Origin of the sequence: Adhaeribacter aquaticus DSM 16391, from assembly GCF_000473365.1 — a bacterium.
Classification (GTDB): domain Bacteria; phylum Bacteroidota; class Bacteroidia; order Cytophagales; family Hymenobacteraceae; genus Adhaeribacter; species Adhaeribacter aquaticus.
In genome coordinates this window covers 230,686-288,356 of sequence record NZ_KI421517.1, presented here as the reverse complement: position 1 = coordinate 288,356, position 57,671 = coordinate 230,686, and the positions used below count along the sequence as shown (strand labels likewise).

The window sequence follows — 57,671 nt, the reverse complement described above, 5'->3', positions numbered from 1 at the left end:
ATTGATCAACAAATTGCCAATTCAATTCTAATTAAAGTAAACCAGATAGGTTCATTAACTGAAACTATCAATGCAATCAACTTAGGCCGTCGTAACGGTTATAAGAGCATCATGTCGCACCGTTCCGGAGAAACAGAAGATAATACCATTGCTGACTTAGCAGTGGCCTTAAATACAGGCCAAATTAAAACTGGTTCTGCTTCTCGTTCTGACCGGATGGCTAAATACAACCAGTTACTACGCATTGAAGAGGAGTTAGGCGAATTAGCTTACTTCCCTGGGAAAAAAATGTAGTAATTACTTTTATTTTAAGTATTTTCAAGGGCTGCTGGAACCGTAAGTTCCGCAGCCTTTGTTGTCTGGAGAAATTGTTATTTATGTTGGCACGTGTTCCCAAGTTTGTTCGCAGTTTTTATTTCCTTTTTACTGTGTTATTTTTGGTTTGGATGATTTTCTTTGATTCAAACGATTTTATAACGCAATATGAAATGAGTAAGAAGTTGAGCGAGAAAGAGGAGGAAAAAGAATTTTACTTGCAAAAAATTTCTGAGGTTAAGAAAGACAGGGAGGAATTGTTAAGTAATCAGGAACTCTTGGAAAAGTATGCTCGAGAAAAATATTTAATGAAAAAGCCTGCTGAAGATTTATTCATTATTGTGAAACAGGAAGATAAACAAAAATAATTTTACTCCTTAAAAGAAAGAAGCCACTGAATAGTCAGTGGCTTCTTTCTTTTAATTTCTAATAATTTCATTTATACAGGTTATTGCCTCTAGGATTTGATAAACCAAACTCTGTTGACATAAAAACGTGTTTTCACTTCCAGTTTAAATAAGGCTTTGATTCTAGAGCTTTCCCTCCTGGTGCAAGCACCACATGTAGAGCATCACTTCTTGGTACTTTTCAAAAGGTTTCTACCAGGAAAGGATTTTATAAATGCTAATTTTTATTAAACTTTTATAGCCTAATATTAAACTTTTGGCCCAATCCTTCCAGGTCTTTGATTACTGGATCTAATAGCGGAATACCTTCTTCCATTCTTTTTGCTGAAATTAACCGTTCTGGATCTCCAGGAATTAACACAGCTTCTTCACCTTCACGGGTTTTAGCATTCCGAAAAGTTGAAATCCAGTTATCCATATGGGCTTTAAATTCATCGGCGGGGCGAAAGGCATCTACGCGCATAGCACCTAAAAAGTGACCAATGCCTTCGCCTACCGGATTGGCCGGAAGCGGTAAAAAGCTTACAAAAGGAGGAACCCAGGGACCATAATTGGCACCTGATAGTACGGCAGAGAATATATCAACAATAGAGCCCAGGCAATATCCTTTGTGGCTGCCAGTCTCGCCACCTAAAGGCAATAACGCGCCGCCATCCTTAAGCTCATGCGGATTGGTGGAGTTTTTGCCGGTAGCATCCTGTATCCAGCCAACTGGAGCTTCCAAGTTTTTCCGCTGCAGTATTTCAAGCTTTCCGTTAGCCGCTGTGGTGGTAGCAAAATCAGCTACAAAAGCAGGTTGCTCTTTAGCCGGTATGGCCACGGCAATAGGATTTGTACCTAATAGTCGTTCAACGGCACGCGTGGGGGCAACCAAAGGGCTAGCATTTGTCATGGCCATACCAATCATGTCATGGGCTAATGCCTGCATGGCATGATAACCAGCAATGCCATAATGATTAGAGTTTCGTACTGAAACCCAGCCGGTACCAGCTATTTTTGCTTTCTCAATGACAATCTCCATGGCTTTAGGGGCCACTACCAAACCCAAACCTCGATCGCCATCTACTACGGCGGTACTTGGGGTTTCGTGTACCACCCGAATGTTAGGTGTAGCATTAATGCGTCTGGCCTCCCATAAGCGAACATAACCGGATAAGCGAGCTACCCCATGGGAATCTACGCCTCGTAAGTCTGCGGCTAATAAAACATCTGTGGCTAATGCGGCATCAGAATCAGAACAGCCAATACTTTGAAAAATATTCTTGGTAAACTGGTAAAGTTGTTGGTATGGAAACATGAAAAGAATACCGGCCTGCCGGCCAAATTTAAATTATGCTTGGGAAAGTATTTGATTAAGCATGCCTTCTTTTAATGCATAAGAAGACACCCTGATTTTATGCAGGTCGTTATTCTCCAGAATATAATCAATCAGTACAGACGCCACTACAATCATATCTACCCGCATTTCCAGCATACCCGGTATGGCAAGCCGTTCTGCTTTATTTTTACGAATAATATCTTCATATATTTCGTAAAAGCAGCCTAAGGACAAATCAGATTCAGGGCAGCAATCCTGCTGGCGATCTATACCATTCTTTTGTGCATCAATATCGCAAAGTGTATCAAAGGTACCAGAGGATCCTATTAGTACCGTAGGCTTAAATTCTTCTACCGCCTTAGTTAAAGAGCTTAATTGTTCCTGTAAAAAGTGCTTTTCGGCTTCTATGGCTATTTCGGAAATTGGATCCGTTACAAAAAATTTATCTAACAGGCGTTGAGCACCAATTTCATAGCTCTCTTTCCAATAGATTTGTTGGTTGTCGGCAATAATGAACTCTACACTGCCGCCTCCTATATCTACAATCAGATTTTTTTCTGTACCTAAATCCAAAGCCGATTTAACACCATAATAAATTAATTCAGCTTCTTTATCGCCGGAAATAATTTCTACTACAAACCCGGTTTCTTCAGCAATAGCTTGTACCAGTTCAGGCCCATTGGCCGTATTACGCATGGCACTGGTGGCTAATGCCCTTACTACGTTTACCTGGTGCTCATCTACCAGCGCTTTAAATGATTTTAGCGTTTTAAGAGCCCGTTCGCGGGCGGCATCCGTAATAGCACCATGACTGATACCTCCTTCACCCAGTTTAACGGGTTCTTTGATCTTTACAAGAGTTTCAACTTGATTGTCCTGATCTACCTCTACAATTAGCAGGTGAAAGGTATTGGTGCCAAGGTCAATTAAAGCCAGCTTTTTCTTATTTTCCATCTGGATTTTGTTTGTCAGTTACCGAACTGAAACGGAAAAAAGTACCTAATGGTAATTTTCGTTTGCCTTTATCTAATAAATATAATTCGCCAAATTCCCGGAAACCATCTTCTTTTAAGGTGAAATTCTGATTTATTAAGTTTTCCAGAATAAAAGCGGAGAATCCTAAAGAATATAAGTTTATAAGAAATAAATGGTCGGTTGGGTCTAACAACTGACCACATAATTTAATTAATTCATTTAATTCATCTTCCAGTTGCCACTTTTCGCCGTTTGGGCCACGCCCATAAGCCGGCGGATCCAGGATAAGTCCCTGGTATTTATTGCCTCTTTTAACTTCGCGGCGCGCATATTTCATCGCATCTTCTACCAGCCACCGTATATTATCTAAATTACTGGCTTCCATGTTTTCGCGTGCCCAATAATTTACGACTTTTACCGAATCCAGATGCGTTACATCGGCTCCGGCGGCTCGGGCAGCTAAAGAAGCTGCGCCGGTGTAGGCAAACATATTTAAAATTTTAGGTTTCGGCGTTTTTAACTGCCGGGCATGGTCAAAAATAAACTTCCAATTGGGGTCCTGTTCCGGAAATAAGCCTACATGTTTAAACGAAGATAAACCCAATCGGAAACGTAATTGCAGGTCCTGGTACTTGTAATTAATAACCCATTGCTCCGGCATTCCTTTTTTTAAAGTCCATTGCCCTTTTTCAGAACTGCCTTTTTCTTTTTTAAAAACAGCCTGCGCCAAACGCGACCATTCCGATTCAGGTAAATGTTTATCCCAAATAGCTTGGGGCTCTGGCCGGGCTAAAATATATTGTCCGAATCGTTCCAGCTTTTCAAAGTTACCGGAATCCAGTAGCTCATAATCTGCCCAATTTTTAACAGTAAGAAAAGAATACATGAGCCTGATAATATGTAAAATTTATTGGTTATATGCTGAGATAAGGCTTTGCCGTTTTTAAATATATATGTAGCGGCAATATTATTATCTTTGCAGTTGTTTATACGCTGCGGGCGCAAATATAGTAATTAAATGCTGTTACGCAGATTAAAGAAAAATTGCCAAAGAGCACAGATAAAATGGAATTAACTTTTTATAAATACCAGGGTACGGCTAACGATTTTGTTATGGTTGATAACCGGAATCTTCATTTTGATGTAACCAATCAAAAGCTGGTACATTTTTTATGCGAGCGACGGATTGGTATTGGTGCGGATGGATTGATTTTGTTGCAGAACCGGGAAGGCTATGATTTTGAGATGGTTTATTTTAATGCCGATGGTCGGTTGGGATCTATGTGCGGAAATGGCGGGCGCTGTACCGTGCAATTTGCTAAGCAGCTAGGGGTAATTACTGATAAAGCTTATTTCTTGGCCGCCGATGGCGATCATTATGCCACTATATCTGATGAAGGTTTAGTTTCCCTTAAAATGAACGACGTGCAAGCTATTGAGTGCAGCGATGATTTCTATTATTTAAATACGGGATCTCCTCATTATGTATCTTTTGTGGAGGAACTGACCAATTACGATGTATTCGAAAAAGGTAAAAATATTAGGTACAACGACCGTTTCCAGGCAGAAGGTACCAATGTGAATTTTGCAGAGCTACCCGTTGAAACAAATGAATTATTTGTTCGGACGTATGAACGAGGGGTGGAGGACGAAACTTTTTCTTGTGGTACCGGGGTAACCGCCACTGCCATTGCGGCATCTTACAAAGGATTGGCCAGCCCGGTAAAAATTAAAACTTTGGGCGGAAAATTAGAGGTTTCTTTTAACCGGGATGGGGAAAAAGTAACAGATATTTATTTAACTGGCCCAGCTCAGTTAGTATTTGAAGGAAAAATTACAATATAAAATACAATTCTGGTTCATGGTTCGTAATTCTGCTTAAAATTTTTAAATAAGTTTAGAGGCCGAAATAGAAACCATGGACCATTAGCTGCTTTATGTTTTTAGAAACAGATACTTTATACCTGAGAGCAATAGAAAGTTCAGATTTGAATTTTTTGTACACCCTGGAAAATGACGTATCTGTTTGGCAGGTTAGCAATACCACCACTCCTTACTCTAAAGAAGCCCTCCAACAATATATAGATCAGGCAGCTTACGATATATATACTATTAAGCAACTACGCCTTATTATTTGTAGCCAACACCATGAGCCAGTTGGTGCTATTGATCTATTCGATTTTGATCCGAAAAATTTACGCGCCGGTATTGGCATAACCATTGCACCAACATTCCGACGACAACATTTTGCCTCCCAGTCTTTAGCGCTACTTCTCTCTTATTGCCATAATTATTTATTGCTCCATCAGGTTTATTGTACTATCGCTGTAAGTAATGAGGCTAGTTTAAAATTGTTTAAACAAGCTGATTTTAAAGTTATAGGGGTCCGGAAGGACTGGATAAAAACAGTAAATGGTTGGCTGGCAGTATATGAATTGCAAAAAATTTTAAACAATTAGTAATTACTACGGAGTACACTAGCCGTGTGTAATAGTTTGAGCCGTTAAATCAACGCCTTATAAATTTTGTATAAGAGATGGATTATATAAAAAAATAAAGAAACTGCGCGGTTTAATAGAAATGTTTGAAAGAAACAGAAAGAATAACTTCTGAATTACAATTAGTTAAATAAGAAAATTTATATTTTTTATAAATTTAATTTCTTAAAAATAGAACAGGACGTTCTAATCCCTCCCGTATAAATACTTATAAAAAGGCGTTTCTATACTTATAATTATTAAAAAACCAAAGCAAAAATTATTTTTTTTACAGCCTTTTTTCGTTTTTTCCGTACAATTCATCTGTAAGCAAAACCTACATGCCTGACTGGTTTTTGTTACATCAATTCCTGAAAATTTATTAATAATTAGTATAGTAAGTTTTTCATTACCTTAAGAAAGCTATGTTAAAGTTCGACCAAAATAATAGTAAAACAGATTTATTATCTAAAGAAGCAATGAATAATACAGAGTCTGGATGTTTAGATACAAACAATACGGATTCAAAAATAACTAAAATAGAAGCTTTCTTATCTGATATACCAGACATCGTTTGTATGTCGCATTTACGGTGGGATTTTGTATTTCAGCGTCCGCAACACTTACTAACTCGTTTCGCCCAGCATGCTAATTTGTACTATTTTGAAGAGCCTTATTTCTACGATGGTGCCCAGCCCCGGCTGGAGGTTACTACACGCGAAGGAGGCAATATAAATATAGTAGTAGCTCATTTACCTAATGGTTTAACGCCTCAGGAATCCGATGAAAAACAAATTGCCTTATTAGACCAGTTTTTTGCTGAAAAAGGTCTGGATCGCTTTATTTTCTGGTATTATACTCCTATGGCCCTGGAAATCACCCGGCAGTTAAAGCCCGCTTTAACGGTATACGACTGCATGGATGAATTATCAGCTTTTAAAGGAGCGCCCCCAAGATTGCGTGAGTTGGAAGCAGAAATGTTCCAGAAAGCTGATCTGGTATTTACCGGCGGCCATAGCATTTATGAAGCGAAGAAAGATCATCATAAAGATGTTTACGCTTTCCCTAGTAGTATTGATAAAGCCCATTTTACCCAGGCCCGTCAGGGGTTACCGGAGCCGGAAGATCAAAAAAGTATTCCGCATCCACGGTTTGGCTTTTATGGCGTAGTAGACGAGCGTTTTGATATAGAATTATTGCGGGGGATTTCCGCTTTAAGGCCTGATTGGCATTTTGTAATTATTGGCCCGGTTGTAAAGATAGATCCGGCTTTGTTGCCACAGGCGGAGAATATCCATTACCTGGGTGGTAAAAATTATAAAGAGTTACCAGTTTATTTAAGTACCTGGGATGTGGCTTTATTGCCTTTTGCATTAAATGAATCTACCAAATACATTAGTCCTACCAAGACTCCCGAATACTTAGCCGCTGGCAAGCCAGTAGTTTCAACCTCTATTAAGGACGTGGTACGACCTTATGGCGAATTAAATTTAGTACACATTGCCGATACGCCGGAAACATTTGTGGCAGCCATTGAAAAAGCCTTAGCCCAGCGGGATGATGCGGAATGGCTGGCTAAAACGGATGATTACCTGAGCGGAATTTCCTGGGATACAACCTGGCAGAATATGGTTTGCCTAATGCAGATTGCTTTAACCGAAAAGGCTGATCGGGCGTAGACCCATTTATTAACTAATTATAAATTAAAGAATTAATTCACTAATAATAGCACGAATATGTTTGACTATCTTATTGTAGGAGCTGGTTTTGCCGGTAGTGTGTTGGCAGAGCGTCTGGCCACCAGATCAAATAAAAAAGTACTTATCATAGACAAACGTTCGCATATTGCGGGAAACGCCTATGATCACTATAATGAAGAAGGCATACTGGTTCATAAATATGGTCCGCATATTTTCCACACCAATTCTAAAGATGTTTTTGATTACTTATCTCAATTTACAGAATGGCGTTCCTACGAACACCGGGTGTTAGCCAGTGTAGATGGTCAATTAGTACCCATGCCTATCAACCTAGATACAATAAATAAATTATATGGCTTAAACCTTACTTCTTTTCAGTTAGAAGAGTTTTTTGAATCCGTAGCGGAAAAAGTGCCGGAAATTAAAACCTCAGAAGATGTAGTAGTAAGTAAAGTAGGACGTGAGCTTTACGAAAAGTTTTTTAAATACTATACCCGGAAACAATGGGGAATGGATCCATCTGAATTAGATAAATCTGTTACTTCCCGTGTTCCAACACGTACAAACCGTGACGACCGGTATTTTACCGATACTTTCCAGGCAATGCCGTTGCACGGATATACCAAAATGTTCGAAAATATGCTTTCCCATCCGAACATTAAAGTTATGCTGAATACTGATTATAAAGAGATCATAAATGAAATTCAGTATAAGGAAATGATCTTTACCGGACCAGTTGATGAATATTTTGACTATAAGTTTGGTAAGCTACCATATCGTTCTTTAGAGTTTAAGCATGAAACTTTAAATACGGAAAGCTTCTTGCCAGCCGCGGTAGTAAACTATCCGAATGAGCATGCTTATACCCGTGTAACGGAATTTAAGATGTTAACCGGACAAAAACATTCCAAAACCAGTGTGGTTTATGAGTTTCCGAGAGCAGAAGGAGACCCATATTATCCAGTGCCAAAACCTGAAAATGCTGAGTTATACAATAAGTATAAAAAAATAGCTGACCAGACACCGGGTGTACACTTTGTAGGCCGTTTGGCTACTTATAAATATTATAACATGGACCAGGTTGTGGCCCAGGCTTTAACTCTTTACAAAAAGCTGACCGAGAAGGTTGAAGAAGATAAAACGATTGCCGAAATTGAAAAGATTGTGAAGGGAAAGTCGTTGAACGGATCTGCCATCAAAATCAGTACCAATGGAAGTCATTGAACTATGGGGCGGGATAGAAAGCAGTCATAATAGGGTAGAAGATAAGTTTTTTGATCAGATAAGCCGGAACGGACATTTAACCAGAATTTCTGATTTAGATTTATTTGCTTCTATCGGCATAAAAAAACTTCGGTATCCAATTTTGTGGGAGCACGTAGCCCCACAAAGTTTGGATAAGCCTGATTGGGCTTGGGCCGATGAACGACTGAACCGTTTGCGTGAGCTGAACATAGAGCCTATTGTGGGTTTTGTTCATCACGGCAGCGGACCCCGCTATACAAGTTTAGTTAGTGAGAATTTTGCGGAAGGTTTAGGCCAATATGCCGGTATGGTAGCCGAGCGTTATCCCTGGGTAAAATATTATACACCCGTTAATGAGCCCCTTACTACTGCTCGTTTTAGTGGCTTATATGGTTTTTGGTATCCACATGGTCAAAATGATACTACCTTTATTAGATGCCTGCTAAACGAACTGCATGGAACCCGTTTAGCTATGAAAGCTATCCGGAAGATAAATCCGGAGGCTCAGTTGGTGCAAACCGAAGATTTAGGACAAACCCAAAGTACCGCTAAATTAGCCTACCAGGCAAAGTTCGAAAATACCCGCCGCTGGTTATCGTTTGATATATTATGTGGAAAGGTAAACCGGGTGCATGCACTTTGGGATTATCTAAGAAAATCAGGCGCTTCAGAAGCAGAATTACTGTCTTTTGTAAACGACCCAATGCCACCGGATATATTTGGAATCAACCATTATATTACCAGCGAACGGTTTCTGGATGAGCATCTGGTAAATTATCCTTTGCACACCCATGGCACAAACGGAAAGCATAAATATGCCGACGTGGAAACAGTTCGTGTTCGGGGCGTGGAACGGGTTGGAATAAAAGGCTTATTGCAGCAAACTTGGGAAAGGTATCAATTACCAATAAGCGTTACAGAAGCCCATATTTGTTGTACCCGGGAAGAACAAATGCGGTGGTTTAAGGAAATTTGGGATACCACAGCTTCCTTAAGAAAACAAGGTATAGATTGCCGTTCAGTAACAGCTTGGGCTTTGTTGGGTTCTTATGATTGGAATTCTTTACTAACCCAGGAGCGGAATTTCTATGAAAACGGTATTTACGATTTACGAGGTGGTAAGCCTCGGGCAACGGCTATGGCTCCTATGCTCAAAAGTTTATCATTTACCGGAGAATATAAACATCCTTTACTAGATACTAAAGGGTGGTGGGACCGGGAAGAACGGTATGAGTATAATGTAAAGGAAGAGTTTACCTACATTAGTTCTCTTAAGCACCAAGTAAATCATCAGAAAGATGGGGTGCCGCCAATTTTAATTACTAGTGCTTCCGGTGCGTTAGGTAAAGCATTCGAGCGCATCTGTAAGATCAGGGGGTTAAGTTATAAACTTCTTTGCAAAGCAGATTTAGATATAACTAATCCGGAAGCAGTGGAGGAGGCTATAAGTAAGTATAAGCCTTGGGCTATTGTAAATACTGGGGGTTATATCCGGATAGATGATGCCGAAACTGATTCAGAAAACTGTTACCGGGAGAATAGTGTTGGTCCGGCCATTCTGGCAGAAAAGTGCAAGCAATATAATCTTAAGTTGTTAACTTTTTCTTCCGATATGGTATTTGATGGTTTAAAAGAAGCGCCTTATACCGAAGAAGATAACCCAGCGCCACGTAGCATTTACGGTAAAAGTAAGCTACAGGCAGAACAAGAGGTGCTTAGGCTATTGCCAGAGGCATTAATAATTCGCACAAGTGCCCTTTTTGGAATTTGGGATGAACATAATTTTGTATACCGGGCACTCCGTGCCTTTGTGTCAGGAAATACTTTTGCCGCGGCCAGTGATGTTCGTGTTTCGCCGACGTATGTTCCTGATTTGGTGCACACTGCTTTGAATTTACTTATAGATGAAGAAAAAGGTATTTGGCATTTAACCAATAAAGGGGATTATACTTGGTCTGAACTGGCGGCATTAACGGCAACTATTGCGAAAATTGATAATTACGATTTACAAGAGGTTTCCGTGGCTAATTTAGCTTTGCCAGCATATCGGCCAAAAAATGCAGTTTTAGCCAGCGCTAAGGCTGATTTGATGCCAACTGTGGAGGATGCTCTTTACCGGTGTATACAAGAAATTATGCTGAACATGCACCAATTAGATAAGCGCATAAGCAAAGATGTAAACACGCAACAGGTAAATACAGCCCTTAAAGCAAGTAATGCCAGAGCAGGTACTAAATAGTTAGAGGTAGATTTATCAGTAACCGGAAGCAGGAAAACCAACTTGCTTCCGGTTTTTTTTTGCATAAGATTCAATTTAACTGACATCTTGCCTGAAAAAAGATAGGTATAATCTTTGTAAGTAAAACGGGAATTGATTTGTGATTTTAACAGTTTACATAATATAGAGTTACTTATAAAGAAATAAGTTTTAAGTCCCCGGAGGCTGCATTTTCTAAAGTAACCCTAAGTTGTTTTAGCTGAACGTATAAGAATATTCAGAAAAACAGCGTATTTTTGACGATTACTAATACATAATAAAAAAGCTAACAGATGTTCGATTTTATCGGAAAAGCGATTGCTAAAGTGTTTGGAACTAAATCTGAACGCGATATTAAAGAGATTTTTCCTTACGTAGATTTAATAAATCAGGAGTTCACTAATTTAGCTTCCATTACCGATGGTGAATTACGTGCCCGCACTGCTACCGTTAGAAACCAGATTAACGAACGCTTAAGTGAAATTGATGCCCAGATTGCGGCTTTGCATAAACGTGTGGCCGACGAACCTAATTTGGATATTGTTCAAAAAGAAGCCGTTTTCTCTCAGATTGATGAGCTGGAAAAACAACGGAATAAAGATCTGGAAAAGGTGCTGATGGAAATCTTACCTCAAGCATTTGCCATTGTAAAAGAAACCGCCCGCCGGTTAAAAGAAAATAAAAAGTTGGTAGTTCCTGCTACTGATTATGACCGGGAAATAGCTTCCAGAAAATCTAATGTTGAGATTACTGGCGATCAGGCTATCTGGTATAATAAATGGATAGCTGCTGGTAACGAAGTAACCTGGGACATGATGCATTACGATGTGCAGTTGATAGGTGGTATTGTTTTACACCAGGGGAAAATTGCTGAGATGGCAACCGGTGAAGGTAAAACATTGGTTGCTACGCTACCAGCTTTCCTGAATGCCTTGGCTAAACGCGGGGTACACGTAGTTACGGTGAATGATTACCTGGCAAAACGTGACTCGGAATGGATGGCTCCTTTGTTTGAGTTCCACGAGATTTCGATTGATTGCATTGATAAACACCAGCCAAATACAGATGCGCGCCGTCAGGCTTACCAAGCCGATATTACTTACGGTACCAACAACGAATTTGGGTTTGATTACCTGCGCGATAACATGGCACGCAGTACTGATGAACTGGTGCAGCGGAAACATCACTTTGCCATGGTGGATGAGGTAGACTCTGTTTTGATTGATGATGCGCGTACGCCATTAATTATTTCGGGTCCGGTGCCACGTGGTGATGAACACGAGTTTTACGTGTTAAAGCCGCGCGTTTCAATGCTGGTAGAAGCACAAAGGAAACTGGTAAATAACTTCCTAGTTGAAGCAAAACGATTAATAAAGGAAGGTAACGATAAAGAGGGAGGCCTGTCCTTATTCCGTGCTTATCGTGGTTTACCTAAAAATAAACCATTAATTAAATTCTTAAGCGAAACGGGAATGCGTTCAGTTCTTCAAAAAACTGAAAACTTCTACCTGCAGGATAATGCCCGTCAGATGCCGGAAGCAGATGCACCGCTTTATTTTACTATTGATGAGAAAAGTAATAACATTGAGCTAACCGAAAAAGGGATCGATATGATTACTGGTCAGGGTGAAGATCCGCATTTCTTCATTCTGCCAGATATTGGAACTGAGTTAGCTAATATTGAGAATAATCAAACCTTGTCGCACGACGAAAAGCTGCATAGCAAGGATAAGTTAATGAATGACTTTGCTGAAAAGTCGCAGCGCATTCATACAGTAAACCAGTTATTAAAAGCTTATACTTTATTTGAGAAGGATGTTGAGTATATCTTAACAGAAGATAAAAAAGTTAAGATAGTAGATGAGCAAACTGGTCGGGTAATGGAAGGCCGTCGGTATTCAGACGGTTTGCACCAGGCTATTGAGGCAAAGGAAAACGTAAAAGTAGAAGATGCTACTCAAACCTATGCTACCGTAACCTTGCAGAATTATTTCCGGATGTATCATAAGCTTTGTGGTATGACGGGTACTGCCGAAACCGAGGCTGGAGAATTCTGGGAGATTTACAAACTGGATGTGGTGGTAATTCCAACTAACCGCATAGCCCAACGGAAAGATTACGACGATAAAGTGTATAAAACCGTTCGGGAAAAGTTTAATGCCGTTGCCGAGGAAATCGTTGAATTAACCAAAGCTGGCAGACCGGTATTAGTAGGTACCACTTCAGTTGAAATTTCTGAACTAATAAGCCGGATGCTTAAAATGCGTGGTATCCAACATCAGGTACTTAACGCCAAACAACATCAGCGTGAAGCCGAGATTGTTGCCGAGGCAGGTAAACCATCTACCGTAACCATTGCTACCAACATGGCTGGCCGTGGTACAGATATTAAACTTACGCCAGAGTCTAAAGCTGCCGGAGGGTTGGCTATTATTGGTACCGAACGCCACGAATCCCGTCGCGTTGACCGTCAGTTACGTGGTCGTTCCGGCCGTCAGGGTGACCCAGGTTCTTCACAGTTCTTTGTGAGTTTGGAAGATAACCTGATGCGTTTGTTTGGTTCGGATCGGATAGCTCGTTTAATGGACCGAATGGGCTTAGAAGAGGGCGAAGTTATTCAGCACTCTATGATTTCCAGCTCTATCGAAAGAGCGCAGAAAAAAGTAGAAGAAAATAACTTTGGTACCCGTAAGCGTTTGCTGGAATACGATGACGTGATGAACGCTCAACGTGAAGTGGTGTATCGTCGTCGTCGGAATGCTTTGTATGGTGAGCGTTTAGAGCTGGATATCTGGAATATGATTTATGATACGGCCGAAGATGTTGCCGCTAACCACAAGGGCAGTGGTGATTACGACGATTTTAAGCTGAATATAATCCGGGTATTTGGTTATGATACCGAGATTACCCAACAGGAAATGAATAGTTTGCAGGAAGCTCAATTAACCGAGCGGTTGTATTCAGAAGCTCTGAGTTATTATATTTCCAAAACTGGTCAGATTGCTGAGCATGCTTTCCCAATTATCATGGATATTTTCATGAATCGGGGTATGATGATTGAGAATGTGGCCGTTCCGTTCACTGATGGTCGCCGGCAAATGACGGTAGTAGCTAATTTGCAGAAGATGGTTAATAACCAAGGAAAAGAGCTGATCCGGGAACTGGAGAAGGTTATTGCCTTAGTAACCATTGATAATGCCTGGACGCAGCATTTACGGGAAATGGATGATTTAAAACAATCCGTTCAGAATGCTGTTTATGAACAGAAAGATCCTTTATTAATCTATAAGTTTGAATCGTTTGAGTTATTCAAACGTATGATTGGTAAAGTAAATGAGGAAACTGTTTCTTTCTTGTTTAAAGCTGATATTCCGATTCAGGAAGCGGAAGAAGTAAGAGAGGCAAGAGCTCCAAAGCCGCAACCTAAAGCGCCAGCGTTAAAACTGCAGAAAGAAGAAGCTCATTCTACTTTAGAAAGTAATACAGGAGCTGCTACTGTAGCACCGGAGCCTGAAAAAGTAATGCCGGCACGTGCCCAGAGAGTAGCCGGACGTAACGATAAAGTTAGCGTACGTTACAACGATGGGCGGGTAGTGCGCGACGTTAAATTTAAAAACGTAGAAGAAGACGTAAATAACAACCGATGTGTCATTATTGAAGACTAGCTCTGACTTACCGGTAAATAGCATAGCAAAATATATCGATCATACGCTCCTGCGCCCTGATGCAGACGAGCGTATGATCGTTGCTTTATGTAAGGAGGCTGATAAATATCAGTTTGCAGCGGTTTGCGTGCCACCTTGTTATATAAAGCAAGCAGCTGGTTTATTAGATCAGGAAAAAGTAAAAGTTGCTACCGTTATTGGTTTTCCGTTAGGTTATCAAACGGCTGATGTGAAATTTTTTGAAGCGCATAAGGCCTTAAGTATTGGTGCTTCTGAAATTGATGCCGTAATGAATATAGCCGCTTTTAAATCCGGACAATACAAAGAAGTTGAAAATGAACTGGGTGAACTGGCAACGCTTTGCCATTTCAAAAATGGTATTCTAAAAGTAATAATTGAAACAGCTCTTTTATCTGAGGAAGAAATAATAACGGCTTGCCAGCTTTGTACCGAAGCAGAAGTGGATTATGTGAAGACTTCTACCGGCTTTTCCAGCCGGGGTGCTTCCTTAGAAGATATCCAACTTATGCGGGCTAATTTGCCGGCTACTATTCGGATAAAAGCCTCAGGAGGTATAAAAGATTATGGTTTTGCCCAGCAACTGATAGCTGCAGGAGCAGACAGAATCGGAACTTCTTCCGGAATTAAAATTCTTAAACATGAAAAAGAGTTATACTAGCCTTTTATACATTCTCGGTATTTTTTTGCTGATTTCGGCTTGTGCCAGCTCTGGTACGCCTACTGCATCCAGAAGCGATGACAGCAAATCAGGCGGAACAGCAAAATCTCCTAAATCAGAAGATTTAAGTATATACCGGCCTAAATTCAATTTGCCTGCCTCAAGGGGTGCCTCTTCAAATGCACCAACTAATACGACAAGTGCTAGTAGTATAACGCCTACCCGTCATATCAATGATAAGGTAGCTGTACTCCTAGATACGGTGGCTAGCATGAATAAATCCATCAGGTATGCGCAGGGTTATCGCATATTAGCTTATTCCGGCACCGAACGTAAAGCAGCTATGGATATGCGAAAAGCCATTATTGCCCGTATGCCGGAGGAACGGGATTACTTACAATATAAACAGCCAACTTTCCGCTTAAAAATTGGCGATTACTTTACCAGAGTAGAAGCCCAACAGGCGCTATTACAAATAAAGAACATTACTCCTAATGCTATGATTGTAGCAGATCAGATAAACGTGAAGTAATGTTTCAAACTAATCTGTATACATAAGTTCAAAATTCCAGGCAAACTTATTTGCTATTTTTATTTTTAGAGTAAACACTATTATGGCCGATCTTAAACAGGCAATCAAAAACCTGGCAACTGAATTTGTTTCCGATACCGTTACTATCCGAAGACATTTGCACGCTAATCCGGAGCTTTCGTTTAAAGAATATAATACTGCTAATTTTGTTAAAGAAAAGCTACAGGAACTAGGGTTAAACCCGGTAAGTATGGCAGAAACCGGCGTGGTTGTTTTGATAGAAGGTAAAAATCCGGGAAAGAAAACCATTGCTTTACGTGCCGACATGGATGCTTTGCCTATAGAAGAGCAGAATAACGTACCTTATAAATCACAAAACAAAGGCGTAATGCATGCCTGTGGACACGATGTGCATACATCTTCTTTATTAGGAACGGCCCGAATTTTAAATAAACTTCGTGATCAGTTTGAAGGATCGGTGAAACTTATCTTTCAACCGGGAGAAGAATTGCTTCCGGGTGGTGCCTCTATTATGATTAAAGAAGGTGTTTTACAGAATCCTGAGCCTGCTGCCATTTTTGGCCAACATGTGTTCCCGATGCTGCCTGCTGGTAAAATAGGCGTACGGTCTGGGATGTATATGGCCAGCGCTGATGAGATATATGTAACAGTAACAGGAAAAGGTGGCCATGGGGCTATGCCCGAAATGAACGTGGACCCAGTTGTGATTGCCGCTCATATTATTGTTGCTCTTCAGCAAATAGTGAGTCGCCATGCCAGTCCTAAAGTACCAACTGTTTTATCTTTTGGAAAAGTTATAGCCAATGGCGCTACCAACATTATACCAAATGAAGTTAAAATGGAGGGCACTTTCCGAACCATGAATGAGCCTTGGCGAGCCCAAGCTCACATTAAAATGAAAAAAATGGCAGAACAAATGGCAGAGGCCATGGGTGGGAGCTGTGATTTTCATATTGCCAAAGGGTATCCTTTTTTACAAAACGAGCCAGCCCTTACTGAAAGAATGCATACCGCTGCGGTAGATTTTTTAGGTAAAGAAAATGTTATAGACCTGGATATTTGGATGGCGGCGGAAGATTTTTCTTATTACACCCAACAAGTAGATGCTTGCTTTTACCGTTTAGGTACTCGTAACGACGAAAGAGGTATTACATCCTCGGTACATACCCCAACTTTTGATATCGATGAGAATGCTTTGGAAACAGGCATCGGGTTAATGGCTTGGCTTACTATTCAGGAGCTTAGTAACTAAAATCAAAGATTACAAGTAGAGCTTCTATCTTAGTACAATTCTATTTTTTGAACTTGAAAACATATTGCTACCGGCAACTCCGAAAAGTCCTGTTGGGGGTGACAGGACTTTTCTTATTTTTATTTCATCAGCCAAGTTTTGGACAAAGTAAAACCTACCGGAGCGGTGCTTTTTGGCCGGAAGTACAGGTTGAATATGTTTTAAAAAGCACCAGCTTCTTCTTTTTCAGAAATCAAAACCGACATAACTTCGATGACGCCTTTAATCATGCCCGCGAAAATGGTCCATTACAATACTTAGAAAGATTTCAGATAAGGGGAGGCTATGAGTATGTTTTTAGGGGGCATTGGGGTTTAGGGGTTTCTGAATCATATGCCATTGAACGAACCCGTAGAATTTTATTTAATGAAATATATGGTCGGCATATTGGTTCTATCGGAAAGTTTCGGTTTACTCAAAGGGCCGCCTATGAACATGTGGTGCGTTGGGGAGCAGAAACTTTTGGCCGTTCCCGAATTAGAGCTGATGTGGACCGGGATATAAATCTGGGTAAGATAAAGTTAAGGCCCCGCATTGCTTATGAGTTATTCTTTAATTACGATTATAAACAAAGTCCTGCTGATCCAGATGTAGAAAGAGAGGTGGACCGGACCAGGTTGCGGCTGGAACTACAATATGTGGTAAATCAACGGCTGGGAATTATGCCGCATTTCATTAAACAATCTGATTACTTTTTGGTAGAGCCTGCTTATGATAAAGTTGGGAATTTAATAAGAGCAGGAGGTAGGCATAACCAAATAAGACCTATTTGGGGATTGGATATCCGGTATACCATATTTGAAGGAGGGACACCATTCCCTAGAAACAGGTAAGTGTATGACTAATAGTCTTGTTTTTTACCCTTAAAAACATTAGCTTAAGACATAATGTCCTAAATTGATGTTTTTTTCTGATTGGTATAAAATTTACTATAGTGTCTATGTAAATATCAGAATTCAAATAATAAGGAGATAAAAGCTATGACACTGGTAAAATTAAATTCAAATTTAGTAGATAGATTACCTGAAACATATGGTAGCGTAATTGATAAATTTTTTAACGAAGGTTTATCTACTCATAGAAGAAACTTAACAAAATTTTATCCGCAAGTAGATTCTATCGAGACTGAAAAAGAATTTCAATTACAAGTAGCACTACCAGGAGTTAAAAAAGAAAACGTTCATTTAGAGTTTGAAGAAGGCAGATTAACCATTTCCGGCGAACGTAAATTTGATACCGATACAAAAGATAAAAAGTATCATTTCGTGGAAACCAACTATGGCAGCTTCAAAAGAGCATTTAATTTACCCGAGAATATTCAAGAAGCTGGTATAGAGGCGCGTTTTGAGGATGGCATCTTAACAGTAGTTATTCCAAAAGACGAAAAGAAAGTGGCAAAACGCCAGATTGAAGTAAAGTAAAAATAAAAAATATATTAACTGAAAAAGACGCAAATTGGCGTCTTTTTTGTTTATTTTTCGTTCAAAAGATATACCTCTGTTTAATATAATATTTGCTATATATTGCCGTTATAATTGGGCTTGGAAATATTACATAACCAGACATCAAGGATTTTTAAATTAAATAATATTTAGTAACAGATGAAAGCAAGACAATTTATGTTGGGCCTGGTGCTTTCTGCCATGATGGGTGGAGGCATGGCCATTGGGGGTTATAAACTTTTAGATGATAACAACCAGTCGCAGGAGGTTCAATTGCAGAATAAGGATGTCCGTTACTCCAGTTTACTGCATAATAGTGATGTAAAGGTACCGGAAGGTCTTAATTTTATTGTGGCTGCTGAAAAAGTAACTCCTGCGGTAGTGCACGTTATGACAGAGTACGGCAGGCAAGCTTCCCGTTCTGGTCGGGGCGAGTTAATGGATCCATTCTTACGGGATTTCTTTGGAGAAGACTTGGGGAATTTTCATCAGCGGCAAGGGCCTTCTATGGGCTCTGGTTCGGGCGTAATTATTTCTTCTAATGGTTATATTGTAACCAATAACCACGTTATTGATAAAGCAGATAAAATTGAAGTTGTGCTGGATGATAAACGCAGGTTAGAGGCCACTTTGGTTGGTACCGATCCAAGCACAGATATTGCTGTATTAAAAGTAAAGGCTGATAATTTAACTACTGTGCGTTATGGTAATTCTGATAATGTAAAAGTAGGGGAGTGGGTATTAGCAGTAGGTAATCCGTTTAACCTAAATTCTACTGTAACAGCTGGTATTATAAGTGCCAAAGGTCGTAGTGTAGGTATTATTCAGGCTACCGACGAGAAAAATCAGAATACCGGTATAGAATCATTTTTACAGACTGATGCTGCCGTTAACCCTGGTAACAGTGGAGGAGCGCTGGTTAACTTAAATGGTGATCTGATTGGTATCAATACAGCAATTGCCAGCCGTCGCGGTTCATTTGAAGGTTATTCATTTGCTGTTCCGTCCTCTATTGTAAGCAAAGTAGTTGATGATCTTCTGAAATATGGAGAAGTACAACGTGCCCTTCTGGGTGTTAGAATGCAGGAAGTAAATGCTGAATTAGCAAAAGAAAAGAAAATAAAAACGCTGAATGGGGTTTATGTGGTTTCTACTACTGAAAACAGTGCCGCTAAAGCTGCTGGTATAGAACAAGGCGATGTTATTACCCATATTAACAATAATCCTGTAAATACATCTGCTCAGTTACAAGAGCAGGTAGCTCGTTACCGGCCAGGTGACAAAATTAAAGTTACTGTATTACGCGATAATGAACCGAAGACTGTAACAGCTACTTTACGTAACCGCATGGGCGATACCAATGTAGTAAAACATGTAGAAGCAAAAGCAGTAACTTTTTCGGGTGCTCGTTTTGAACCACTTACCAAGCAGGAGTTAAATAAACTTAACCTGGAAGGTGGTGCTAAGATTAGTAACATTAAAAGCAGTGAATTCCGGAATACCGGTATGGAAGATGGTTTTATAATTACCAGAATTGACAAAACGAAAGTAACTAAGCCGCAAGATGTAGAAAAGCTTTTAAAAGATGCTGGAGAAGAGGGCGTTTTAGTGGAAGGTATATACCCGGATGGTCGTCGTGCTTACTATCCGATTGGTCGTCGGTAATAGTATTTACTAAAGATCTAATAAAAAAGGCTCTGCATTTGCAGAGCCTTTTTTATTAGATCTTTAGTAGTTTAAAAGTTTCTTATAGAGAGCAAAATTATCTTTGTCAAAAATTACATATAAAACAAAGTTAAGTTCCGGGTGAAGACTCAAAAAATCTGAAACTGTTTTTATGGCAACAGTGGCTGCTTTCTCTTTAGGATAGCCATAAATACCCGTGCTAATATTGGGAAAAGCGACTGATTTGCATTGGTGCTGAATTGCTAATTGAAGGCTATTTTTATAGCAGTTAGCGAGTAGCTCTGGTTCATGGCTGTGGCCTCCTTGCCAAACAGGCCCTACGGTATGATTAACCAATTTTGCTGGTAGTTTGCCTGCCGTTGTAATAACGGCTTTGCCGGTTGGGCACTCACCTCTGGTGTTCCTGATATGCCTGCAAGCTTCTAAAATTTCTGATCCGCCTGCTCTATGAATTGCCCCATCTACGCCACCACCACCTAATAACGAACTATTAGCAGCATTAACAATAGCATCTACCTGTAGTTGTGTTGTATCGCCTCGGTACAAAACAATTTTATTATCCTTTTCTATAAAATGGCGCCAAGTTGCATTCATAAATACTTTTATATTAGAAGGTTTGATGTTGTCTGTGCATTAGTAGTGCCTGATATTGTGTATTAACTAAAGGTATTATTGCCGTTGTGTACATTCAAAAATCAATAAGCCAAAAGAGATAGAGATTTTTGAATTATACTGTAAAAGGAGAAAGTTAAAATAACTACAGGTACAACTACATTTAGTACCTTTAACTCGCCTATAAAAGCTCAATAATTAGATATGGTTACTGATGAAACACCAGTTTTAAAATTTGAAAGCAGAATTGCAGCATTCACCCAACAGCAAATTCGTTATACCAGAAAGTCTAGAACAATAGGCTGGTTACGCTTGGCTATATTTTTAGGAGGAGTAGGAGGTTGTTATTTTTTCTTTGACAGAGGTCAAAACTTAGCAGGCTTCAGTATGCTGATCTGTTTTTATATTATTTTCCTTATAGCTTTAAAATATCATACCCAGTTACAATATCAACAAAAGCATTATACTTTTCTGACCAATATCAATAAAGAAGAAGTAGAGCGGCTAAAAGGAAATTTACATGTATTTGATCCCGGCAATAGATACCAGAATAGCCAGCACCTATACACCTCAGATTTAGATATTTTTGGCCGGCATAGTTTATATCAACTGTTAAACAGGGCTATTACCGGTATTGGACAAGATAAATTAGCGGCTTGGTTGCAAGCACCAGCTCCCTTTCAGGAAATAAGCTCCAGACAAGAAGCTGTAGCCACCCTTGCTCCCGCAATAGATTGGCGGCAGGAACTACAAGCTAAAGCCTTGCATTATAAACATACCGTTACTCAACCCTTCCAGTTTTTTGATTGGTTGAATGAACCTACATTTTATAAAGATAAAGGTTGGCTTAAAGCTTTAATTTTTGTGCTGCCGCCAATAACCATTGCCGGCTTATACTTGCTTTTCACCGCTAACTGGTCCTATTTAGCCCTAGCCGGAATGATAAGTCAATACCTGTTGGGTTATAAATATAGCCTTGAACGCGACACTTATTACGAAAAGAGCAGTGGTATGTATGAGGTATTACAATCTTATCGGGACATTCTTAAACATATAGAAAACTACCCGACTAAAGCAGCTAAAATACAAAAGCTACAGCAACAGTTACAGGTAGATGGGCAACCAGCTTCCAGGCATATTCACAGCCTTACCCAAATTGTGGAATATCTTTCGGCCCGTATGAATGTGTATGTAAGTTTGATACTGAATACAGTTTTGATGTGGGATTTCTTTTGGATGTGGCGCTTAGATCAATGGAAAGCCAGGGTATCGGGTAATATGCAAGCCATTTTAGAAGTAGTAGCCGAAACGGAAGCCTTGGCCAGTTTAGCAGCTTTTAAATATGCTAATCCGAGTTTTACTGTGCCCCAAATAAGCTCCACTCCCTTCGAATTTGTTGCCCAGCAGTTAGGCCATCCCTTAATTTTTAGCTCTAACCTGATTAAAAATAATTTTCGAATGGCTGGGAAAGGTCATACTGGTATTATAACGGGTTCAAATATGTCGGGTAAAAGTACCTTCCTGAGAACAGTTGGTATCAATTTAGTTTTAGCCCAGGCCGGGGCAGTGGTATGTGCCGACAATTTTCTGTTTTATCCCATGCAGGTATATACTGCCATGCGCACGGAAGATAATTTAGCCGAAAGTACTTCTTCTTTTTATGCCGAATTAAAACGGTTGCGGATGTTACTGGACTTAACCATTACCGATACGCCGGTTTTTTACTTGCTGGACGAAATATTAAAAGGTACTAACTCCGGCGACCGACATGCCGGTGCCAAAGCTTTAATACTTCAACTACACAAACGAAACGCTTCTGGACTTGTATCAACGCACGATTTGGAATTGGGTGCTCTTGAACAGGAACATCCTGATTTTATTCAGAATTATAGCTTTAACAGTATTATTGAAGGAGATAAAATTATATTTGATTATAAGCTGCATCCTGGAATTTGTAAAAGCTTTAACGCTAGTAAATTAATGCAGCTTATGGGTATTGAAATGTGAATTAATTAAAGGTAAATATGAAAATTTTATAATATATATAGCGTTAGTAGATTACCTAATGGTTTGCTAAATGATTAAAACCAGCCTGTTGTTATATTTTTTAATGATTGGTTTAGTTAATTTCTGTTTGGGACAGGAAGTGGCGCCCACACAAAACCCTTATTTCAGGCCAACCGAAAATTATTTAATTCTTAGGAATAAAGGGGCCTATAACCGTGTCCGTTTTTTCGCAGGGGATAAAATAACATTTAGGCGCAAAAACGAAAAAGATCGTATTACAGCCGAAATAGCTCAGGTTAGAAAAAATAGCATTATCGTTTGGGGTACCGAAATCCCTATTTCCGAAATAGAACAAATTACAGTTCTTAATAAATCACACTTTGGAAAAGTTATGCGGGCCACCGGTGGCTTTGCCCGTAAGGGTGGAGGCTTGTTTAGTTTAGTGGGAGCAGGCAATTATCTATTAACCTCCAATCATGCAGATGCTGAGTTTGCCCTTAAAACCGGTCTGTCAGCCTTTGCGTTTGGGCAGGCTTTGTTATTATTTAAAAAGCGAAAATACAACATTACGCCTAATAGGCCATTGCAGGTTTTACAGCGGTATGTGTACTAAATTAAAATAATACTTTCTTTTGCTGAACTAAGGTAGTGGCTTCTGTCGCCTAACTTTATCTTAATTGTAGTACCTTTGTTTTAATATTGTTTTTATATGAGAGTAGTAGCCGAAGTTCCCCATCCGCACGTTAAAATTACCATTTTTGCCTGGAATGGGAAATACCTTCTTAAACTGGAAAGAGGACCTTTTGAACAAACTTATAAAGTCAGCGAAATGGATATTTATAATGAAGCAGAGGTAAAGGATTTGCTGGACGAAGAGTTTATCAATAATGCTTTAAAACGCTTTTCAGAAATGAATCAGGATTTGCAGGAGACTTTAGAGCGGCATACTTAGTTAACCACAGGTATCAACACTTTACTGCACTATATTACGTAACCAGAACTATATTAAACTATGAAATAAATGGAAAACGATTTTTCAGCCATTAAATCATTAAATGAACTAAAGAATCTGCTCGATTCTGGTGCTATTACGCCGGAAGAATTTGTAGTTTTAAAGCGGAAAATTATATATGGAAATGCCCTTTCCACGAATGATGCGACAATTCTTCCTTCGCAGCCAGAGCCAGAATCCCTGCCAGCAAACGCTGACTACGTGGAGGCAGATCCGGTGACGCCGGATTATAGCAATGAATCTTATGTTAGCTACGATACAGGTTTAGAAAGCAGAAATACAAATACAGATGCTATTGGACCGGATGGTGTTGCATCTACAACTGATTACAGTGATACGAAGGGCAAAGATTGGCTTGTAACCATTTTAGTAACTTTAGGGGTCTTTTTGATGATCGGCTTGATTGCTTATCAGTTCTTTGGTGATAAAGATTCCGAAAAATTAACCAGTAAGAGCGGCCCTACCGAAGAAGTAATTGGCGATGGCCGGTTAGATGTACCAAAAGGACCTGACGCAGAGCCTCAAATTACCACTGTTACTACGAGTGGTTCACTAGCAGGAGCAGCTTCCCCAGAAAATGGGACTTCTCCGGCAACTACTGTTACTGATAATACCACCACCGCTGCTACAGAAGCCCAAGCTACTGCTCCTTCCATTTCCAATGAAGAGGCTTTAGAACGTGTTAAAGACCGGCTGCAATCTTTTTATGATGATCTTAAAGCCGCACCATTTTCGGCTCAACGTCATTTTGCTTCCAATGTTGAACGCTTTTATACGTTAGCAAATACAACTCCGGCCGCTATTAATGATAATATTAATACCAATCATTTTCCAGAGTTCCAGGAAAGTGAAGCTACAATAGAAGATGGCTCAATAAAGTTAGAGAATAATACTGGAGGTGGGTATGAAGTGACTTTTATTGAACACGGTACAGCCTTCCGTAAATCAAAAGGGCAGAAGCAGGAAACAACTGCACGGGTGCGGGCAAAGTTTGATCAGAGCTTTAAATTAATTTACTTCCGGCAAGAGCAACTGCTGGAAAATAAATTTCTTGAAGCCAATGGTCAGTAAATGACATGCGATGTAAATAAAAAAGCCTTCTGAATTTTCAGAAGGCTTTTTTATTTATTATTATTATTAATTAACCAATAGAAACACGTTTGAAAGCACTTACTGTTAAACCTTTAGAAGTTTTGTCCAGTAACTGCGCAATTGTTAAAGAGTTATCTTTCACAAACTCCTGGTTTAATAAAGTATTCTCTTTGTAGAATTTGTTTAGTTTACCTAAAGCAATTTTTTCTAACATTGCTTCTGGTTTACCTTCTGCACGAGCCTGCTCTTTACCAATTTCAATTTCACGCTCAACGGTAGCAGAATCAACGCCATCTTTATCTAAAGCAACTGGTTTCATAGCAGCAATTTGCATAGCTACGTCTTTACCAACTTCAGTAACATCAGTACCGTTATTATTTACTAAACCAACTAATACACCTAATTTGCCATTAGAGTGATTATAAGCTACAACTTGGTCAGCAGTTATTGTTTCGTAAGAAACTACATCTAACTTCTCACCAATTTTACCCATTAAATCAGTAATATGATCAGATAAAGAACGGCCATCTGGCTGTGGAGTAGCTAATAAATCTTCTTTAGTAGGGGCATTAGTAGATACAGCAGCATCCAAAATAGCTTTAGCTAAATTTTGGAAGTCAGCTACTTTCGATACTGGTTCAGTTTCGCAGGCTAAAGCAATAACTTTACCTGTTTTGCCATCTTCGCTAACTTGAGTTAAAACAACACCTTCAGAAGTTGCATTATCGGCACGTTTGCTGGCAATTTTCTGACCTTGTTTCCGAAGAATATCTTTAGCTGCTTCGAAATCACCGTTTGCTTCGGTAAGCGCTTTTTTGCAGTCCATCATACCGGCACCGGTTTCCTGGCGAAGTCTGTTAACATCTTGTGCTGTAATAGCCATGTTTTTAATTTAGTTTTTAGTTAAAGATTATTAGATAAGCGCTAGGAGGTTGTAAGGAGTAAGTAAATTTCCTGTATTCATTGCCTAACTGCTAATGTTTTAATTAAAAAAAACTGAACACTAGAAGTAAGTTATCTAATGTTCAGTTTCTCATTTATTTATTAATTTGGAATTATTCTGCCGAAGGAGAATCAGCTGCTACTTTCTCAGCAATTCCTTCTTCTTCAGAACGCTTACGTTCCGTATCTTCTTTGTCTACTTTTCTTTCTGATAAACCATCTTCGATTGCTTTACCAATTACTCTTACAATTAAAGAAATTGATTTTGAAGCATCATCGTTAGCCGGAATAGGGAAGTCTACTAAATCTGGGTTAGAGTTAGTATCGCAAATAGCAAATACCGGTAAGTTTAATTTTTGAGCCTCGCGGATAGCAATGTGCTCGCGTTTTACGTCAACAACAAATAAAGCTGCTGGTAAACGAGATAAGTCAGAAATACCACCTAATACACGGCCTAATTTCTCACGCTCACGCGATAACATTAAACGCTCACGCTTTGCTAAGTTAGTGTAAGTAGTATTGTCTTTGATTAACTTATCAATAGAAGTCATTTTCTTTAACGACTTACGTACGGTAGCAAAGTTAGTAAGCATACCACCTAACCAACGGTCAGTAACGTAAGGCATTTTCAGACGTTTTGCCTCGTCTGCTACGATGTCCTGAGCTTGTTTTTTAGTAGCTACGAACATGATTTTACGACCAGATTTTGCAATCTGACGGATAGCAGCAGCTGCTTCGTCTAAAGAAGCAACAGTTTTGTTTAAGTCAATAATATGGATGCCGTTTTTCTCCATGAAAATGTACGGCGCCATTTTTGGATCCCATTTACGGGTAAGGTGACCAAAGTGTACACCTGCCTCCAATAATTCTTTATAATTTGTTGTACTAGCCATTTTGTGAATACACCTTTGAGATTATCGTTTAGAGAACTGGAATGAACGTCTCGCTTTTCTTTTACCGAACTTCTTACGCTCAACCATACGTGGGTCCCGAGTTAAGAAGCCTTCTTTCTTCAGAGCTGGACGAGCTTCTGCGTTTTCAGCGATTAAGGCTTTTGCAATAGCTAAGCGAATTGCTTCTGCCTGACCACTTGTACCACCACCTCTTACATTTACTTTAACATCGTATTTACCAACTGCATCCAAAGTTTTCAGCGGCTGATTTACGATTGTTTGTAATACTTCACTTGGGAAGTACGCTTTGATATCTCTATCGTTAATAGTGATATTCCCTTGCCCTGCGCTCAGGTAAATGCGCGCTACCGAGGTTTTTCTTCTACCAGATGTATTGAGAATTTCCATTAATTGTTATATAGTTAGGATATTTTTACTTGTTTTGGCTGTTGTGCTTCGTGCGGATGTTCAGCTCCATCATAAACAAACAGGTTACGGAATTGCTCACGGCCTAAACGGGTTCTTGGCAACATACCACGTACCGCTCTTTCTACTACTTTAGCAGGAGATTTAGCTTTTAATTCACGTACAGTAGTATGTTTCTGACCGCCTGGGTAACCAGAGTGTGTTACATAAACTTTGTTGTCTAATTTTTTACCGGTAACCCGTAGATTAGCAGCATTGATAACAATTACGTTATCACCGCAATCGGCGTTAGGAGTAAAAGAAGGCTTAGTTTTGCCTCTTAAAATGTTAGCGATTTGGCTCGCTACGCGGCCTAATGTTGCGTCTCCGGCGTCTATCACTACCCAACCTTTATTAGCGGTCGCCTTACTAACTGATAGCGTCTTATAACTTAAGTGATCCATCTAGGTGCTTTTTTAAGCGTTTAGTTTATAAAAAATAATTCTGGACTTTTCCAGAAAATGAGCACAAAGATAACTGCTTTATATTAAATATACAACCGTATATTTAATATAAAGCTAAATTATTCAGTTTTAATAAATTAATTCAACGGCTTCCGCTATCCTGATTCCAGGTAAAATCCTTCTTTGAGTATATAAATAATACATTTTTTTAAACATAATAGGTCTTTAACCGTTTCTAGTATGTTAAATATACTTAGTATTAAATACGGTATAAAAAAGTTGTGTTTACTATATTTGCTTAATCAATAGCCCTTTATATTTGTTCTTTATTTTTGGTATATGTATATTATAATTAATGAGTTAGAGAAGGATGTCCTACGTGAAATTATCAGCATTGGGCTGGCTCGTGCTGCTGATTCTTTTTCTAACTATGCTAAAGGTGGGGTGCTGCTCGATGTTCCGGAGATTAAAATAATAGAGCCAAGGGTTTTGCCGGATGTGATTGATGAATATCAAGAAATATATTATGTAATTCGGTCAGATATAAAGGGCGAATTAAATGGGAAAACGTTTTTATTATTTACAGCAGAAAATATTACAAAGATTGCGGATGTTTGTTTAGAAGATGTCTCTAGCATATCTCCTGATTATGATAGCCAAAAGCAGGAAATGTTATTAGAAATAAGTCAGATTATTACCTCCGCTTTATCCACGCAATTATCTAAGATACTTCATCTTAAGTTATCTACTCAAAATGCCTCTGCTTTATTTGCCAGTGAGGCCAGTTCTATCCATCACATTTTGGAGGATATGCCGGAATACCAGCCGTTTGTTATTACTATAAAAACGTATTTCCGGAAATTGGTAAAATCAGTGGAATTGCCCATGCTGGTGGTTTTTGATTCTTTATCAGTATCGGAATTGCTGCGCATAATCAGGCGTGATAATTTATATGATTATAAATTATTAAAAGAAACAGGTCGGGCTAATAACTTTTAATTTAAGGTTTCCCTAATACTAAAAAAGCCACCTGCACAGGTGGCTTTTTTAGTATTAGGGAAGCAGGTTATTTATGTTGCCGTAGCATCTTTATTAAAACCTGAAAGTCTTTTGGATAAGGAGCTTCTATCAGTAAAGGTTCGCCTTGTAAGTTAGTAAAGCCTAACTGAAAAGAATGTAAAGCAAAACGCTTGATGAATGGTTGTTCTTCAGAGTCTTTGCTCAGGTTAAAATTCTTCTTGAGATTGGAAAGATATAAATGTTCTCCTCCATACAATGTATCACTTACAATAGGGGCATTTAAATAAGCTAAGTGCAGTCGGATCTGGTGCATACGTCCTGTAACAGGTTTACAAGCAACCAGGGTATGTCGGCTATACTTTTCCAGGGTTTTAAAATAGGTTTGTGCTGGTTTACCACTACGTGTAAGTTTAGCAGTACCTTTTAATCCTGGCTGAATGGCACGGTCTACTAACAAGCCTTCATAATCCTGGGCACCCCAAACTACTGCATGGTAAAGTTTAGTAACTTCCCGATGCTCAAATTGCATAGATAAATGGCGGTACGCTTCGTTATTTTTAGCTAAAGCTAAAGCACCGGAAGTTTCTTTATCTAAACGGTGACAAGCTTGCGCATCCGGGTTATATTGCCTGGCTAAGCGTAATACGTTAGTTGAATTTAAGGCACGATCTTCTAAAGTAGCCAGAAATGGTGGCTTATTGATTATAATATAATCTTCGTTCTCAAAAATGATTAAATCCTTAAAAACAGGATATTTCATGTTTATTAGCTGAATGGATGAATTAATATTTTTCTTTTAAAATGCTCATGAAAGGTTTAAACAGAAGCTTTTCTGAAAACCAGCAAATCTAAAAGTAATACAACAACAAAGATGGGTAAATTATTCCAATTAGAATTAATTAGGGGAGGGTTGAGGCAAGAATAAATGGTAAATTAGCTTTTAGCCTTTGCTAATTTAAATTGCATAGAGGTTCCCTGGTTAACTTCGCTTATTAGTTCGATAGAAGAACGGTGCGCCTCCAGAATATGTTTGGAGATAGCTAAACCAAGTCCGGAGCCGCCACTCTCGCGCGACCGGCTTTTATCAATGCGGTAAAAACGTTCAAAAATGCGGGGTTGGTGTTCTGTGGCTATTCCTGGGCCATCATCGGTTACCTCTACCTGTATCTTTCTTTTGGCGTTTTGTAATTTTATCCAAATATTACCACCTTCCCGGCCATATTTTATGGCATTGTCAACCAGGTTTATCAATACTTGTTTTATTCGGTTGCTATCGGCATAAACCATCATTTCCGCAGATTGATCCTCTACCTGTAGATGTAAATTTACTTGGCGGTCGGCGGCTTTTAATTCTAATTCTTCAAAAACCTCCTGACATAAAAGTACCAAATTAAATGTTTTCTTCTGCATTTTAACCACACCTTTTTCAAGCTGTGAAATGCTAATCAGGTCTTGTACTAAATTATCCAAGCCATCCAGGCTGCGGGCTGCTTTCTGCAGAAATTTATCCCGTACCTTAATATCATCTACGGCTCCATCTAAAAGCGTATGGATAAAGCCTTGAGCGGCAAAAATGGGGGTTTTTAGTTCATGCGAAACATCCGCCAGGAATTCTCTCCGCAAAACCTGCAGTTGCTTTAGCTCATCTATTTCTTTTTGCTTTTGTTCGGCCATGTACAGAATTTCTTCTTTAATTCTTTTAAGTGGCTCAGGACGGAAAAGAAATTTATTGCTCATGCGCCGGAACTCTTTGCGTTTAATATGTTCCAGACTGGCGTAAATATTATTGATTTCTCTAAATATCAGGATCTCGTAGGAAAAGTAAATCATGATAAAACAAATAGAGAAAGTGCAGCCCAGCGATAAAGCTAGGGCGCGCATAGATAAGAATTGGGAGAAATATAAAAAAGTAGTAAAAATAAGAGCTACAACAACGGAAATTATAATAGCAATAGTTCTGGAATTAAATTCCATAAGTTATTAATCGGTGTTAAACTTATAGCCTACGCCTTTAATGGTTTTAATATGATCTTCACCAATCTTTTCGCGCACTTTTCTTATATGCACATCTACGGTACGGGCAATTACATAAACGTCCGTACCCCAGATATTATTGAGTAATTCCTCGCGATTAAATACTTTGTCAGGGGTGTTGGCTAAAAATGCCAATAATTCGAATTCTTTCTTAGGCAAAGTTATTCGTTCATCGCCTTTAAAAACTGAGAAACTGGTGCGGTCTATTTTAATATTACCTACCTGAATAACTTCATTTTGATCGGCTGCTCCCTGATTACCCCGACGCACGAAGGCAGATAAACGGCTTAATAAGGCCCTAGGCTTGATAGGTTTGGTAATAAAATCATCTGCTCCTGCTTCAAAAGCTGCAACTTCGGAGAATTCCTCTGAACGTGCTGTTAAAAAGAGGATGTAGGTGTCTTTGCATTCAGGCATTTCCCGTAAATGCCGGCAAGCCGTTATACCATCCATAATAGGCATCATAACGTCCATCAGGATAATGTCTGGCTGAAACTGAGTAGCCACGGCTATGGCTTCTTTGCCATTTTCGGCATGAGTTACATCGTAACCTTCTTTAGTAAGGTTGTATTGTAGCAATTCTACAATATCAGCATCATCGTCTACTACCAGAATTTTATATGTTGTTTGCACAAGTCAGCCTGTTAAGTTTAGAAAAGAACAAACATTTAAAACAAATTAATTTACTCGTTCTTTAACGCGACAAATATAGGGCTTTTACTTTTAACAGATGGGAGGAAGGATAGGGTCTTTTGTTAAGAAATTATTAACTTTCTGGTAATATTTTCCTAATTAAGAAGACTATAGGAATGCTATTGATGGTTTCGAATAGACGTTAGCTTATACCGCAATCCGCTATATTTATATAAGTCTACTTTTACAGCCCCTACAAACATATCAGCTTTGATTAAAACCGGAATTTTGTTTTTATCATCTGAAAGGTAAACTGAAATGGCATTTTCACCGGCAAATAATTTATTGTCGGGCATACGTGGTACCAATTTAAAAGCCTGGAAAGTTCCGGCTTTTGTAGCTACTGTTTCGCGTCCCTTAAAAATTACATCCATATCAAACACTTCGTTATCAAAGAAGCCTTTAACTTTAATTACATCGCCATTGCGGTATTTATTAAAGTCCAGGGTGCGGAGGTAGTAAAAACCACTTACTATATCCTGTACATTATCCGGAATTTTAAATGTTTCAGCTTTCCTAGGCTCTTTTACTTTAATCCGCTCTACTACCGCAACGTTTTTAGAATGGTCAAATGTTATTTTTTCGGTTTTGCGGTATTTATTTTCCTCAATATTCTGGTAAAAATGCTGGGGTAAAATGGAGGCAGTATCAATATAGGTGCGCCACGTATCGCGAATGCGCAGAAAATAATCAAAAGAACCTGTTGTTTTTCCAAATACGGTTGCTTTATAACAAGGCCGGTTGTTTACCCAGTTCATGTCCTCATCAATATTTATAACGGCATCGGCAGCATTAATAACCCCGTAATGCACTTTATAATTAAGGACTTCGCCCCTGGTAAAAGCGTTCTGAGAAACAGTACGCTCAGACTCTTTAGCAATAAAGCCTGACCCTACCACCAACAGCACTAATATCAAGAGGGAAAGTTTATTCATAACAGGTAATCTTTGCTTCTACCATAATCAATCAAATGTTATACCAACAACGTCTGATTATAGAACGCAAAGTTAATTATTTGATTTTTATAAGTCTTTAACTTATTGTTATAAAAAAAGGTGCCCGCATGCAGACACCTTTCTAAAATCCTGAAGAAAAAAGCTTCAATTATTCGCCATCCACTATAGCAGCCACTTTTTCTGGCTCACCTTTAATGATAGCACGAATCTTAACTTCAATTTCGTCCATTAAACCTTCATTATCAAGTAATATTTGTTTAACAGCATCACGGCCCTGGCCTAATTTATCTCCATTGTAGGAGAACCACGAACCTGATTTCTGAATAATATTTAGCTCAACACCTAAATCCAAGATTTCACCTACTTTAGAAATGCCTTCGCCGTACATAATATCAAACTCCACTACTTTAAACGGAGGTGCTACTTTGTTTTTTACAACTTTCACCCGGGTACGGTTACCAGTAATGTTATCAGCACCCTCTTTAATTTGGCCTATCCGACGAATATCTAACCGAACAGAGGCATAAAATTTAAGCGCGTTACCACCAGTGGTTGTTTCTGGGTTACCAAACATAACCCCAATCTTCTCACGTAACTGGTTAATGAAAATACAGGTACAGCCGGTTTTGTTAATTGTACCAGTTAATTTACGCAGCGCTTGCGACATTAAACGTGCCTGTAAACCCATTTTGCTATCACCCATATCACCTTCTAACTCCCCTTTTGGTACTAAGGCAGCAACAGAGTCAATAACAATAATATCTATAGCACCAGAGCTAATCAGGTGGTCGGCAATTTCTAAAGCCTGCTCACCGTTATCTGGTTGCGATATCAATAAGTTAGTTGTATCAATACCTAATTTCTCGGCATAAACCCGATCAAAAGCGTGCTCTGCATCAATAAAAGCAGCTAAACCACCACGCTTCTGGGTCTCGGCAATACAATGCAAGGTTAAAGTTGTTTTACCTGATGATTCCGGACCATAGATTTCTACAATACGACCTTTTGGTAGGCCGCCAATACCCAACGCAATATCAAGCCCTAGAGAACCAGTGGATACAGCCGGGATATCTTCTACTTTGTTATCGCTCAGTCTCATCACAGTACCTTTTCCATAGGTCTTGTCGAGCTTATCCATGGTTAATTGGAGAGCCTTTAATTTTTCGTTGTTTGCACTCATCTTTGTCTTTTTATATTCCTTAAATTTAGGCCTAAATTACAGTTTTTTGTAGCAATTTCCAAGTAAAATATAGCTGCAAAAGCATTGTAATTGGTGGCTGATTTTTAACATAAACCCGCCTTTTTTCGTGCCATTTCGTAGCTGATTTTATGAAAATATTTCGTCGTTTTATTGCCCTTATTTTAACTATTTCAGTTATTAAAAGTTATGCCCAACTAAACAATTCAGCCTTGCTTTATTCTTTACCGGTAAAGCCCGAATACAAGCAAGATTTGCGCTTTGGTTTCCGGACATTAGGCTTTATGCGCGACAATGAATACACCAATGATATAGCAGCTGGCTATACTTTGTTTGGCTATCATTTAAATCCTCGGCTGGTGTACTTTCCGGCTCAGAATGTCAGGATAGAAGGAGGAGTGTTTCTGTTGAAAGACTTTGGGAACCCCAAACTACAGCAAGTGCAACCCACTTTTACGGTGAAAGTTCAAAACCAAAAGTCGGCTTTTATTTTTGGAACCCTGGAAGGCAACCTAAACCACGGGTATATTGAACCGTTGCTGGATTTTGAACGGGTAATTACAAATACCCTGGAAAACGGTACCCAATACTTATTGAAAACTAAGGGTCTAACATTGGATGCTTGGATAGACTGGCAACGCATGTTGTACCGGGGCGAAAATGCCCGGGAAGAAATATTTGGGGGAATAACTGCCGAAAAGAAAATTTTTGAAACTACAAGCGGTTGGCGACTGGGAGTACCACTTCAGTTTACGGCCCAGCATAAAGGCGGCCAAATTGATGTTTCTAATTTACCGTTACTAACCCTTTTAAATGGAGCTACCGGATTTAACCTGCAAAAGAAGTTGCAAGGGAATTTCTTCCAAAGCTTTACCTCGCAAAACTTTTGGGTCTTTTATAAAGATCAATCTAATGTGCGACAAGTGCCATTTGCATCTGGCCAGGGCCTTTACTTAAATGCCGGTTTAAATACCAAAGCGGTAAATGTAATGCTTTCGTATTGGGATGGGCATAATTATTACGCCGAGAAAGGTGGACAATTATTTTCATCGGCTTCTACTACAGTTAAGAAGCCAAATTATTTAGAGCCTGACCGGCGTCTTTTAATTGTGCGCTTTATGCGAGATTTTCCGATACTGGATAACTTATCCATTTCGACCCGTTTTGAACCGGTATTCGATTTAAATAATCCCCAGACAGAATTTTCCTTAGGTGTTTATGTCCATTATTATACCGACTTTTTTATAACACGGGTACGGGAAAACTAAAGCTTTCTTACAAACCAAAACTAAAAAAGGCCTCTATTCTTAAGGCCTTTTTTAGTTTATACTTACATAGAAGTTACTTAGAAGAAGAATAATTGTATTGTAGTGGGCTTCCCAATGATTTCTGCGTAATCATAACGTTAAGTACCCGCGCTGCTTCGTTAAAATATTCCAGACGTCGGATAAGCATTTCTTTAGTGAGCATGGTGCCTTCCGGAGTTTTCATGTAAGAACGCTTGTCATTCAGGATCTGCTCCATGGCTTTTGAAGCGTGTTCTTTATTGTGCACGTACAAATCTTTAAATTCTGCTACCGATTGAATTCCCGTTGATTTGATTTCGAAATGCTCGCCGGTGGTGTTTAAAACAGCACAAAGAATGTTTATTTCTAAAGGCAAAGATGTTTCAAAAGGCGTACGACTCAGATCAATATCGTGAGTTAAAATTTCCAGAAGGGTATTCAGGTTATTTTCAAAACGTTCGTATAGGGAGCGGGCTTCCATGTATTTTCTTACAGTTAAATTGATTAAGATCTTAAATATTTTTGCCTATAAAGCTAATATTTGGCTATGAGGTGTTACACAAAAGTAGAAAAACTTCACAAAACTATTTTACGAGAATATCCCGGCAAAGGCTTATAAATGGACTCATTTGAATATTATTTGTCTCTATTTGTAGTGGACCTCTTTACAAGCAGCTGCAGCCAAATAAATCCACTTCTTTATACCACAGGTTTACAATTTTATTTTCTTTTGTTCTTAAAATTAAGCCGCGGGAGGGGGTATCTAATTCATTGTTCAACGGAAAAGTATCAGCATAAGTGAAATACACATTGTCGGTGCCCTTTAAACGGGCAAACGTTTTCACAAGATGGCTACTGCTGGGGCAATCTTCACATTCTTTTACTACCTGATTCCTCATCAGGCGGTCAATTTCCGGATTGTTTTCAAAAATTAAATCTAGTTTGTATTTGCTGGCAAATAAATTCTTGTCTTGTGTGGTAAAGTTTCGGGTATCTAACAAGTAATGGTAAGACTCGGAACATTCGCCCGCATTAAAGCCAAAGTCTTTAATGCAGGTGCTTTTTACACCTTTAGTTGAATAAACATAAACTAAGGGCTTACCGGCTTTTAAAATTGAATCCAGAATTTGAGGATAATAAATTAACTTTCCCTTCTCTAAACTGGGTTCCTCATTATTATTTTGCTTGGCAGAACTGGTAAGTTTTACCAAATCACTTTCAGCAGAAATATCCTGAAAGCTATCCTGAGCTTGAACGTAGTTTGGGAAAGTAATAATACTTAACTGATTAGCTTCTAAGTTAAAAACAGGAGCAAGTACTTTGGTAAAAGCTAATTGGTCAGAATACTTCATAGGGTTTAGTAACTCATCTTGCAGTTGTAGCAAAAATTGTTTAGTGTTCAGGGAAAGGGCTGAATTATGCTGGGCAATAAGTTGAGCTATATAAAATGCCTTAAGTGAATCTGAGACATAATTTAATTTAAAATATGCTTCGCAATCTATTTGCTTCGCCAACTCATTATTGCTTGTTGCGGCAGGTCTTGCTTGTTTTATACTCAAAGCAGTAGAATCTCCTATGGCTGCATTCTCTTTTTGGATTTCGTTGGCAGCATTTTTCTGGCAGGAAGTAGTAATGAATCCTAAGAGGAAAAGGAGGAGGAAAGCGTATTTCATTTACTTTATACATTTAAAGTATGGTTTTAGCTATTAGTTTACTAACCTATTGCCTTATGGTTTTTTACTATTTATTTTGCCTTTTAAGCTTCTTATTTAAGGAGTAATTTTTTTGTTTTACCACTTCATAAAGAGTTTTAAGCAATATAGATGAAAATCTATTCATCCTAGAATTATTTGAAGCTTAATAATCTCAAGAGGTTTAAAAGCAAAAAGCCTGTGTTTACCAAAACACAGGCTTCTATCTATTCTAGTTGTTTAAAACATAAACCCTGTTCGTAAGGAAAGGCGTTTAAACAAAATGTTTTGATTGGTTCGGGTGCCCCAATTATTATATTCTATTTGGGCACGTTGACTTTTGAAACCAACTCCAAAAGTAAAAGCCGACATATTACCAGTATTTACCCGAAATCCTAAAGTTGGGTTAAACATAAAGCCTCCTTCTTGCTTCCTGCCATTGCTGGTGCTATTCAAGATGGTGGCACCGTAACCTACATCTAAACTATAGTAAGGGCTTACTCTTTTATCCAAGACAGCACCTTTGATACCCAATGCAATAGGAGTAATTAGAACTTCCTGATAGAAATCAAAAGCAATAGTGGCTCCTAAGGCTAATCTAGGGTTAAGTCGATAGCCATTAAAAAATTGAACGGTTGGAGTGCTATGGTTTATATAAATATTATTAAAAGAAAGGCCAGATGTTTTCCCATACAAATAACCTAGTTCTATAGTCCCAATATACCTGGAAGTTTTATTAGGGTTGGCTTCTACGGCAGTTGTATGGGAGCTAATATTTTGGGCAGATGTAAATTTAGACCTTCCTATTAGTAAGATCAGGAGGGCCATAGACTTTAGAAAATATTTCATTTAAATACTTTTACCAGCTACTGGTATTTTGCTTAAAAGTTTTATTTGGTTGATGTTGCTGTAGTCGTACTGGTACAAACCATCTTTCCCAATCATCAAAAGTGAAGTTCCTAATGGAATAACGTCATAGGCGTCCTTGCCTTTGAAATGAGCCTTTAGGTTTTCATTCACCTTCATATGATCTTTTATATCGAAAACCTTTAAACCATAAGTGCCTTCACATAGAAATAGGGTGTGATTGTCGATACCTAAACCATGAGGATTATCCATTGGATAAGTTTTAAGTAATTTTGGGCTCCGGGCATTACTTACATCTAATACTTCCAGCTGATTAGTAAAGCCGGCACAAGCGTTACCGGAACGTAAGGTTACCCAAGCCAGATCTCCCTCTACAACTACCGGGTCGCAGCTTCTTACATGCTGATAGGTGGAAAGGTGTTCTGGCTTAACCGGATTGCTGTTGTCGTAAATATGCATGCCGGTGGTGGAGCCAATAAACAGCTTGTTGTTATAAGGGAAAATAGTTTCTATTCCCCAACCTAAATTTATTTTCTCACCATTTTTAGGATCAGTGTTATTGCTAATGTCAAAGACTTGTAAGTTGGTTAAACTAACGGTATATAGGTAATTGCCTGATATCGCAAACCTGGCCATAGAGCCACCTTTGCCTGCCCCGCCAGATGAAGGAGCTTTGGCAGACGTCATACTTACGGCGTCTCTGCTTGAAAATATGGCTGATCCTGCGGATTGATTCCGGTTATAATCTTTAACGCTTTCGGTTATTGTTTTTTCTTCATAGCGTGCTAAAAAAACTTTGGCGGTATCGGCAACCAACATTCCATTAGTTGGGAAAATATTATCGACCCGCTTTACCAGTTTTACCTCTAATGGATCACTTATATCAAAGGCAACTAAGTCTATATAACTGTCGGCATATAATATATTCCCTTTTACAGCTATATCCATATTACCCGGAATCTCAATAAAGCTTATTTTTTTAGGAGCTGCAGGATCGGCATTATCAATAATATGAATTCCTTTTTCTACTTCATTGATAAAAAGGTAATTATCTTTGACATAAATTTTCCCAGGATTAACAAGCCCCTGTGGAGCACTTACTTTAATGGCACTTTTTAGTTCCGACCGCAACATATAGACTGGCTCATATCGGGTATAGGTAATGGTTGTTTCTATTTCGTCGGTACACGCCATCACCATAAAACCAGAAAATATCAGGAGGAGATTTAACCATTTTTTTTGAAGTAGAGCTCTTTTCATCATTGTAAAAGATTTTGACCTTTGTTATTATTTATAATGAGCCTAATCTGAGGCAAATGGTTGCAAAGCAAATTTAGATTTTATTTACTAGTCTGACTTGCCTCTATTCTATTTACGGCTTTAAATAATTGTAATTCAATTGGATTTAAACATAAAAGGCTGCTCTTAAAAAAGAGCAGCCTTTTATGTTTAAATTGATTCTAATCTTACAGAAGATCTTTAATTATCTTCTCTACTGTAATGCCTTCGGCTTCAGCTTTAAAATTCCGTACAATCCGGTGGCGCAAAATGGGTAATGCTACTGCTTGTACGTCTTCAATATCTGGTGAATATTTGCCGTTTAATAGCGCATTACATTTGGCTCCGACAATTAAATGTTGGGAAGCCCGGGGACCAGCGCCCCATTCCAGAAACTGATTTGCTTGCGGAGAAGCCATTTCGGTATTAGGACGAGTTTTATGGACTAAACGTACCGCGTAATCTACCACATTATCTACTACAGGCACCCGGCGTACCAATTGCTGGTAAGCCATAATGTCATCTGAATGCAATACTTTATTGATGGTTTGTTTGATATTGGAAGTAGTATTTTTTACTATCTGTAATTCCGAAGCAAAGCTAGGGTAGTCCAACGTAATATTAAACATAAAGCGGTCCAGCTGGGCTTCGGGCAAGGGGTAGGTACCTTCCTGTTCAATCGGGTTTTGGGTAGCCAAAACAAAAAAAGGCCGGGGTAAATCGTACCGCATTCCGGCAACCGTTACCGAATATTCCTGCATCGATTCAAGTAAAGCTGCCTGGGTTTTAGGCGGAGTCCGGTTTATTTCATCGGCCAAAACAATATTGGCAAATACCGGTCCTTTTACAAACTGGAAATTACGATTCTGATCCATGGTCTCGGAACCCACAATATCAGATGGCATTAAATCAGGCGTAAACTGAATCCGATTAAAGGATAAATCCAAAGATGAAGCAATAGTTTGAATTAACAGTGTTTTGGCCAGCCCCGGAACCCCCACTAATAAGCAGTGTCCTTGTGAAAAGATAGCCGTAAGTACTAATCGTACTACTTCATCCTGACCAATTATTATTTTGGAAATTTCACTGTTAAGGCCACGATAGGCCTGGTGCAGCGCATCGGCTGCTTCCTTATCCGAGCTAAAATGCTTCATAGGGTTCTAATAGAGATCAGAGCTTAAAATATCACATTTATTAAATTCTGGGTCAATATCAATAAATACCGTATTCTTGTTCTTCTCAAACCAATCAGCCAGGGCTTTATTTCTTTTCTCGTTCAAGGCGGCCGCAGCTAATTTCTGATAGTCATCTTTCATATTAGCTTGGTGCGGTGGCGTTTTAGATTTTAAGTAAATAATACGCATGGCCTGTTTGCCATCCTCGGTACGGTAAGGTAAAGGCTGAGTAATTGAACCAACTTTCATGGTATCAATTGTGAAGAAGATAGAAGGATCTACCTGGTCCAGCGGAATATACGTGCTACGGTCGGAACGGTTCATTAATAGACCGCCATTATCTTTAGTTATTTTATCATCAGACAAATCTTTAGCAGCTTTTGAGAAAGAAATGCTATCGGCCAGAATACGGGAACGCAATTTTTTTAGCTCTTCACCGGTGGCATCCATGTCCAGATCCGTAGATGTAGGCTTAATTAAAATATGACGGGTATTATATTCCTCGCCGCGGCGGGATATTAACTGGATTAAGTGGAAACCAAATTGCGACTCAACCGGGTCAGCAATTTGTCCGGGCTCTAATTTTAAAGCAGTGGCTTCGTATTCAGGAACCAGTTCTTTTTTCTTAAAGAAACCCAGTTCACCACCTTTAGCAGCAGATCCTGGGTCTTCAGAATATTGTGTAGCCAGGGATTCAAAGCTTTCACCGGCCAGAATACGTTTTTTAAACTCCAGCAGCTTATTCCGAACTTCTTCTTTTTGCTTTTTATTAACGGTAGCTAATTTAACTATCTGACCAATTTCTACTTCAGTAGAAAAATAAGGTAAGCTGTCTTTCGGGATTTTATTAAAGAACCGTTTTACTTCACTTGGCGTAACCGTTATCTTAGAAGTAATTTCTTGTTGCATTTTTTGCCCGATGAGCTGTTCCCGGATGGAAGGCCGTAAATCATCTTTTAATTGATTAAGGCTTTTGTTATAATATTCCACCAGTCGTTGCTCACTGCCAATCTGAGAAACGAAATACTGCATTCGTTCATTTAACTGGCCTTCTATCATGTCATCGTCCACCGTTACGGAGTCGATATCGGCCCGGGCTACCATTAATTTTTGGGTTAATAAAAAACGCAGGATAGCACATCTGTCTTTTTCGCTGGGGGTTCTGCCCTGAGCTGATTCCTGGGCAACGGCAGCTTCTAAATCGGAGCGTAAAACAATTTGGTTATTTACTTTTACTATAATACCATCCAGAGATTTGGGTTTTTGCTGGCCTGAAGCAAAAATGGATACACTTACGCAGAGTAGCAGTGTAAACAAGCCTTTTACAAATAAATTCACGAAGGGGTTATTAATCATTGGTTTTAATTCGGAAAAAGAAGCAAGTCTGGCGTTACGAATAAAACAATCCAGACCAGCGCACTAATAACGTAAATTCTTTCTAAAAAATTTTAAATAAGGTATAATTCGCAAAGGTATCTATTTCAGGTACAAAATAAAAAGCGCTGCCCTGGCAGGCAGCGCTTTTAAGCTTTATTTTTTTATAAGTTTTTCTACTTCAACCTGATTTACCACCACCGGGTACCGTTGCCGAAGTTCGGTTATCCATTCTTTCTCCAGGTAGTTTTGGAAATCAGAAGTTGCTATTCCCCGGGTTTCGTTTAACCTTTTGTAGGCAGGAGGTAATATTTGATGAATTTGAATAAAGTATATTCGGCCATCTCTTTCTACTGTTTGGGTGCCAGGTTGCCAGGAAACGGTATCCAATATTTTGTTTTCCCCTTTGGCAAATCTTTTCCGGCTGGCCTGTAAGGCTAACGGATTAGCATCATTTACAATCTGTTCTAAAACCTTTAAGTCAGTAGAATATAAATCGAACTGGACAGCTCGCTGAGTGCCACTAATTTTGCTTTCGGTATCGAGCAGGAGTTGCCTGTTCGGTACGCCTTTATTTTGTAAATAGGTTATTACATGATTAGCACGTTTTAATGCCAGCGTGGTGTTTTTCTGTGCTACTTCTCTGGCATCAATTTTACCGGTTATTACCAGGGTTAAGGACGTGTCAGCCTGAAGGCGGGTGGCCAGTTGGTCTAGTTGTGTTTTAGCCTGAGCTGAAATAATATCTTTGCCGGCCGCAAATACTATAGGTGCTGGTTTGCTTTTCCGTAGTTCGTACCGGCCGGTGGTCATTAATTTCTGAGCCGTAGCTAACGTTTCTTTATTTGCAGCACTTAATATGGTGGCTTCAGCACGGGTGTCCCATCTGTAATTTTCCCGGTTTCTTTCAAAAAAGTTTTTTAGCCCTACCGTATCTTCCAAGGCTTTAGACCAAACTTTTTCGTCCATTAGCTGAAATAGTAAAATGCCATCCCGGTATTCCCGCACCAGCATTTTATAATCTACATACTTATTTTCCAGATTTTCTTTCTCATAATCCATCAGGCTTTGTTCCACAAAAGCATCATACAGTAATTGCATGGCATGGGTTGGCGATGTATTTCTCCGGGCCTTCTGATTTGCCTGAATGTAATTGAAAAAGTCTTTTATCCGGTACACTTTACCTTTAATGGTGAACAATTGGGTATTTGTTTCTTTATCAGGAAAAGTATTCTGCCAGGTTCCTTTTACAATTGCCGAATCAGCTTTGCCTAAGACATAGGTGTTACTGCCTGCATCTTCCTGAAAATTATTTTCACCTTTTATTCTTTTTAAAAAGGCTGCTTTATTCAATTCAGAGCGAGAATCTTTGGCTACCCGACTCCGTAAAGATGGCTCCATGTCTTCATAAGGGGGTAAGTTCCTGCGCTCAATTAATTTAATTATATGCCAGCCGTAAGGCGTAAGCACCGGACGGGAAACATCGTTCGGATTGGTTAATTTAAAAGCTGCTTCCTCAAAAGAGGGTATCATGCGGCCTGTTCCAAACCATGGTAGTTCACCACCATTTTGTGCAGAACTGGCATCTTCAGAGAATTGAGACACTAACTTATCCCAATTGCCTTTGCGCGTTATTCTGTTGTATATTTCGTCTATTTTCTTTTTTGCAGCTACAGAATCAGCTTTAGGTAAGCCCGGAGTTGCCCGCACCATAATATGGGCTACTTTTATTTCGCCCTGAGCCGGCCGTAAATTATTTACTTTTACAACATGGTATCCAAACCGAGTTCTTACCGGCTCAGAGATTTGCCCCGGTTGCGTTTTATAAGCTGCATTCTCAAAGGGATAAACCATCTGCAAAGATGTGAAATACCCTAAATTGCCATGGTTTTCTTTAGCTGAGGCATCATCCGAATAGTCATGGGCAAGTTTCTCAAAATCTTCACCAGCTAATACCTGCTTACGTAATTCTATAATTTTATTGTAGGCCGCTACTGTGTCTTTGGGATCAGCATCGGGAGCTACCGCTACCAGAATGTGGGAAGCATTAATTTCTTTTTGCATCCGGGTGTAGGCTTCCCGGATTAACCCTTCGGTTACGCTTTTTTCTGTTAGATAAGGCTGGGCGAGTTGCTGTTTATAACCTTCCAGTTCGGTTTTAAAAGCCGTAGTGGTGTCTAGCCCCCGGCTTTCAGCATCCATAACCTTAAGCTTAAAGTTAGTATATAAGTCTAAGTATTCTTGTATACTGGCTCGGGTATAGGCATTTTCTGCGTTGCCGTTATTTTTATTATATACATACTCAAACTCAGTGGTAGGCACTGGTTTGCCACCTAGGGTTTCAATAACAGGCTCTTTAGATTTTGCAACAGAAGTTTCGGTAGCTTTACATCCCGACAAGAACCAAACCGCGGCACCAATATAGTAAAGGCATTTACGCATACAAAAGAAAGTATACTGGGTAAAAATGGTAAATAGTTAAATAAGAATTTGCTGGATGCAATTTTAGCGAAATTTTAAGTAGTAACGATAAAATTGTACGAGTTAATACGTGAAGTTTGTGTTTAAACCTTAAAAAGGCTATAACAGGTACTTAAGTTCCTTGATCGGAAACAGTTTTGCATCCAGCTTTTAAATAAGATTACCCAACTTTTTTATATAAGCGACAAACATTGGTGCCCTGGTCTGTCGTGAATTCTACTTTGTCCATTATGCGACGCACAAGCGCTATTCCGACACCTCCTTTTTTGCCAATCCGGATGTGGTCTTTTATATCAGGCTCTTTATAATTAGCCTGATTAAAGGATCTTCCTTTATCCGAAATTTCAAATAAGAAGGTGTCGTCTAACTTTTCAATAGTCAGCTTTATGAATTTGTTATTGTCTTCGTGGTTGGCATGAATAATTAGATTGGCTGTAATTTCATCTACAGCTAATATAATCTGGTTCAGGACAATGGCCGAAAGCCCGTAAGGGTGCAAAAAATCCGTAACAAAATCTCTGACTACTTTTAAGTTGTTTTTATTGCTACTAATCCGGATTGAGTTATTCATTCGCAACAGTCATGGCTTCGTCATAGCTGGAGACAATGGTCATGAGCAGGTCCAGGCCGAGAATCTCGAACACGTTTTTTACCTTTTCCTGCATGTTGAAGAATATAAGTTTGATTTGGGCGTCTTCGAAACGCTGTAAGTGGGAAATAAATACACCTAAACCAGCCGAAGAAATATAGTTTAAGCGTTCACAATCTACCAGGATTTTGCTGAATAGCATGATCTCGGGCTTTGAAAGTTCTTCGTCTAACATAACGGAAGAACTGGCATCCAATTCACCGTCTAAGCTTATGGTGATGGTTTTGTCATTAATTTGATGTGTTATTTTCATGGCTTTATTTTTACGTCAACTGTTTTAGTTTTGTTGAACATTTAAGAACTTAATTACGATCAGTGTCTGGTCGTCGTGGATAGGCATATCCTGACTAAAATCGTTTACATCGTTGATAATTGCGTATTTTATGTCATCGGCATTCAGGTGATAAGTTTGAGCCAGCATCTCCCGCAAACGGTCTTCGCCGTACTCTTCCTGTTTAATATTACGAGCCTCAACAATACCATCTGTATAGATAACCATGACGTCTCCGGGGTTATAATCGTAGTGCATGTTATGGATGCGTTTCCCATATGATTGATCCCGGATAATACCTAATCCCAGGCCATCGGTATTAAAATAAAAGGTTTCTTCTGTCATGGAGTTGTAATACAACGTATGACAATGCCCGGCCCGGGCAAAAAAGAACCCCCTCATTTTGTAGTCTATAATATACAAGGCCGAGGTAATAAAAGATGTCCTTTCCAGGCAGTGGGTTAAAGCTTGATTAGCTTTAACCATAAACTTAACTGGCTCCAAATCATCCTGCATTAATCCATGGAAGATCCCTTTCATTTGAGCCATATGAAAGGCGGCCGAAATACCTTTACCTGAAACGTCCCCAATTATAATAGCGATTCTACTCTCGCTTAGTTGCAAAAAGTCGTAGAAATCACCGCCAACTTCTTTTGCCGCCTGCGAAAAACAGCTAATTTCAAACCAGGTATCGCGCGGGAATGTTTTAGGTATTAAGCTGTCCTGAACGGAACTGGCAATTTTTAATTCTTCTTTATACCGTTCGTTTTGTAAAGCTTCGCTGGCTAAACGAAGGTTTTCGATAGTTAAAATGGTTTGGCTGGCAAAAGTCCGGATTACATTCACAGTTTCACGGTCATAGCCTTGTTCAATATCTTTTAATAAATATAAAACGCCATAAGTTCTTAACTGGGGTGATTTTAAGGGAACTACATAAATAGATTTGTAAGGGAGCTGCAAAGCTTTGAAATGGATATTGTTATCCAGGTTACCGTTTATATAATCTACGTTGGTAATGATAAAGCTTTGAACCAGGTTCCGGATTTGTACAATATTTGATTCTTCCAGATTAAGTACTTCTATTACTTCTGAACCCTCATCTATTAATATTTCTAACCAGGCAGCATCTGTATTAGATGCCTTAATAGCGCTATCAAATAAAGTTTTATAAACCTGCTGCTCATCTTCCCCTTGCTGTATTAGCTGGGTTAGCCGCTGAAAGTTAAGGAGGTCATCGCGCTTTTGCTCAAATACAGAAGAGGTTGGTAAACTAAAAAAGGCAACCAGAAAAGAAATTCCGGTATAGGTTACCACAAACATGCCCGCAAGCAAAATAAATGGATCATCCAGGTAATTTAACTGAATACCACTGGTTTCAGGGATGGTTTCTGTGAAATACCAGATAAAAATGCCTTGGCTAAGCAAAATGGCAAGAAGTAAAAAAATGGAGCGCCATCTTTTACCAGAGGTTAAATAGGCTACCCATTTTAAATGGGAGCTCAGGAATAAAACGTATAAGGCCAGCAGGGCCAATAGTGGAATAAAAATGATGCTGGTATAATCAAGGCGGAAAATAGATAGTAAAATGGTGCTGTATAGTAAAATTTCAAACCACCGCCATTCAAAATCCAGAGCCTTGGTTTTCTGAAATAAAATCAGGCGCCGCCAGATGTAAAAAGCTTTTGCAATAAAGTAAATAAAGAAGGCAAAATTAATGGTATAAATTACTTCAAGCAAGTACAGGTTTGTGTCCGTGTAATAATTAGTGTACACTTCATAGCCCAGGTAAAGCACAATACAGATATAGGCCGTGATGCCTGCCCGCGTAAATAATTTCCACAGGTAACCAATAAAATCAAGGCCTTTAATGCTGTTTACACTAATTCGTTGCAGCATGAAAATAGCTATCACGAAAGCAGCTTTAAGAATGTAATTCAGGTAATCGGATACCCCGGCCAAAGAAGCTGAAAGCTGGCTTTGGGAATGGTTAAGCAGAATATTTCCTAAAAGCAGAAACCAGCTTAAAACCGCAATAAATAGAAAAGTTTTCTTAAAATTTACCGGATTAGGCATGTAGTACTGGTCGTGCTTTTGCTCGTAAGGATATTAAAATTTGTGAAACGTAAGTAAGTAAATTTGTAGGTATATACGAAAAAAAGTCTCTTATAGCTAAAGGCATAGTTATTTAAACTTAAAAAGAATTACACCAGGAAATACCAATCTGTGTTCCCTGGTGTAAAGCACACTACTTCTTTTTTGTAATTTAAGTTTAGAAATATACTATTTTTTCTTTATTTCTAACGCGTATAGTTCGGCGCTTCCCGAATAATTTGTACGTCGTGCGGGTGACTTTCGCGTAAACCGGCAGCTGTAATTTTAACCATTTTAGCGTCCTGTAATTTGGCAATAGTACCAGCACCACAATAACCCATACCGGCACGTAAACCACCTGCTAATTGGTATAAAACTTCACTTACTAAGCCTTTGTATGGTACCTGGCCTACTATTCCTTCCGGAACCAGCTTTTTCAAATCATCTTCGGCATCCTGGAAATAACGGTCTTTAGAACCATCTTCCATGGCTTCAATAGAGCCCATGCCCCGATAGGTTTTAAATTTACGGCCTTCCAATAGCACCATTTCACCCGGAGCTTCTTCGGTGCCCGCTAATAAAGAACCAATCATGACGGTACTGGCACCACCGGCAATAGCTTTCACAATATCACCCGAGAATTTGATACCGCCATCAGCAATTACTGGAACACCGGTGCCTTCTAAACCACGAACGGCTTCTATTACTGCAGAAAGTTGAGGAACCCCAATACCAGCAATAATACGGGTGGTACAAATACTGCCTGGTCCAACACCTACTTTCACAGCATCGGCTCCGGCTTCGGCTAAAGCCCGGGCTCCTTCGGCAGTAGCTACGTTACCAGCAATTAAATCTAAATTAGGAAAATTGTTTTTTATTTCTTTTACGGCATTTAATACACCTTGCGAGTGGCCATGAGCGGTGTCCACACTTATTACGTCTACGCCGGCTTCTACTAAAGCAGCTACCCGGGCTAGGGTATCGTGGGTAACGCCAACGGCGGCTCCTACGCGTAAACGGCCAAATTCGTCTTTGCAGGCGTTAGGGCGGTCTTTTCTTTTAAGAATATCTTTATAAGTAATTAAACCTACTAATTTTCCGTCATCTTCTATTACCGGCAGTTTTTCTATCCGGTATTGTTGCAAGATATCTTCGGCCTCAGTCAGGCTAATACCTTTAGGCGCCGTTATCAGGTTTTCTTTAGTCATGATTTCAGAAATCTTCATAGCTGTTTTTTTCTGAAACCGGATATCGCGGTTGGTGATAATGCCCACCAGTTTTTTATCGTTGTTCGTTACCGGAATACCTCCAATGTTAAATTCCTTCATCAGGCGTAAGGCATCTCCTAAAGTAGCATTTTCATCCATGGTAACCGGATCCAGGATCATACCATTTTCGGCACGTTTTACTTTACGTACCTGTTTGGCCTGTTCCTTAATTGTCATGTTTTTATGGATGATGCCAATGCCCCCTTCCTGCGCCATAGCAATAGCCAGTTCGGCTTCGGTTACGGTATCCATTGCCGCAGAAATTAAAGGAATATTAAGCCGGATATTACGGGTTAACGGAGTTGATGTATCGCATTCGCGTGGAAGTACCTCTGAATGAGCTGGTACTAAAAGAACATCATCGTAAGTAAGGGCTTCGAAAAGAATTTTGGATTGAGAGGAGTGCATGGCAAATACATTTCGTTATTTGCCGCGTAAAGTTAAGCTAAATTTTTGTAATAATTGTTATAGATCATTAAGTAAATTTATATTTAAGGTTTAAAATTTTAAAACTGCACTTAATTAATAAAGGGGTATGGCAACTTGTTTTTGCAGCGGCCAACTATTTATACCTCTTTTTAGGTTTGTAAATAAAGAGTTTATGCCGTTACTTTTAAAATAAATTGCCTGCACACCCCAAAAGCCAATATGATTAATAAATGTTACGAGCTTATTGGGAGAAATAAGCGCAAATCTTAAGCTATTGTGGTTAAAACAATTAAAACTTATGGTAAATAGTAGGTTTTATACTTCTCTGGTTCCCGGGCATCATAAAGTTGTATATCTTCGCCGCAGTCTGGTCTTTTACGTTCAGTTGCGGCTATTGCAGATAAGGTTATACGGTTCTTTTTATAAAAAGCAGGCTGCAATATGCACTCTTATAACCTGGTAATCCCTGAGAAAATAACATGAGTCTTTTACAACTCTTACTAATTGGCCTCCAAAATATTTCAGATTGGATGGCTTCTTTAAACATATTTGAAGTTTTAGGTACTCTTAGTGGTGCCATGGGGGTTTGGCTAGCGGCCAGAGAAAATAAATGGAACTGGCCGGTAAGCATGGTTAGTGTCTTGCTGCTTATGTATGTGTGCTATCAGGCTAAATTACTGGCTGATGTGGGTTTAAATGCTTTTTACTTTGTGACCAGTGCCTATGGTTGGTATAGCTGGACTCACGGTAAAAAAGAAGGGGAAGAGCTAAAAGTATCCCTTACCAGTTCCAAACAATGGCTTTTGCTATCGGGGTTTGCGCTGGTTTTTACTGCCGGTCTGGGGTATGTGCTTAGTAATTATACCACCGCCGATTTGTCTTATCCTGACTCGGCTGTTACGGCCATTAGTTTATCTGCTTACTGGATGCAAGCCCGTAAAAAGTTGGAAAACTGGATTGTCTGGTTTGTGGTAGACATTGCTTACGTCGGTATCTATCTGTATAAGCAATTGTACCTGCTAATGAGCCTTTATCTTGTTTTCCTACTTTTATGCGTGCAGGGTTATTTTCATTGGCGACGTTCCTGGCAACAAAACCAAGCTTAAAGATTTAAACTAGGGAGGCTGGTTCTTTTTCTAATCTGCCATCTAATAAATTTATAATTCTGGTGCCATAGGTCGCATTTTTTTCTGAGTGCGTAACCTGAATAATAGTAGTACCTTCCTGGTTTAAGCGCTGGAAAAGCTCCATTATTTCTTCGCCTTGTTTAGAATTTAAATTGCCGGTAGGTTCGTCGGCTAAAATTAATTTGGGTGCCGCAATTACTGCCCGGGCAATTCCAACTAATTGTTGCTGCCCGCCTGAAAGCTGATGCGGAAATAAATCTTTTTTGCCTACAATATTAAACCGGTCTAAAATATCGGCTACCATTGCTTTGCGTTCAGAGGATTTTACATCCTGGTACAAAAGAGGGGTTTCGATGTTTTCGTAAACAGTTAATTCGTCAATCAGGTGGTAGCTCTGGAAAACAAAACCTATAAAGTTTTTGTGTAACTGGGTGCGCTCTTTCTCTTTAATTTTGTGAACGGGCTTGTCCAGAAAGAAGTATTCGCCACTGGAGGGCTCCTCAAGCATGCCTATTATATTTAGCAGCGTAGATTTTCCAGAACCAGATGGTCCCATGATGGAAATAAATTCTCCTTCTTTAACCTCCAAGCTAATGTTGCGAAGAATGAAAGTGCGCGAGAAAGCACTGGAGTAATATTTGTCTATATCCTGTAAAACTAGCATACCAGCTTTGTAAGTTAAGTTTGATTACTGAAATCCTTTTTATTTAGTAGTTATATCAGCATTGCCTGGTAATAATAACCTGGCAATGCTGAGAAGACAAAATTACATGCGATAACTTAATTCGGTAGTGCCTCCACTGGTTGATAATTTTACCGGAGTGCCGCCTCCGTTTATGCTGCCTTTAACCCGGTTTTTCTCAGAAGAACCCGTGAAATTAGATAATTGAGTTTTAACACTATTCCCGGCTAAATCTAAATCCAAGCCTTTTCCGCCAGGTACTGTAGCATGTACACTTCCGCCGCTCGTGGTTAAAGTTAAAAATTTTCCTAATCTTTCTACGTCGGCATGAATGCTGCCGCCACTGGTGTGCGCTTCAATATCGCCCGAAACACTTTTTAAATGAATACTACCACCAGAAGTGTGCGCTTTTAAGATCCCGGTAGCTTCGTCTAGGTTTATGGATCCACCAGAGGTATGAGCATCTAAATTGCCATTATATTGGTTAACCCGAATGCTGCCCCCGGAAGTATGAGCAACAATTTTACCTTTTATATTTTTAAAGGTTAAACTACCTCCGCTGGTTTTTACCTCCTGGGTTCCGGTAACATTACCTAAGCTAATGCTGCCTCCGCTGGTATGTAAATTAGTGGTAGTTTGCTGAGGTACTTCAATTTCAAAAGAAACGCTTAAAGATTCATCATCCCAGATCCAGCTTTTTTCTTTTCTTTCGGCAACGGCATATAAAGTATTTCCTTCTTTTCTGATGTCGAAAGTATATTTTGCTAATAATTCTTTGCTAGGTGCATCGTTGCGGTTTCGCCAGTTTGAGGGACGAATATACATAGTTATTTTAGCCATATCGCTTTTAGTACCGGTTACCTTAATACTTCCTCCGGAGGTCTTTGTAATAAGTTTTCCATTACTTCCTAAATTAAATTCTTTAACTAGATAAGGCTTTTGTTCATCCTGAGCAAAAGATAATAAGGCTCCAAACAGCAGAGTAATTAAGAGGAGGAAGGTAAGAGCAAATTTTTTCATAGTGGCTTTTTATTAATGATTATTAAGTGGTTAACTGGGATAGATGCCGTGTTTTTGGTAAAAGTTGCTTCAGTAAATACGATTTCATAAAAGATAACTTGGCTTTATTTAAAAAGTAACATGTTTCAATAAATATACCTTTACTTAAGAAGAGTGCCAATAAGTTAATGTATTGAAATTTAGCTGGTTGTTTTTTATTTGAGTACATAAAATTTATTAAGTCGTCCGTTTTTGGTACAATTTGTTGTTCGATTTTAGAACAAATATTAGGATGCGTTTTAAATTGGGAAGTACGAAGATGTAAGAGGGGGGCAATAGGTAGTCTTGTTGATTAGTAATTAATCAAAACTTATAATTCCGTACTTTGGTCACCTAATATTTGTGTATAATCAAAAATCTCTTTTAACCGGTTGAATAAAAACATCAGGAAAATAGCTATTACAGGTCCGGAGTCTACAGGAAAATCAACCTTAGCAGCGGCATTGGCGGCGCATTATAATACCGCTTGGGTGCCGGAATTTGCCCGTACTTATCTGGAAACCTTATCGCGGCCTTACGCCCAGCAAGATGTAGAAAGTATTGCCAGAGGCCAATTAGAAAGTTATCAGCAAGTTTTAGCAGGAGCTAAAAACGTATTATTTGCCGATACAGATTTACTGGTTATTAAGATATGGATGCTGAATGCCTATGGAAACTGCCCGGACTGGATTTTAGAGGCTTTACTAAAGCAGGATTTTGATTTGTATTTGTTGCCCGATATAGATTTGCCTTGGGAAGAAGATCCTCAGCGGGAACATCCACATTTGCGCCAATATTTTTATGATTGGTATAAGCGGGAATTAAAACAGTATGGCTTTAACTTCGTCGAAATATCGGGGACAAAAGAAGTACGTTTCCAAAATGCGTTAAATCACGTAAATGCTTTACTCCAAAATAGGTAAAATAATATGATACATTATCTGGAAAATGAACATTTTAAAATAGGTGTGAAGGAAAGCGGGGCAGAACTTTGCAGTTTCATAAACAAAACAACTAACCTAGAATATATATGGCAAGCTGACCCGGCTATTTGGCCCCGTCACGCCCCGGTGCTTTTCCCAATCGTGGGTAAAGTGCCTGCTAATAAGTTCGGTTTCGAAGGCGAAACCTATAGCATGTCGCAACATGGTTTTGCCCGTGATCAGGATTTTAGTTTAAAAAGTACCTCTAAAACAGCGCTCTCTTTTGAGCTAATAAGTACTCCTGATACCTTAGCCCTTTATCCTTTCTCGTTTCGCCTGGAAATCAATTATACCCTAAATGGCAATTGTCTGGATATTAACTATCGGGTAGAAAATTCCGGGGAAAAGGAAATGTATTTTTCCATTGGCGCGCATCCCGGATTTACCTGCCCTTTATTACCTGATGAACAATTTAATGATTACTATTTAGAATTTGAACATCCGGAAACGCAAAGCCGCGAACTGTTAACCGATGGGCTGCGAAATGGCGAAATGGAACCTGTTTTAAAGGAATCAGCAGAGCTACCTTTAAATTATGAAATATTTGAAAAGGATGCAATTGTACTAAAAGGATTAAAATCGGAGAGAATTTCTTTAAAAAGTCGAAATCACTCCCACGGCTTAGATTTTGAGTTTAAAAACTATCCTTATTTTGGTATCTGGACAAAAGAAAAAGATGCGCCCTTTATATGCCTGGAGCCGTGGCATGGTGTGGCTAGCCGCCTTACAGACAGCGGTGAGTTAACACAGAAAGAAGGAATTCTTAAACTTGAATCGCAGGGAAAATTTACCTGTTCTTATCAAATTAAGGTTTATTAAATAAAATAAAATAAATAAAGAAGCCTGAGCAACATATATAGGTGCTCAGGCTTCTTTATTTAATACCTCTACTTAGAGAATATTAAAGTCCCATCCTCATCCACAAAAATACGGGACGGCTTTCTGTTATAATCTGGTTCAAAATCGTTAATAGGCAAGCTAATGCCTGGAGGTAAATCCAGGTCGGGCAAATCGTAACCTACTGGTTCTCCACCGTCGTCATCATTGCCTTCAGAAGGGCGGTTATTATTATAATTACGTTTCGGCATAACCATAAAGTAAGCCAGAATAAGTAAAACTACAGCGGTGTAAAATAAGCTAATCATACAGCGTAAGTCCCATAAGAAAGTGATGAGTTCATTTTAAGTAAATCGCCAGATATTAAGAGGAAATAGGTGGTGATTTTAGCTACTCGTTTTAACGAAGAATTATTCAATAAGTTTATAATTTTATGCTACAATATTAAATTTATGTTATGATATTATAGTATCTGCTCTTGTTTAAAACAGAAGGTCTGATTTTTATTCTCCCAAAAGAGCTTTACCTTTGCGGCCGTTTAGGGGTGCCTTACAATTACGGGCTGAGATTATACCCATTGAACCTGATCCGGGTAATACCGGCGAAGGGAATAACGGTCTTCTTTATGCTTATACCTTTTCAAGGGAGGCATCTCTGCATATAAATTAAACCTTTTACAATTATTGCAGGATGAAAAAATTATTCTCCTTATGGGCTGTTTTATTATGCCCACTTTTAACTTTTGCCCAATTTACTTTAACCGGCCGGATAACAGATGCAGGTTCGCAGCAACCATTAACTGGGGCAACTGTGTTGGCGGGCAGTGTAGGAACTACCACAGATAATTCGGGTAATTTCAGTTTTGTTAACTTGCCAGCTGGTAAAGTAACCGTAGCTATTTCTTTTGTGGGTTACGAAACCAGCCGGCAAACAATTTCTTTAAAGCAGGACACCAATCTGAATTTTGCATTACGGTTAACCAGTGTACAAACCGAAGAAGTAGTGATTTCGGCTACGCGGGCTAATGAGAAAACGGGTACTACCTTTACCAATGTAAGCAAAGAACAGATTCAGGAGCGAAATTTTGGTCAGGATCTACCTTATTTATTAGATCAGACGCCTTCAGTAGTGGTTAATTCTGATGCTGGTGCAGGCGTGGGCTATACCGGAATCCGGATTCGGGGATCGGATATTACCCGGATTAATGTAACAGTGAACGGTGTGCCTATAAATGACCCGGAATCGCACGGAACTTTCTTCGTGAACATGCCAGATTTGGCTTCTTCCGTTCAGGATGTGCAAATACAGCGGGGCGTAGGTACTTCTACCAATGGGGCCGGAGCTTTTGGCGCTAGTATAAATATTCGTACGCTTACTCAAAACCGCCAGGCGTATGCCGAAGCAAGTAATTCTTTTGGGTCTTTTAATACCTGGCGCCACACCTTAGCTTTTGGTACAGGGCTTATTAATAATAAATTTACTTTTGATGGGCGCCTTTCCAAAATTTCTTCGGATGGGTACATGGACCGTGCCTTCTCTAATTTAAAGTCTTATTATTTTGCTGCTGGGTATTACGGCAAAAACAGCTCTTTACGGTTTATTACTTTTTCTGGACAAGAAAAAACGTACCAAGCCTGGAATGGCGTACCACAGGATTTGCTTAAAACCAACCGAACCTATAATTCTTTTACTTACGAAAACCAAACCGATAATTATCAGCAAGACCATTATCAGTTACATTACAACAAAGGTTTAGGAAAAAGATTTGATTTTGGAGGCGTAGCCTTTATGGTACGTGGCCGGGGGTACTACGAAGAGCACAAAGAAAATCAGCGACTTTCTAATTACAACATTCCGGCAGTTGTAGTTGGTGCTACTACCATAAACCGCAGTGATTTAATTCGTCAGAAGTGGTTAGATAATTATTTTTACGGCGCCTCTTATGCCCTGAATTATAATGCAGCTAATCCTAAGTTTACTGCTACCCTGGGTGGTGCCTGGAATCAATACAATGGCGACCATTTTGGGGAGGTTATCTGGGCAAGGTATGCTTCTACTAGCGAAATCAGACACCGGTATTACGATGGCAATGCGCTAAAAACTGATTTCAATATTTTTGGCAAAGCCAATTACCAACTAACAACTAAATTGGGTTTGTTTGGCGATTTACAATACCGTACTGTAAACTATGAAATTACAGGAACCGATGATGACAAACGCGACATTACGCAACAAGCTAATTTTAATTTCTTTAATCCTAAAGCGGGTGTTACCTATGCCCTAACGGATAACCACATGCTCTATGCTTCTTATGCCGTAGGAAACCGGGAGCCGGTACGATCAGATTTTGTAGACCGCAAGGGGGCCGATTCGCCGAAAGCAGAAACGCTTTACAACCTGGAGGCTGGTTACCGGCTAAACAGAAATGCTACTACTTTATTTGGCCAGAGTGGACGCTATAGCATAGAGACTAATTATTTCTTTATGGATTACAATAACCAATTGGTTTTAACCGGACAGTTAAACAATGTAGGATCGCCGCTTCGGACTAATATTAAAAGCAGTTACCGGTCGGGGGTAGAATTAGCCGGTTTAATAAACCTGAATGAATTCCTGGAGGTAAGCAGCAATTTAACGTTGAGCCGCAATAAAATCCGTAATTATAACGAAACGTTGTATGTCTATGACCAGGATTATAATGTAGAAGAGGTACAGGTTAATGCTTACAATGAAACGAACATTGCTTTTTCACCAAATGTTGTTTCTGCTCATAAGCTTGAAATACAGCCAATTCGCGGATTAAAAGCAGCAATTTTGTATAAAACAGTGAGCAAACAATACCTAGACAATACTTCCAGCGAAGATCGGAAGATTAATCCTTATCAGGTGGCTGATTTTAGAATGCGTTATACCATTAAACCAAGCTTTATGCGGGAAATTGAAGTTGCTTTGCTGGTTAATAACTTGTTTAACAGAAAGTATGAAGCTAATGGCTACACCTACAGCGAGCGGTATGCCGGTGATGCAACCCGGTATGATTACAATTACTATTATCCGCAGGCTACCCGTAATTTCTTAGCCTCCTTAAATTTGCGGTTCTAGTTCTGAATTATTAATTAAATTAACTTCTAGTAAATTTTTAAGCCTGCGTACTACAACGCAGGCTTTTTTATACCTTTTACTTAGCTATTACATTAAAATTTTTCTGTTAAGAAAAGAGGAGTAGTGTTTGCTAATATTATTAGTTAAATGCTTGTTTTTAACAGGTTATTAACTTGTATCTTTTATTTAATTACTAAAAATGGAGCCTTTTCTTAGCTAAAAGTGTTAACTTTATGCTAAGAAAATAATGTTTTATTTCTGTTGAAATTATGCGCGAAGAGTATCTAACAGGTTCTGACGAAAACATGTCGGCTGCCGAAAAGGAAATAGATAAGGCCCTGCGTCCTTTGAGTTTCCGTGATTTTACTGGTCAGGCAAAGATAGTTGAGAATTTGAAAATATTTGTGCAGGCGGCTCGTCGAAGAGGCGAAGCTTTAGACCATGTGTTGCTGCACGGACCTCCGGGTTTAGGTAAAACAACGCTTTCTCATATTATCGCTTCTGAACTAGATGCCAATATAAAAATGACCTCTGGTCCGGTGTTAGATAAACCCAGTGATTTAGCCGGGTTGCTAACTAATTTGGAGCGGAACGATGTGTTGTTTATTGATGAGATTCACCGCCTGAACCCAATTGTAGAAGAGTACCTGTACTCGGCTATGGAAGACTATAAAATTGACATTATGCTCGATTCTGGTCCCAATGCCCGAACTGTACAAATCAGCCTGAACCCTTTTACCTTGATTGGGGCTACAACTCGTTCTGGTTTACTAACCTCGCCTTTACGGGCTCGGTTTGGTATAAATTCCCGGTTAGAGTATTACGACTCCACTTTATTAACCAGTATAGTTAAGCGGTCGGCCGAAATCTTAGGATCACCTATTCATGAGGATGCTGCCTTTGAAATTGCCCGCCGGAGCCGCGGTACTCCTCGTATAGCCAATAACTTGCTGCGTAGGACCCGCGATTTTGCGCAGATAAAAGGAGATGGTACCATTACGGTAGAAATTGCCCGCTATGCTCTTAATGCCTTGGATGTTGATCATAATGGGTTAGATGAGATGGATAACCGGATTCTGAACACCATTATTGATAAATTTAAAGGTGGCCCGGTAGGATTATCTACTATTGCAACCGCTTGTGGCGAAGAATCTGAAACCATTGAAGAAGTTTATGAGCCATTCCTGATTCAGGAGGGGTATATTAAACGAACTTCCCGGGGACGGGAGGCTACTGAATTAGCTTATATCCACTTAGGTAAAATACCGCCTAAGCAGGTAGGTACTTTATTTGATATTACGAATTAAAAAAACTTCTAAACTTTTAGTTTATCAGGTGCCACGTGAGCAATTGCGTGGCATTATTTTTTATCAGTAAGTTCTTTTCAGAAACTAGTTAGTTGCTGGACCTATTTTGCCTTAATTTTGTTTCTCTTTAAATAAAAAGTAATTCATTGGCCTCTAAACAACAATATACCAACCTGATTAAGCAAAAAGCGATCGAATTGGGCTTTATGTATTGTGGTATATCCAAAGCTGACTTTTTGGAGGAAGACGCACCTCGCCTGGAAAACTGGCTGAAAAAGCAAATGCAGGGCGAAATGCATTACATGGAGAATCACTTTGACAAACGCTTGGATCCTCGGTTGCTGGTAGAAGGAGCTAAATCGGTGGTATCGCTTTTACTTAATTATTATCCTCCGGA

At 39.2% G+C, this 57,671-nt stretch carries 53 protein-coding genes and 1 riboswitch (2 of these 54 only partly in view); of the genes, 26 read left to right on the top strand and 27 right to left on the bottom strand.

Going from position 1 to position 57,671, the window contains the following annotated elements:
* Together eno and ADHAQ_RS0103120 are read left to right on the top strand one after the other, a co-directional pair.
* Nucleotides 1–294 carry the 3' portion of a phosphopyruvate hydratase gene (gene eno, locus ADHAQ_RS0103125; RefSeq protein WP_026461683.1) on the top strand. It extends 984 nt beyond the left edge of the window, so 294 of the gene's 1,278 nt are visible here — the last part of the coding sequence; its start codon lies off the left edge, out of view; the stop codon is at nt 292–294.
* An 83-nt stretch (nt 295–377) separates the two neighbouring features.
* Nucleotides 378–683, top strand: coding sequence for an FtsB family cell division protein (locus ADHAQ_RS0103120; protein WP_026461682.1), 306 nt, complete (start codon nt 378–380; stop codon nt 681–683).
* Between the two features lie 274 nt (nt 684–957).
* Here ADHAQ_RS0103120 and ADHAQ_RS0103115 read toward each other — a convergent pair whose 3' ends face one another.
* The 3 genes from ADHAQ_RS0103115 to ADHAQ_RS0103105 are packed head-to-tail and all read right to left on the bottom strand — an operon-like array spanning nt 958 to nt 3,901.
* Complete coding sequence (locus ADHAQ_RS0103115; protein ID WP_026461681.1) at nt 958–2,019, bottom strand: Ldh family oxidoreductase; 1,062 nt, start codon at nt 2,017–2,019, stop codon at nt 958–960.
* Nucleotides 2,020–2,052: 33 nt separating this feature from the next.
* Nucleotides 2,053–2,994 (bottom strand): Ppx/GppA phosphatase family protein, encoded by a 942-nt coding sequence (locus ADHAQ_RS0103110; protein WP_034256539.1) that lies wholly within the window; start codon nt 2,992–2,994, stop codon nt 2,053–2,055.
* Entirely contained in the window at nt 2,984–3,901 is a 918-nt protein-coding gene (locus ADHAQ_RS0103105; RefSeq protein ID WP_026461679.1) for a class I SAM-dependent methyltransferase, read from the bottom strand. The genes ADHAQ_RS0103110 and ADHAQ_RS0103105 overlap by 11 nt, the downstream gene beginning before the upstream one ends.
* A 179-nt stretch (nt 3,902–4,080) precedes the next feature.
* Here ADHAQ_RS0103105 and dapF point away from each other — a divergent pair, with 179 nt between their 5' ends.
* The 12 genes from dapF (at nt 4,081) to ADHAQ_RS0103040 (ending at nt 19,989) form a co-directional block, all read left to right on the top strand.
* Nucleotides 4,081–4,860 (top strand): diaminopimelate epimerase, encoded by a 780-nt coding sequence (gene dapF / locus ADHAQ_RS0103100; RefSeq protein ID WP_026461678.1) that lies wholly within the window; start codon nt 4,081–4,083, stop codon nt 4,858–4,860.
* A gap of 92 nt (nt 4,861–4,952) precedes the next feature.
* Nucleotides 4,953–5,474: a GNAT family N-acetyltransferase gene (locus ADHAQ_RS0103095; protein ID WP_026461677.1), complete on the top strand. Its 522-nt coding sequence runs from the start codon at nt 4,953–4,955 to the stop codon at nt 5,472–5,474.
* A 443-nt stretch (nt 5,475–5,917) separates the two neighbouring features.
* A complete protein-coding gene (locus ADHAQ_RS28485) occupies nt 5,918–7,171 on the top strand; it encodes a glycosyltransferase family 1 protein (RefSeq protein ID WP_245590567.1) in 1,254 nt (417 codons plus the stop codon).
* 57 nt (nt 7,172–7,228) lie between these two features.
* Nucleotides 7,229–8,416 (top strand): UDP-galactopyranose mutase, encoded by a 1,188-nt coding sequence (gene glf, locus ADHAQ_RS28480; protein WP_051359685.1) that lies wholly within the window; start codon nt 7,229–7,231, stop codon nt 8,414–8,416.
* Entirely contained in the window at nt 8,403–10,676 is a 2,274-nt protein-coding gene (locus ADHAQ_RS24385; RefSeq protein ID WP_071781086.1) for a family 1 glycosylhydrolase, read from the top strand. The genes glf and ADHAQ_RS24385 overlap by 14 nt, the downstream gene beginning before the upstream one ends.
* Nucleotides 10,677–10,987: 311 nt before the next feature.
* Nucleotides 10,988–14,359 (top strand): preprotein translocase subunit SecA, encoded by a 3,372-nt coding sequence (gene secA, locus ADHAQ_RS0103070; RefSeq protein ID WP_026461676.1) that lies wholly within the window; start codon nt 10,988–10,990, stop codon nt 14,357–14,359.
* Complete coding sequence (deoC, locus tag ADHAQ_RS0103065; protein WP_245590566.1) at nt 14,340–15,038, top strand: deoxyribose-phosphate aldolase; 699 nt, start codon at nt 14,340–14,342, stop codon at nt 15,036–15,038. Before secA ends, deoC begins: the two co-directional genes overlap by 20 nt.
* Nucleotides 15,019–15,570, top strand: coding sequence for a sporulation protein (locus tag ADHAQ_RS0103060; protein ID WP_026461674.1), 552 nt, complete (start codon nt 15,019–15,021; stop codon nt 15,568–15,570). The genes deoC and ADHAQ_RS0103060 overlap by 20 nt, the downstream gene beginning before the upstream one ends.
* Before the next feature lie 82 nt (nt 15,571–15,652).
* Nucleotides 15,653–16,843, top strand: coding sequence for a M20 metallopeptidase family protein (locus tag ADHAQ_RS0103055; RefSeq protein ID WP_026461673.1), 1,191 nt, complete (start codon nt 15,653–15,655; stop codon nt 16,841–16,843).
* A 53-nt stretch (nt 16,844–16,896) separates the two neighbouring features.
* A complete protein-coding gene (locus ADHAQ_RS0103050; RefSeq protein WP_157433333.1) occupies nt 16,897–17,715 on the top strand; it encodes a porin family protein in 819 nt (272 codons plus the stop codon).
* 147 nt (nt 17,716–17,862) lie between these two features.
* Nucleotides 17,863–18,303, top strand: coding sequence for an Hsp20/alpha crystallin family protein (locus tag ADHAQ_RS0103045; protein WP_026461671.1), 441 nt, complete (start codon nt 17,863–17,865; stop codon nt 18,301–18,303).
* 180 nt (nt 18,304–18,483) lie between these two features.
* Nucleotides 18,484–19,989 carry a Do family serine endopeptidase gene (locus ADHAQ_RS0103040; protein ID WP_026461670.1) on the top strand — a complete coding sequence of 502 codons (1,506 nt, stop codon included), beginning with the start codon at nt 18,484–18,486 and terminating at the stop codon, nt 19,987–19,989.
* Between the two features lie 63 nt (nt 19,990–20,052).
* Here ADHAQ_RS0103040 and ADHAQ_RS0103035 read toward each other — a convergent pair whose 3' ends face one another.
* Nucleotides 20,053–20,604 carry an O-acetyl-ADP-ribose deacetylase gene (locus ADHAQ_RS0103035; RefSeq protein ID WP_034256537.1) on the bottom strand — a complete coding sequence of 184 codons (552 nt, stop codon included), beginning with the start codon at nt 20,602–20,604 and terminating at the stop codon, nt 20,053–20,055.
* A 222-nt stretch (nt 20,605–20,826) separates the two neighbouring features.
* Here ADHAQ_RS0103035 and ADHAQ_RS0103030 point away from each other — a divergent pair, with 222 nt between their 5' ends.
* From ADHAQ_RS0103030 to ADHAQ_RS0103015, 4 genes are all read left to right on the top strand, one after another.
* Nucleotides 20,827–22,629, top strand: coding sequence for a MutS-related protein (locus tag ADHAQ_RS0103030; RefSeq protein ID WP_026461668.1), 1,803 nt, complete (start codon nt 20,827–20,829; stop codon nt 22,627–22,629).
* A 70-nt stretch (nt 22,630–22,699) separates the two neighbouring features.
* Nucleotides 22,700–23,242, top strand: coding sequence for a hypothetical protein (locus ADHAQ_RS0103025; protein ID WP_026461667.1), 543 nt, complete (start codon nt 22,700–22,702; stop codon nt 23,240–23,242).
* Between the two features lie 96 nt (nt 23,243–23,338).
* Entirely contained in the window at nt 23,339–23,581 is a 243-nt protein-coding gene (locus tag ADHAQ_RS0103020) for a hypothetical protein (protein ID WP_026461666.1), read from the top strand.
* 69 nt (nt 23,582–23,650) lie between these two features.
* On the top strand, nt 23,651–24,712 hold the full coding sequence (locus tag ADHAQ_RS0103015; protein WP_026461665.1) for an SHOCT domain-containing protein: 1,062 nt from the start codon (nt 23,651–23,653) through the stop codon (nt 24,710–24,712).
* A gap of 70 nt (nt 24,713–24,782) precedes the next feature.
* Here ADHAQ_RS0103015 and tsf read toward each other — a convergent pair whose 3' ends face one another.
* The 4 genes from tsf to rplM form a co-directional block, all read right to left on the bottom strand.
* Nucleotides 24,783–25,616 carry a translation elongation factor Ts gene (gene tsf / locus ADHAQ_RS0103010; RefSeq protein ID WP_026461664.1) on the bottom strand — a complete coding sequence of 278 codons (834 nt, stop codon included), beginning with the start codon at nt 25,614–25,616 and terminating at the stop codon, nt 24,783–24,785.
* 172 nt (nt 25,617–25,788) lie between these two features.
* Nucleotides 25,789–26,568, bottom strand: a complete 780-nt coding sequence (gene rpsB, locus ADHAQ_RS0103005; RefSeq protein WP_026461663.1) for a 30S ribosomal protein S2 — start codon at nt 26,566–26,568, stop codon at nt 25,789–25,791.
* Between the two features lie 21 nt (nt 26,569–26,589).
* The gene (gene rpsI / locus ADHAQ_RS0103000) at nt 26,590–26,976 is read right to left on the bottom strand and encodes a 30S ribosomal protein S9 (protein WP_026461662.1); all 387 of its coding nucleotides are present in this window, start codon (nt 26,974–26,976) and stop codon (nt 26,590–26,592) included.
* Between the two features lie 14 nt (nt 26,977–26,990).
* Nucleotides 26,991–27,437, bottom strand: a complete 447-nt coding sequence (gene rplM, locus ADHAQ_RS0102995; RefSeq protein WP_026461661.1) for a 50S ribosomal protein L13 — start codon at nt 27,435–27,437, stop codon at nt 26,991–26,993.
* 339 nt (nt 27,438–27,776) lie between these two features.
* On the opposite strand from rplM, the gene ADHAQ_RS24380 reads away from it, so the two are divergent.
* Nucleotides 27,777–28,436 carry a chemotaxis protein CheC gene (locus ADHAQ_RS24380; protein WP_051359684.1) on the top strand — a complete coding sequence of 220 codons (660 nt, stop codon included), beginning with the start codon at nt 27,777–27,779 and terminating at the stop codon, nt 28,434–28,436.
* A gap of 67 nt (nt 28,437–28,503) precedes the next feature.
* Here ADHAQ_RS24380 and ADHAQ_RS0102985 read toward each other — a convergent pair whose 3' ends face one another.
* The 5 genes from ADHAQ_RS0102985 to recA form a co-directional block, all read right to left on the bottom strand.
* Nucleotides 28,504–29,217 carry an RluA family pseudouridine synthase gene (locus ADHAQ_RS0102985; protein WP_026461660.1) on the bottom strand — a complete coding sequence of 238 codons (714 nt, stop codon included), beginning with the start codon at nt 29,215–29,217 and terminating at the stop codon, nt 28,504–28,506.
* A 173-nt stretch (nt 29,218–29,390) separates the two neighbouring features.
* The gene (locus ADHAQ_RS0102980) at nt 29,391–30,431 is read right to left on the bottom strand and encodes a sensor histidine kinase (protein ID WP_026461659.1); all 1,041 of its coding nucleotides are present in this window, start codon (nt 30,429–30,431) and stop codon (nt 29,391–29,393) included.
* Nucleotides 30,432–30,437: 6 nt separating this feature from the next.
* Entirely contained in the window at nt 30,438–31,124 is a 687-nt protein-coding gene (locus ADHAQ_RS0102975) for a response regulator transcription factor (protein WP_026461658.1), read from the bottom strand.
* Between the two features lie 179 nt (nt 31,125–31,303).
* On the bottom strand, nt 31,304–32,119 hold the full coding sequence (locus ADHAQ_RS0102970) for a DUF3108 domain-containing protein (protein WP_026461657.1): 816 nt from the start codon (nt 32,117–32,119) through the stop codon (nt 31,304–31,306).
* A 169-nt stretch (nt 32,120–32,288) separates the two neighbouring features.
* Nucleotides 32,289–33,320: a recombinase RecA gene (gene recA, locus ADHAQ_RS0102965; protein WP_026461656.1), complete on the bottom strand. Its 1,032-nt coding sequence runs from the start codon at nt 33,318–33,320 to the stop codon at nt 32,289–32,291.
* Between the two features lie 149 nt (nt 33,321–33,469).
* On the opposite strand from recA, the gene ADHAQ_RS0102960 reads away from it, so the two are divergent.
* Nucleotides 33,470–34,606, top strand: coding sequence for a hypothetical protein (locus tag ADHAQ_RS0102960; protein WP_051359683.1), 1,137 nt, complete (start codon nt 33,470–33,472; stop codon nt 34,604–34,606).
* A 73-nt stretch (nt 34,607–34,679) separates the two neighbouring features.
* Here the strand turns inward: ADHAQ_RS0102960 and ADHAQ_RS0102955 are convergent, their stop codons facing one another.
* The 11 genes from ADHAQ_RS0102955 to guaB all read right to left on the bottom strand — a co-directional run bounded on the left by ADHAQ_RS0102955 (nt 34,680) and on the right by guaB (nt 48,177).
* The gene (locus ADHAQ_RS0102955) at nt 34,680–35,105 is read right to left on the bottom strand and encodes a hypothetical protein (protein ID WP_026461654.1); all 426 of its coding nucleotides are present in this window, start codon (nt 35,103–35,105) and stop codon (nt 34,680–34,682) included.
* Between the two features lie 184 nt (nt 35,106–35,289).
* The gene (locus ADHAQ_RS0102950) at nt 35,290–36,297 is read right to left on the bottom strand and encodes a hypothetical protein (RefSeq protein ID WP_026461653.1); all 1,008 of its coding nucleotides are present in this window, start codon (nt 36,295–36,297) and stop codon (nt 35,290–35,292) included.
* A gap of 258 nt (nt 36,298–36,555) precedes the next feature.
* Nucleotides 36,556–37,164, bottom strand: coding sequence for a hypothetical protein (locus ADHAQ_RS0102945; protein WP_026461652.1), 609 nt, complete (start codon nt 37,162–37,164; stop codon nt 36,556–36,558).
* Nucleotides 37,165–38,442, bottom strand: coding sequence for an LVIVD repeat-containing protein (locus ADHAQ_RS0102940; RefSeq protein WP_026461651.1), 1,278 nt, complete (start codon nt 38,440–38,442; stop codon nt 37,165–37,167). It abuts the gene before it with no gap.
* Between the two features lie 206 nt (nt 38,443–38,648).
* Nucleotides 38,649–39,614, bottom strand: a complete 966-nt coding sequence (locus ADHAQ_RS0102935) for an AAA family ATPase (protein ID WP_026461650.1) — start codon at nt 39,612–39,614, stop codon at nt 38,649–38,651.
* A gap of 6 nt (nt 39,615–39,620) precedes the next feature.
* Nucleotides 39,621–40,991, bottom strand: coding sequence for a peptidylprolyl isomerase (locus tag ADHAQ_RS0102930; RefSeq protein ID WP_051359682.1), 1,371 nt, complete (start codon nt 40,989–40,991; stop codon nt 39,621–39,623).
* A gap of 174 nt (nt 40,992–41,165) precedes the next feature.
* Nucleotides 41,166–43,451, bottom strand: a complete 2,286-nt coding sequence (locus ADHAQ_RS0102925) for a peptidylprolyl isomerase (protein WP_026461648.1) — start codon at nt 43,449–43,451, stop codon at nt 41,166–41,168.
* 199 nt (nt 43,452–43,650) lie between these two features.
* Nucleotides 43,651–44,061 carry an ATP-binding protein gene (locus ADHAQ_RS0102920; RefSeq protein WP_026461647.1) on the bottom strand — a complete coding sequence of 137 codons (411 nt, stop codon included), beginning with the start codon at nt 44,059–44,061 and terminating at the stop codon, nt 43,651–43,653.
* The gene (locus tag ADHAQ_RS0102915) at nt 44,054–44,392 is read right to left on the bottom strand and encodes an STAS domain-containing protein (RefSeq protein WP_026461646.1); all 339 of its coding nucleotides are present in this window, start codon (nt 44,390–44,392) and stop codon (nt 44,054–44,056) included. The genes ADHAQ_RS0102920 and ADHAQ_RS0102915 overlap by 8 nt, the downstream gene beginning before the upstream one ends.
* Before the next feature lie 24 nt (nt 44,393–44,416).
* A complete protein-coding gene (locus ADHAQ_RS24375; RefSeq protein WP_051359681.1) occupies nt 44,417–46,483 on the bottom strand; it encodes a GAF domain-containing SpoIIE family protein phosphatase in 2,067 nt (688 codons plus the stop codon).
* 224 nt (nt 46,484–46,707) lie between these two features.
* The gene (gene guaB / locus ADHAQ_RS0102905) at nt 46,708–48,177 is read right to left on the bottom strand and encodes an IMP dehydrogenase (protein ID WP_026461645.1); all 1,470 of its coding nucleotides are present in this window, start codon (nt 48,175–48,177) and stop codon (nt 46,708–46,710) included.
* A gap of 500 nt (nt 48,178–48,677) precedes the next feature.
* Here guaB and pnuC point away from each other — a divergent pair, with 500 nt between their 5' ends.
* Complete coding sequence (gene pnuC / locus ADHAQ_RS0102895) at nt 48,678–49,304, top strand: nicotinamide riboside transporter PnuC (protein WP_084523717.1); 627 nt, start codon at nt 48,678–48,680, stop codon at nt 49,302–49,304.
* A gap of 4 nt (nt 49,305–49,308) precedes the next feature.
* On the opposite strand, the gene ADHAQ_RS0102890 is transcribed toward pnuC, so the two are convergent.
* Nucleotides 49,309–49,989, bottom strand: coding sequence for an ABC transporter ATP-binding protein (locus ADHAQ_RS0102890; RefSeq protein ID WP_026461643.1), 681 nt, complete (start codon nt 49,987–49,989; stop codon nt 49,309–49,311).
* A 102-nt stretch (nt 49,990–50,091) separates the two neighbouring features.
* Complete coding sequence (locus ADHAQ_RS0102885; protein WP_026461642.1) at nt 50,092–51,027, bottom strand: DUF4097 family beta strand repeat-containing protein; 936 nt, start codon at nt 51,025–51,027, stop codon at nt 50,092–50,094.
* Nucleotides 51,028–51,437: 410 nt separating this feature from the next.
* Between ADHAQ_RS0102885 and ADHAQ_RS0102875 the strand changes: the two genes are divergently transcribed.
* Together ADHAQ_RS0102875 and ADHAQ_RS0102870 are read left to right on the top strand one after the other, a co-directional pair.
* The gene (locus ADHAQ_RS0102875; protein ID WP_245590565.1) at nt 51,438–51,968 is read left to right on the top strand and encodes an AAA family ATPase; all 531 of its coding nucleotides are present in this window, start codon (nt 51,438–51,440) and stop codon (nt 51,966–51,968) included.
* A gap of 6 nt (nt 51,969–51,974) precedes the next feature.
* Complete coding sequence (locus ADHAQ_RS0102870; protein WP_026461639.1) at nt 51,975–52,847, top strand: aldose 1-epimerase family protein; 873 nt, start codon at nt 51,975–51,977, stop codon at nt 52,845–52,847.
* A 68-nt stretch (nt 52,848–52,915) separates the two neighbouring features.
* Here ADHAQ_RS0102870 and ADHAQ_RS24370 read toward each other — a convergent pair whose 3' ends face one another.
* Nucleotides 52,916–53,173, bottom strand: coding sequence for a hypothetical protein (locus ADHAQ_RS24370; RefSeq protein WP_051359680.1), 258 nt, complete (start codon nt 53,171–53,173; stop codon nt 52,916–52,918).
* 222 nt (nt 53,174–53,395) lie between these two features.
* Nucleotides 53,396–53,493: riboswitch (TPP riboswitch) on the top strand.
* Between the two features lie 62 nt (nt 53,494–53,555).
* On the opposite strand from ADHAQ_RS24370, the gene ADHAQ_RS0102855 reads away from it, so the two are divergent.
* The 3 genes from ADHAQ_RS0102855 to queG all read left to right on the top strand — a co-directional run.
* Nucleotides 53,556–55,967 carry a TonB-dependent receptor gene (locus ADHAQ_RS0102855; RefSeq protein ID WP_026461638.1) on the top strand — a complete coding sequence of 804 codons (2,412 nt, stop codon included), beginning with the start codon at nt 53,556–53,558 and terminating at the stop codon, nt 55,965–55,967.
* A 269-nt stretch (nt 55,968–56,236) separates the two neighbouring features.
* Entirely contained in the window at nt 56,237–57,274 is a 1,038-nt protein-coding gene (gene ruvB / locus ADHAQ_RS0102850) for a Holliday junction branch migration DNA helicase RuvB (RefSeq protein WP_026461637.1), read from the top strand.
* Nucleotides 57,275–57,420: 146 nt separating this feature from the next.
* On the top strand, nt 57,421–57,671 hold the start of the coding sequence (queG, locus tag ADHAQ_RS0102845; protein ID WP_026461636.1) for a tRNA epoxyqueuosine(34) reductase QueG. The gene runs 682 nt beyond the window's last position; 251 of the gene's 933 nt are visible here — the first part of the coding sequence; it begins with the start codon at nt 57,421–57,423; its stop codon lies beyond the right edge, outside the window.

What these genes read in the sequence shown, in the direction of transcription:
- ADHAQ_RS0103120 (WP_026461682.1), top strand. Translation starts at nt 378, where the DNA reads ATGTTGGCACGTGTTCCCAAGTTTGTTCGCAGTTTTTATTTCCTTTTT.
- ADHAQ_RS0103115 (WP_026461681.1), bottom strand. Translation starts at nt 2,019, where the DNA reads ATGTTTCCATACCAACAACTTTACCAGTTTACCAAGAATATTTTTCAA.
- ADHAQ_RS0103110 (WP_034256539.1), bottom strand. Translation starts at nt 2,994, where the DNA reads ATGGAAAATAAGAAAAAGCTGGCTTTAATTGACCTTGGCACCAATACC.
- ADHAQ_RS0103105 (WP_026461679.1), bottom strand. Translation starts at nt 3,901, where the DNA reads ATGTATTCTTTTCTTACTGTTAAAAATTGGGCAGATTATGAGCTACTG.
- dapF (WP_026461678.1), top strand. Translation starts at nt 4,081, where the DNA reads ATGGAATTAACTTTTTATAAATACCAGGGTACGGCTAACGATTTTGTT.
- ADHAQ_RS0103095 (WP_026461677.1), top strand. Translation starts at nt 4,953, where the DNA reads ATGTTTTTAGAAACAGATACTTTATACCTGAGAGCAATAGAAAGTTCA.
- ADHAQ_RS28485 (WP_245590567.1), top strand. Translation starts at nt 5,918, where the DNA reads ATGTTAAAGTTCGACCAAAATAATAGTAAAACAGATTTATTATCTAAA.
- glf (WP_051359685.1), top strand. Translation starts at nt 7,229, where the DNA reads ATGTTTGACTATCTTATTGTAGGAGCTGGTTTTGCCGGTAGTGTGTTG.
- ADHAQ_RS24385 (WP_071781086.1), top strand. Translation starts at nt 8,403, where the DNA reads ATGGAAGTCATTGAACTATGGGGCGGGATAGAAAGCAGTCATAATAGG.
- secA (WP_026461676.1), top strand. Translation starts at nt 10,988, where the DNA reads ATGTTCGATTTTATCGGAAAAGCGATTGCTAAAGTGTTTGGAACTAAA.
- ADHAQ_RS0103060 (WP_026461674.1), top strand. Translation starts at nt 15,019, where the DNA reads ATGAAAAAGAGTTATACTAGCCTTTTATACATTCTCGGTATTTTTTTG.
- ADHAQ_RS0103055 (WP_026461673.1), top strand. Translation starts at nt 15,653, where the DNA reads ATGGCCGATCTTAAACAGGCAATCAAAAACCTGGCAACTGAATTTGTT.
- ADHAQ_RS0103045 (WP_026461671.1), top strand. Translation starts at nt 17,863, where the DNA reads ATGACACTGGTAAAATTAAATTCAAATTTAGTAGATAGATTACCTGAA.
- ADHAQ_RS0103040 (WP_026461670.1), top strand. Translation starts at nt 18,484, where the DNA reads ATGAAAGCAAGACAATTTATGTTGGGCCTGGTGCTTTCTGCCATGATG.
- ADHAQ_RS0103035 (WP_034256537.1), bottom strand. Translation starts at nt 20,604, where the DNA reads ATGAATGCAACTTGGCGCCATTTTATAGAAAAGGATAATAAAATTGTT.
- ADHAQ_RS0103030 (WP_026461668.1), top strand. Translation starts at nt 20,827, where the DNA reads ATGGTTACTGATGAAACACCAGTTTTAAAATTTGAAAGCAGAATTGCA.
- ADHAQ_RS0103025 (WP_026461667.1), top strand. Translation starts at nt 22,700, where the DNA reads ATGATTAAAACCAGCCTGTTGTTATATTTTTTAATGATTGGTTTAGTT.
- ADHAQ_RS0103020 (WP_026461666.1), top strand. Translation starts at nt 23,339, where the DNA reads ATGAGAGTAGTAGCCGAAGTTCCCCATCCGCACGTTAAAATTACCATT.
- ADHAQ_RS0103015 (WP_026461665.1), top strand. Translation starts at nt 23,651, where the DNA reads ATGGAAAACGATTTTTCAGCCATTAAATCATTAAATGAACTAAAGAAT.
- tsf (WP_026461664.1), bottom strand. Translation starts at nt 25,616, where the DNA reads ATGGCTATTACAGCACAAGATGTTAACAGACTTCGCCAGGAAACCGGT.
- rpsB (WP_026461663.1), bottom strand. Translation starts at nt 26,568, where the DNA reads ATGGCTAGTACAACAAATTATAAAGAATTATTGGAGGCAGGTGTACAC.
- rpsI (WP_026461662.1), bottom strand. Translation starts at nt 26,976, where the DNA reads ATGGAAATTCTCAATACATCTGGTAGAAGAAAAACCTCGGTAGCGCGC.
- rplM (WP_026461661.1), bottom strand. Translation starts at nt 27,437, where the DNA reads ATGGATCACTTAAGTTATAAGACGCTATCAGTTAGTAAGGCGACCGCT.
- ADHAQ_RS24380 (WP_051359684.1), top strand. Translation starts at nt 27,777, where the DNA reads ATGTATATTATAATTAATGAGTTAGAGAAGGATGTCCTACGTGAAATT.
- ADHAQ_RS0102985 (WP_026461660.1), bottom strand. Translation starts at nt 29,217, where the DNA reads ATGAAATATCCTGTTTTTAAGGATTTAATCATTTTTGAGAACGAAGAT.
- ADHAQ_RS0102980 (WP_026461659.1), bottom strand. Translation starts at nt 30,431, where the DNA reads ATGGAATTTAATTCCAGAACTATTGCTATTATAATTTCCGTTGTTGTA.
- ADHAQ_RS0102970 (WP_026461657.1), bottom strand. Translation starts at nt 32,119, where the DNA reads ATGAATAAACTTTCCCTCTTGATATTAGTGCTGTTGGTGGTAGGGTCA.
- recA (WP_026461656.1), bottom strand. Translation starts at nt 33,320, where the DNA reads ATGAGTGCAAACAACGAAAAATTAAAGGCTCTCCAATTAACCATGGAT.
- ADHAQ_RS0102960 (WP_051359683.1), top strand. Translation starts at nt 33,470, where the DNA reads ATGAAAATATTTCGTCGTTTTATTGCCCTTATTTTAACTATTTCAGTT.
- ADHAQ_RS0102955 (WP_026461654.1), bottom strand. Translation starts at nt 35,105, where the DNA reads ATGGAAGCCCGCTCCCTATACGAACGTTTTGAAAATAACCTGAATACC.
- ADHAQ_RS0102950 (WP_026461653.1), bottom strand. Translation starts at nt 36,297, where the DNA reads ATGAAATACGCTTTCCTCCTCCTTTTCCTCTTAGGATTCATTACTACT.
- ADHAQ_RS0102945 (WP_026461652.1), bottom strand. Translation starts at nt 37,164, where the DNA reads ATGAAATATTTTCTAAAGTCTATGGCCCTCCTGATCTTACTAATAGGA.
- ADHAQ_RS0102940 (WP_026461651.1), bottom strand. Translation starts at nt 38,442, where the DNA reads ATGAAAAGAGCTCTACTTCAAAAAAAATGGTTAAATCTCCTCCTGATA.
- ADHAQ_RS0102935 (WP_026461650.1), bottom strand. Translation starts at nt 39,614, where the DNA reads ATGAAGCATTTTAGCTCGGATAAGGAAGCAGCCGATGCGCTGCACCAG.
- ADHAQ_RS0102930 (WP_051359682.1), bottom strand. Translation starts at nt 40,991, where the DNA reads ATGATTAATAACCCCTTCGTGAATTTATTTGTAAAAGGCTTGTTTACA.
- ADHAQ_RS0102925 (WP_026461648.1), bottom strand. Translation starts at nt 43,451, where the DNA reads ATGCGTAAATGCCTTTACTATATTGGTGCCGCGGTTTGGTTCTTGTCG.
- ADHAQ_RS0102920 (WP_026461647.1), bottom strand. Translation starts at nt 44,061, where the DNA reads ATGAATAACTCAATCCGGATTAGTAGCAATAAAAACAACTTAAAAGTA.
- ADHAQ_RS0102915 (WP_026461646.1), bottom strand. Translation starts at nt 44,392, where the DNA reads ATGAAAATAACACATCAAATTAATGACAAAACCATCACCATAAGCTTA.
- ADHAQ_RS24375 (WP_051359681.1), bottom strand. Translation starts at nt 46,483, where the DNA reads ATGCCTAATCCGGTAAATTTTAAGAAAACTTTTCTATTTATTGCGGTT.
- guaB (WP_026461645.1), bottom strand. Translation starts at nt 48,177, where the DNA reads ATGCACTCCTCTCAATCCAAAATTCTTTTCGAAGCCCTTACTTACGAT.
- pnuC (WP_084523717.1), top strand. Translation starts at nt 48,678, where the DNA reads ATGAGTCTTTTACAACTCTTACTAATTGGCCTCCAAAATATTTCAGAT.
- ADHAQ_RS0102890 (WP_026461643.1), bottom strand. Translation starts at nt 49,989, where the DNA reads ATGCTAGTTTTACAGGATATAGACAAATATTACTCCAGTGCTTTCTCG.
- ADHAQ_RS0102885 (WP_026461642.1), bottom strand. Translation starts at nt 51,027, where the DNA reads ATGAAAAAATTTGCTCTTACCTTCCTCCTCTTAATTACTCTGCTGTTT.
- ADHAQ_RS0102870 (WP_026461639.1), top strand. Translation starts at nt 51,975, where the DNA reads ATGATACATTATCTGGAAAATGAACATTTTAAAATAGGTGTGAAGGAA.
- ADHAQ_RS24370 (WP_051359680.1), bottom strand. Translation starts at nt 53,173, where the DNA reads ATGATTAGCTTATTTTACACCGCTGTAGTTTTACTTATTCTGGCTTAC.
- ADHAQ_RS0102855 (WP_026461638.1), top strand. Translation starts at nt 53,556, where the DNA reads ATGAAAAAATTATTCTCCTTATGGGCTGTTTTATTATGCCCACTTTTA.
- ruvB (WP_026461637.1), top strand. Translation starts at nt 56,237, where the DNA reads ATGCGCGAAGAGTATCTAACAGGTTCTGACGAAAACATGTCGGCTGCC.